Origin of the sequence: Acinetobacter sp. ANC 7912, assembly GCF_039862785.1 — a bacterium.
Taxonomy (GTDB): domain Bacteria; phylum Pseudomonadota; class Gammaproteobacteria; order Pseudomonadales; family Moraxellaceae; genus Acinetobacter; species Acinetobacter thermotolerans.
Genome location: NZ_CP156795.1, coordinates 2,075,089 through 2,130,950, shown reverse-complemented (window position 1 = coordinate 2,130,950; position 55,862 = coordinate 2,075,089). Strand labels below are relative to the sequence as shown.

The 55,862-nt window shown below is 43.1% G+C and carries 63 protein-coding genes, 2 tRNA genes and 1 pseudogene (2 of these 66 only partly in view); 37 read left to right on the top strand and 29 right to left on the bottom strand.

From position 1 onward, the window contains the following. Nucleotides 1-729, bottom strand: the 5' portion of a protein-coding gene (locus tag ABEF84_RS10545) for a sulfate ABC transporter substrate-binding protein (RefSeq protein WP_034583864.1). 285 nt of this gene lie to the left of the window's left edge; the window shows 729 of its 1,014 coding nt (coding positions 1-729); its start codon is at nt 727-729; the stop codon falls past the left edge of the window. A 175-nt stretch (nt 730-904) separates the two neighbouring features. Continuing rightward, the gene (locus ABEF84_RS10540; RefSeq protein ID WP_034583861.1) at nt 905-1,912 is read right to left on the bottom strand and encodes a sulfate ABC transporter substrate-binding protein; all 1,008 of its coding nucleotides are present in this window, start codon (nt 1,910-1,912) and stop codon (nt 905-907) included. Between the two features lie 161 nt (nt 1,913-2,073). On the opposite strand from ABEF84_RS10540, the gene pabC reads away from it, so the two are divergent. From pabC to ABEF84_RS10520, 4 genes are all read left to right on the top strand, one after another. Next, nucleotides 2,074-2,886 (top strand): aminodeoxychorismate lyase, encoded by an 813-nt coding sequence (pabC, locus tag ABEF84_RS10535; RefSeq protein WP_034583858.1) that lies wholly within the window; start codon nt 2,074-2,076, stop codon nt 2,884-2,886. A gap of 1 nt (nt 2,887) precedes the next feature. Beyond that, nucleotides 2,888-3,952: an endolytic transglycosylase MltG gene (gene mltG, locus ABEF84_RS10530; protein WP_034583856.1), complete on the top strand. Its 1,065-nt coding sequence runs from the start codon at nt 2,888-2,890 to the stop codon at nt 3,950-3,952. A gap of 9 nt (nt 3,953-3,961) precedes the next feature. After that, nucleotides 3,962-4,567 (top strand): dTMP kinase, encoded by a 606-nt coding sequence (tmk, locus tag ABEF84_RS10525; protein ID WP_034583854.1) that lies wholly within the window; start codon nt 3,962-3,964, stop codon nt 4,565-4,567. 70 nt (nt 4,568-4,637) lie between these two features. After that, the gene (locus ABEF84_RS10520; protein WP_034583833.1) at nt 4,638-5,060 is read left to right on the top strand and encodes a PaaI family thioesterase; all 423 of its coding nucleotides are present in this window, start codon (nt 4,638-4,640) and stop codon (nt 5,058-5,060) included. Nucleotides 5,061-5,117: 57 nt separating this feature from the next. Here the strand turns inward: ABEF84_RS10520 and ABEF84_RS10515 are convergent, their stop codons facing one another. Beyond that, nucleotides 5,118-6,176 carry a transposase gene (locus ABEF84_RS10515; RefSeq protein WP_347473681.1) on the bottom strand — a complete coding sequence of 353 codons (1,059 nt, stop codon included), beginning with the start codon at nt 6,174-6,176 and terminating at the stop codon, nt 5,118-5,120. Between the two features lie 20 nt (nt 6,177-6,196). On the opposite strand from ABEF84_RS10515, the gene tnpA reads away from it, so the two are divergent. Beyond that, nucleotides 6,197-6,610 carry an IS200/IS605 family transposase gene (tnpA, locus tag ABEF84_RS10510; RefSeq protein WP_075167884.1) on the top strand — a complete coding sequence of 138 codons (414 nt, stop codon included), beginning with the start codon at nt 6,197-6,199 and terminating at the stop codon, nt 6,608-6,610. Between the two features lie 137 nt (nt 6,611-6,747). On the opposite strand, the gene nadB is transcribed toward tnpA, so the two are convergent. Then, entirely contained in the window at nt 6,748-8,394 is a 1,647-nt protein-coding gene (gene nadB / locus ABEF84_RS10505; RefSeq protein WP_347454833.1) for an L-aspartate oxidase, read from the bottom strand. 230 nt (nt 8,395-8,624) lie between these two features. Here nadB and ABEF84_RS10500 point away from each other — a divergent pair, with 230 nt between their 5' ends. The 11 genes from ABEF84_RS10500 (at nt 8,625) to ABEF84_RS10450 (ending at nt 17,879) form a co-directional block, all read left to right on the top strand. Further along, complete coding sequence (locus ABEF84_RS10500) at nt 8,625-10,010, top strand: trypsin-like peptidase domain-containing protein (protein ID WP_347454834.1); 1,386 nt, start codon at nt 8,625-8,627, stop codon at nt 10,008-10,010. Between the two features lie 120 nt (nt 10,011-10,130). After that, nucleotides 10,131-10,586, top strand: a complete 456-nt coding sequence (locus tag ABEF84_RS10495) for a thioesterase family protein (RefSeq protein WP_034588745.1) — start codon at nt 10,131-10,133, stop codon at nt 10,584-10,586. 180 nt (nt 10,587-10,766) lie between these two features. Beyond that, nucleotides 10,767-12,584, top strand: a complete 1,818-nt coding sequence (lepA, locus tag ABEF84_RS10490) for a translation elongation factor 4 (protein WP_034588746.1) — start codon at nt 10,767-10,769, stop codon at nt 12,582-12,584. A 21-nt stretch (nt 12,585-12,605) separates the two neighbouring features. Next, complete coding sequence (gene lepB, locus ABEF84_RS10485; protein ID WP_034588749.1) at nt 12,606-13,433, top strand: signal peptidase I; 828 nt, start codon at nt 12,606-12,608, stop codon at nt 13,431-13,433. Between the two features lie 31 nt (nt 13,434-13,464). Then, nucleotides 13,465-13,836 carry a DUF4845 domain-containing protein gene (locus tag ABEF84_RS10480; protein ID WP_034588752.1) on the top strand — a complete coding sequence of 124 codons (372 nt, stop codon included), beginning with the start codon at nt 13,465-13,467 and terminating at the stop codon, nt 13,834-13,836. Then, on the top strand, nt 13,808-14,506 hold the full coding sequence (gene rnc / locus ABEF84_RS10475; protein ID WP_034588753.1) for a ribonuclease III: 699 nt from the start codon (nt 13,808-13,810) through the stop codon (nt 14,504-14,506). The genes ABEF84_RS10480 and rnc overlap by 29 nt, the downstream gene beginning before the upstream one ends. Continuing rightward, the gene (gene era, locus ABEF84_RS10470; protein ID WP_034588755.1) at nt 14,506-15,537 is read left to right on the top strand and encodes a GTPase Era; all 1,032 of its coding nucleotides are present in this window, start codon (nt 14,506-14,508) and stop codon (nt 15,535-15,537) included. Before rnc ends, era begins: the two co-directional genes overlap by 1 nt. A gap of 17 nt (nt 15,538-15,554) precedes the next feature. After that, nucleotides 15,555-15,749, top strand: coding sequence for an NF038104 family lipoprotein (locus ABEF84_RS10465; RefSeq protein WP_034588757.1), 195 nt, complete (start codon nt 15,555-15,557; stop codon nt 15,747-15,749). 11 nt (nt 15,750-15,760) lie between these two features. After that, nucleotides 15,761-16,471 (top strand): DNA repair protein RecO, encoded by a 711-nt coding sequence (locus ABEF84_RS10460; protein WP_034588759.1) that lies wholly within the window; start codon nt 15,761-15,763, stop codon nt 16,469-16,471. Nucleotides 16,472-16,484: 13 nt separating this feature from the next. Continuing rightward, nucleotides 16,485-17,210, top strand: a complete 726-nt coding sequence (pdxJ, locus tag ABEF84_RS10455; protein ID WP_347454836.1) for a pyridoxine 5'-phosphate synthase — start codon at nt 16,485-16,487, stop codon at nt 17,208-17,210. 15 nt (nt 17,211-17,225) lie between these two features. Continuing rightward, nucleotides 17,226-17,879 (top strand): tRNA-(ms[2]io[6]A)-hydroxylase, encoded by a 654-nt coding sequence (locus ABEF84_RS10450; RefSeq protein ID WP_034588763.1) that lies wholly within the window; start codon nt 17,226-17,228, stop codon nt 17,877-17,879. Between the two features lie 44 nt (nt 17,880-17,923). Here ABEF84_RS10450 and ABEF84_RS10445 read toward each other — a convergent pair whose 3' ends face one another. Both ABEF84_RS10445 and ABEF84_RS10440 read right to left on the bottom strand, forming a co-directional pair. Beyond that, the gene (locus tag ABEF84_RS10445) at nt 17,924-19,228 is read right to left on the bottom strand and encodes an IS4 family transposase (protein ID WP_347453003.1); all 1,305 of its coding nucleotides are present in this window, start codon (nt 19,226-19,228) and stop codon (nt 17,924-17,926) included. Nucleotides 19,229-19,545: 317 nt separating this feature from the next. Then, nucleotides 19,546-19,621 (bottom strand) — tRNA-Asn (locus ABEF84_RS10440). A 236-nt stretch (nt 19,622-19,857) separates the two neighbouring features. On the opposite strand from ABEF84_RS10440, the gene ABEF84_RS10435 reads away from it, so the two are divergent. Then, nucleotides 19,858-20,319 carry a hypothetical protein gene (locus ABEF84_RS10435; protein ID WP_034582360.1) on the top strand — a complete coding sequence of 154 codons (462 nt, stop codon included), beginning with the start codon at nt 19,858-19,860 and terminating at the stop codon, nt 20,317-20,319. Nucleotides 20,320-20,325: 6 nt separating this feature from the next. Here the strand turns inward: ABEF84_RS10435 and ABEF84_RS10430 are convergent, their stop codons facing one another. After that, nucleotides 20,326-20,760, bottom strand: coding sequence for a PaaI family thioesterase (locus tag ABEF84_RS10430; RefSeq protein WP_034582357.1), 435 nt, complete (start codon nt 20,758-20,760; stop codon nt 20,326-20,328). A 147-nt stretch (nt 20,761-20,907) separates the two neighbouring features. On the opposite strand from ABEF84_RS10430, the gene ABEF84_RS10425 reads away from it, so the two are divergent. Continuing rightward, nucleotides 20,908-21,318 carry a GFA family protein gene (locus ABEF84_RS10425; protein ID WP_034582354.1) on the top strand — a complete coding sequence of 137 codons (411 nt, stop codon included), beginning with the start codon at nt 20,908-20,910 and terminating at the stop codon, nt 21,316-21,318. Between the two features lie 118 nt (nt 21,319-21,436). Here ABEF84_RS10425 and ABEF84_RS10420 read toward each other — a convergent pair whose 3' ends face one another. Further along, a complete protein-coding gene (locus tag ABEF84_RS10420) occupies nt 21,437-22,663 on the bottom strand; it encodes a pyridoxal phosphate-dependent aminotransferase (protein ID WP_034582349.1) in 1,227 nt (408 codons plus the stop codon). 254 nt (nt 22,664-22,917) lie between these two features. Continuing rightward, nucleotides 22,918-23,745 carry a type I methionyl aminopeptidase gene (gene map / locus ABEF84_RS10415; RefSeq protein WP_034582346.1) on the bottom strand — a complete coding sequence of 276 codons (828 nt, stop codon included), beginning with the start codon at nt 23,743-23,745 and terminating at the stop codon, nt 22,918-22,920. A gap of 208 nt (nt 23,746-23,953) precedes the next feature. On the opposite strand from map, the gene rpsB reads away from it, so the two are divergent. The 6 genes from rpsB (at nt 23,954) to ABEF84_RS10385 (ending at nt 28,360) form a co-directional block, all read left to right on the top strand. Further along, nucleotides 23,954-24,700 carry a 30S ribosomal protein S2 gene (gene rpsB, locus ABEF84_RS10410; protein ID WP_034582343.1) on the top strand — a complete coding sequence of 249 codons (747 nt, stop codon included), beginning with the start codon at nt 23,954-23,956 and terminating at the stop codon, nt 24,698-24,700. 142 nt (nt 24,701-24,842) lie between these two features. Continuing rightward, nucleotides 24,843-25,718 carry a translation elongation factor Ts gene (gene tsf, locus ABEF84_RS10405; RefSeq protein ID WP_034582340.1) on the top strand — a complete coding sequence of 292 codons (876 nt, stop codon included), beginning with the start codon at nt 24,843-24,845 and terminating at the stop codon, nt 25,716-25,718. Nucleotides 25,719-25,805: 87 nt separating this feature from the next. After that, nucleotides 25,806-26,306: a DUF3465 domain-containing protein gene (locus tag ABEF84_RS10400; protein ID WP_034582337.1), complete on the top strand. Its 501-nt coding sequence runs from the start codon at nt 25,806-25,808 to the stop codon at nt 26,304-26,306. A gap of 99 nt (nt 26,307-26,405) precedes the next feature. Then, entirely contained in the window at nt 26,406-27,230 is an 825-nt protein-coding gene (locus ABEF84_RS10395; RefSeq protein WP_347454837.1) for an AraC family transcriptional regulator, read from the top strand. Nucleotides 27,231-27,314: 84 nt separating this feature from the next. Next, the gene (locus tag ABEF84_RS10390; protein WP_347454838.1) at nt 27,315-28,040 is read left to right on the top strand and encodes an AzlC family ABC transporter permease; all 726 of its coding nucleotides are present in this window, start codon (nt 27,315-27,317) and stop codon (nt 28,038-28,040) included. Next, on the top strand, nt 28,037-28,360 hold the full coding sequence (locus ABEF84_RS10385; protein WP_347454839.1) for an AzlD domain-containing protein: 324 nt from the start codon (nt 28,037-28,039) through the stop codon (nt 28,358-28,360). The genes ABEF84_RS10390 and ABEF84_RS10385 overlap by 4 nt, the downstream gene beginning before the upstream one ends. Before the next feature lie 49 nt (nt 28,361-28,409). Here ABEF84_RS10385 and ABEF84_RS10380 read toward each other — a convergent pair. The 7 genes and pseudogenes from ABEF84_RS10380 to ABEF84_RS10350 all read right to left on the bottom strand — a co-directional run bounded on the left by ABEF84_RS10380 (nt 28,410) and on the right by ABEF84_RS10350 (nt 34,496). Beyond that, a pseudogene (locus ABEF84_RS10380) lies at nt 28,410-28,855 on the bottom strand (DUF962 domain-containing protein). A 232-nt stretch (nt 28,856-29,087) separates the two neighbouring features. After that, nucleotides 29,088-29,702 carry a septal ring lytic transglycosylase RlpA family protein gene (locus ABEF84_RS10375; protein ID WP_347452921.1) on the bottom strand — a complete coding sequence of 205 codons (615 nt, stop codon included), beginning with the start codon at nt 29,700-29,702 and terminating at the stop codon, nt 29,088-29,090. A gap of 289 nt (nt 29,703-29,991) precedes the next feature. Next, complete coding sequence (mltB, locus tag ABEF84_RS10370; protein ID WP_347454841.1) at nt 29,992-30,993, bottom strand: lytic murein transglycosylase B; 1,002 nt, start codon at nt 30,991-30,993, stop codon at nt 29,992-29,994. Between the two features lie 311 nt (nt 30,994-31,304). Continuing rightward, on the bottom strand, nt 31,305-31,955 hold the full coding sequence (locus ABEF84_RS10365; protein ID WP_347452919.1) for a hypothetical protein: 651 nt from the start codon (nt 31,953-31,955) through the stop codon (nt 31,305-31,307). Between the two features lie 20 nt (nt 31,956-31,975). Next, nucleotides 31,976-32,791 (bottom strand): NADPH-dependent 7-cyano-7-deazaguanine reductase QueF, encoded by an 816-nt coding sequence (queF, locus tag ABEF84_RS10360; RefSeq protein WP_034582319.1) that lies wholly within the window; start codon nt 32,789-32,791, stop codon nt 31,976-31,978. After that, nucleotides 32,791-33,564, bottom strand: a complete 774-nt coding sequence (locus ABEF84_RS10355; protein WP_034582316.1) for an ABC transporter permease — start codon at nt 33,562-33,564, stop codon at nt 32,791-32,793. The genes queF and ABEF84_RS10355 overlap by 1 nt, the downstream gene beginning before the upstream one ends. Next, nucleotides 33,561-34,496 (bottom strand): ABC transporter ATP-binding protein, encoded by a 936-nt coding sequence (locus ABEF84_RS10350; RefSeq protein WP_034582313.1) that lies wholly within the window; start codon nt 34,494-34,496, stop codon nt 33,561-33,563. Before ABEF84_RS10350 ends, ABEF84_RS10355 begins: the two co-directional genes overlap by 4 nt. A gap of 189 nt (nt 34,497-34,685) precedes the next feature. Between ABEF84_RS10350 and ABEF84_RS10345 the strand changes: the two genes are divergently transcribed. Further along, a tRNA-Arg gene (locus ABEF84_RS10345) sits at nt 34,686-34,761 on the top strand. A gap of 133 nt (nt 34,762-34,894) precedes the next feature. On the opposite strand, the gene ABEF84_RS10340 is transcribed toward ABEF84_RS10345, so the two are convergent. Together ABEF84_RS10340 and ABEF84_RS10335 are read right to left on the bottom strand one after the other, a co-directional pair. Further along, nucleotides 34,895-35,122 (bottom strand): hypothetical protein, encoded by a 228-nt coding sequence (locus tag ABEF84_RS10340; RefSeq protein WP_034588536.1) that lies wholly within the window; start codon nt 35,120-35,122, stop codon nt 34,895-34,897. 114 nt (nt 35,123-35,236) lie between these two features. Continuing rightward, nucleotides 35,237-35,446: a cold-shock protein gene (locus ABEF84_RS10335; RefSeq protein ID WP_034588533.1), complete on the bottom strand. Its 210-nt coding sequence runs from the start codon at nt 35,444-35,446 to the stop codon at nt 35,237-35,239. A gap of 529 nt (nt 35,447-35,975) precedes the next feature. On the opposite strand from ABEF84_RS10335, the gene katE reads away from it, so the two are divergent. Beyond that, nucleotides 35,976-38,096 (top strand): catalase HPII, encoded by a 2,121-nt coding sequence (gene katE, locus ABEF84_RS10330; protein WP_034588532.1) that lies wholly within the window; start codon nt 35,976-35,978, stop codon nt 38,094-38,096. Nucleotides 38,097-38,156: 60 nt separating this feature from the next. On the opposite strand, the gene ABEF84_RS10325 is transcribed toward katE, so the two are convergent. Continuing rightward, entirely contained in the window at nt 38,157-38,849 is a 693-nt protein-coding gene (locus ABEF84_RS10325; protein ID WP_347454843.1) for an LrgB family protein, read from the bottom strand. Then, nucleotides 38,846-39,271: a CidA/LrgA family protein gene (locus ABEF84_RS10320; RefSeq protein WP_347454844.1), complete on the bottom strand. Its 426-nt coding sequence runs from the start codon at nt 39,269-39,271 to the stop codon at nt 38,846-38,848. The genes ABEF84_RS10325 and ABEF84_RS10320 overlap by 4 nt, the downstream gene beginning before the upstream one ends. A gap of 101 nt (nt 39,272-39,372) precedes the next feature. On the opposite strand from ABEF84_RS10320, the gene ABEF84_RS10315 reads away from it, so the two are divergent. Next, nucleotides 39,373-40,275, top strand: a complete 903-nt coding sequence (locus ABEF84_RS10315; protein WP_347454845.1) for a LysR family transcriptional regulator — start codon at nt 39,373-39,375, stop codon at nt 40,273-40,275. Between the two features lie 16 nt (nt 40,276-40,291). Here ABEF84_RS10315 and ABEF84_RS10310 read toward each other — a convergent pair whose 3' ends face one another. Further along, nucleotides 40,292-40,837, bottom strand: coding sequence for a serine O-acetyltransferase (locus tag ABEF84_RS10310; RefSeq protein WP_034588523.1), 546 nt, complete (start codon nt 40,835-40,837; stop codon nt 40,292-40,294). A 535-nt stretch (nt 40,838-41,372) separates the two neighbouring features. On the opposite strand from ABEF84_RS10310, the gene ABEF84_RS10305 reads away from it, so the two are divergent. Further along, nucleotides 41,373-41,630, top strand: coding sequence for a hypothetical protein (locus ABEF84_RS10305; protein ID WP_052127933.1), 258 nt, complete (start codon nt 41,373-41,375; stop codon nt 41,628-41,630). Nucleotides 41,631-41,817: 187 nt separating this feature from the next. Here ABEF84_RS10305 and ABEF84_RS10300 read toward each other — a convergent pair whose 3' ends face one another. Together ABEF84_RS10300 and ABEF84_RS10295 are read right to left on the bottom strand one after the other, a co-directional pair. Further along, nucleotides 41,818-42,174, bottom strand: a complete 357-nt coding sequence (locus ABEF84_RS10300; protein ID WP_034588542.1) for a hypothetical protein — start codon at nt 42,172-42,174, stop codon at nt 41,818-41,820. A gap of 298 nt (nt 42,175-42,472) precedes the next feature. Then, nucleotides 42,473-43,171, bottom strand: a complete 699-nt coding sequence (locus ABEF84_RS10295) for a DUF3820 family protein (protein ID WP_034588521.1) — start codon at nt 43,169-43,171, stop codon at nt 42,473-42,475. Between the two features lie 464 nt (nt 43,172-43,635). Between ABEF84_RS10295 and glyA the strand changes: the two genes are divergently transcribed. Then, nucleotides 43,636-44,889, top strand: a complete 1,254-nt coding sequence (glyA, locus tag ABEF84_RS10290) for a serine hydroxymethyltransferase (RefSeq protein WP_034588520.1) — start codon at nt 43,636-43,638, stop codon at nt 44,887-44,889. A 61-nt stretch (nt 44,890-44,950) separates the two neighbouring features. Here glyA and ABEF84_RS10285 read toward each other — a convergent pair whose 3' ends face one another. Beyond that, nucleotides 44,951-45,520 carry a hypothetical protein gene (locus ABEF84_RS10285; RefSeq protein ID WP_347456543.1) on the bottom strand — a complete coding sequence of 190 codons (570 nt, stop codon included), beginning with the start codon at nt 45,518-45,520 and terminating at the stop codon, nt 44,951-44,953. 118 nt (nt 45,521-45,638) lie between these two features. On the opposite strand from ABEF84_RS10285, the gene rnk reads away from it, so the two are divergent. Then, nucleotides 45,639-46,037: a nucleoside diphosphate kinase regulator gene (gene rnk, locus ABEF84_RS10280; protein WP_034585000.1), complete on the top strand. Its 399-nt coding sequence runs from the start codon at nt 45,639-45,641 to the stop codon at nt 46,035-46,037. A gap of 64 nt (nt 46,038-46,101) precedes the next feature. On the opposite strand, the gene ABEF84_RS10275 is transcribed toward rnk, so the two are convergent. Continuing rightward, entirely contained in the window at nt 46,102-46,590 is a 489-nt protein-coding gene (locus ABEF84_RS10275) for a TIGR00645 family protein (protein ID WP_034585003.1), read from the bottom strand. Between the two features lie 367 nt (nt 46,591-46,957). Between ABEF84_RS10275 and ABEF84_RS10270 the strand changes: the two genes are divergently transcribed. The 4 genes from ABEF84_RS10270 (at nt 46,958) to ahpF (ending at nt 51,633) form a co-directional block, all read left to right on the top strand. Continuing rightward, entirely contained in the window at nt 46,958-47,749 is a 792-nt protein-coding gene (locus ABEF84_RS10270; protein WP_034585005.1) for a tellurium resistance protein, read from the top strand. Nucleotides 47,750-47,765: 16 nt separating this feature from the next. Then, nucleotides 47,766-48,905, top strand: a complete 1,140-nt coding sequence (locus ABEF84_RS10265) for a toxic anion resistance protein (protein ID WP_347454846.1) — start codon at nt 47,766-47,768, stop codon at nt 48,903-48,905. Between the two features lie 33 nt (nt 48,906-48,938). Further along, the gene (locus ABEF84_RS10260; protein WP_347454847.1) at nt 48,939-49,859 is read left to right on the top strand and encodes a hypothetical protein; all 921 of its coding nucleotides are present in this window, start codon (nt 48,939-48,941) and stop codon (nt 49,857-49,859) included. A 208-nt stretch (nt 49,860-50,067) separates the two neighbouring features. Further along, nucleotides 50,068-51,633: an alkyl hydroperoxide reductase subunit F gene (gene ahpF, locus ABEF84_RS10255; RefSeq protein ID WP_347473670.1), complete on the top strand. Its 1,566-nt coding sequence runs from the start codon at nt 50,068-50,070 to the stop codon at nt 51,631-51,633. 243 nt (nt 51,634-51,876) lie between these two features. Here the strand turns inward: ahpF and ABEF84_RS10250 are convergent, their stop codons facing one another. From ABEF84_RS10250 to ABEF84_RS10240, 3 genes are all read right to left on the bottom strand, one after another. After that, nucleotides 51,877-52,137, bottom strand: a complete 261-nt coding sequence (locus ABEF84_RS10250) for a YfhL family 4Fe-4S dicluster ferredoxin (protein WP_034584921.1) — start codon at nt 52,135-52,137, stop codon at nt 51,877-51,879. Nucleotides 52,138-52,139: 2 nt separating this feature from the next. Further along, nucleotides 52,140-53,531, bottom strand: coding sequence for a tRNA 5-hydroxyuridine modification protein YegQ (gene yegQ, locus ABEF84_RS10245; protein WP_034584919.1), 1,392 nt, complete (start codon nt 53,529-53,531; stop codon nt 52,140-52,142). Nucleotides 53,532-53,676: 145 nt separating this feature from the next. Then, entirely contained in the window at nt 53,677-54,093 is a 417-nt protein-coding gene (locus ABEF84_RS10240) for a Cd(II)/Pb(II)-responsive transcriptional regulator (RefSeq protein ID WP_034584917.1), read from the bottom strand. 85 nt (nt 54,094-54,178) lie between these two features. Here ABEF84_RS10240 and ABEF84_RS10235 point away from each other — a divergent pair, with 85 nt between their 5' ends. The 3 genes from ABEF84_RS10235 (at nt 54,179) to ABEF84_RS10225 (ending at nt 55,434) form a co-directional block, all read left to right on the top strand. Then, complete coding sequence (locus tag ABEF84_RS10235) at nt 54,179-54,802, top strand: cation transporter (protein WP_347455912.1); 624 nt, start codon at nt 54,179-54,181, stop codon at nt 54,800-54,802. 174 nt (nt 54,803-54,976) lie between these two features. Then, entirely contained in the window at nt 54,977-55,225 is a 249-nt protein-coding gene (locus tag ABEF84_RS10230; protein ID WP_347455911.1) for a hypothetical protein, read from the top strand. A 26-nt stretch (nt 55,226-55,251) separates the two neighbouring features. Further along, nucleotides 55,252-55,434 (top strand): hypothetical protein, encoded by a 183-nt coding sequence (locus tag ABEF84_RS10225; protein WP_034583114.1) that lies wholly within the window; start codon nt 55,252-55,254, stop codon nt 55,432-55,434. 72 nt (nt 55,435-55,506) lie between these two features. On the opposite strand, the gene ABEF84_RS10220 is transcribed toward ABEF84_RS10225, so the two are convergent. After that, a protein-coding gene (locus ABEF84_RS10220; protein ID WP_347455910.1) for a membrane-bound PQQ-dependent dehydrogenase, glucose/quinate/shikimate family crosses the window boundary here: on the bottom strand, nt 55,507-55,862 show its final stretch. Its footprint extends 2,059 nt past the window's final position; 356 of the gene's 2,415 nt are visible here — the last part of the coding sequence; its start codon lies off the right edge, out of view; the stop codon is at nt 55,507-55,509.

Genomic DNA, 55,862 nt, shown 5'->3' with positions numbered 1-55,862 from the left:
TTCAGCCAGAATAGACAGCGAAGGAGTCACGATTTCAAATTTGCCTGGTTGTTCGCGAATGGCTAAATGTGCTTCATTTTCCCAAGCGAGTAATACGTCACCGATGCCGCGTTCCGCAAATGTCGTGGTTGAACCGCGCGCGCCAGAATCAAGTACTTTGGTTTGTTTATAGATTTTACGGACAAATTCTTGAGCAGTTTTGTCGTTGCCGCCTGGTAAGTGTTTCGCATATGCCCAAGCTGCCAGGTAGTTCCAGCGGGCACCGCCAGAAGTTTTAGGGTTTGGCGTAATGATGGCTACACCTGGTTTCACCAGATCATTCCAGTCTTTGATGTGTTTTGGATTGCCTTTACGTACTAGGAAGACGATGGTTGAAGTATAAGGTGTCGAGTTTTGTGGCAATTTTTTCTGCCAGTCTGCAGGCAACAGTTTTGCTTTTTCAGCAATCACGTCGATATCTGCAGCGAGTGCCAGAGTTACCACATCGGCTTCCAGACCATCAATCACGGCCCGCGCCTGTTTACCTGAACCGCCATGTGACTGTTTAAAGTTGATGCTTTGGCCAGTACGGCTTTTCCAGTATTTACCAAATTCTTTGTTGACATCTTCGTAGAGTTCACGCGTTGGATCATAAGAGACATTTAGAAAGTCGCGTGCTGCAGCAGAAAACGAAGTTGCTGAAATAACAGCAGCTAGAACCCCTAGTTTTAATTTTGTTGAAATGCTCATGTGAACCTCAAACTCTTACACGTTTTGTAACATGAGTGAAGAATAAACCTATTCTTTATGCATAAAAAATAATTAAAAATGAATTTTATATGAAAATAAAAGATAAGTTTTTTGTAAGTCTCTGAAACAACAATGGCCTTATTCAATAAGGCCATTGTTGATGCAATTTTTATGATTATTTTGCGCTATTGGCTTTTACAAGCTGGTCAAAGATTCCGCCATTAGCAAAGTGTTTTTTCTGTACTTTATCCCAGCCACCGAATTCTTTATCAATGGTCACCAGTTTCAGTGGCTTGAATACATTACTGTACTGTTTTAGCACTGCTGTATTACGTGGACGATAGAAGTTTTTCGCTGCTACCGTCTGACCTGCAGGTGAGTATAAGAAGTTTAGGTAAGCTTTTGCCAGGTTCTCATTGTTATTTTTCTTGGCATTCTTGTCCACGATTGCTACTGGTGGTTCAGCCAGGATCGACAGCGAAGGGGTGATGATTTCAAACTTGCCTGGTTGCTCACGAATTGCCAAGTGTGCTTCATTTTCCCAAGCCAGCAATACGTCACCAATCCCGCGTTCAGCAAAAGTGGTGGTTGAACCACGTGCACCTGAGTCCAGAACTTTAGTCTGTTTGTAGATCTGACGGACAAATTCTTGTGCTTTGGCATCGTTACCACCTGGTTGGTGTTTTGCCCAAGCCCAAGCGGCCAGGTAGTTCCAGCGTGCACCGCCTGAAGTTTTTGGATTTGGCGTAATGATGTCTACACCTGGTTTTACCAAGTCACCCCAGTCCTTGATGCCTTTCGGGTTGCCTTTTTTCACCAGGAAAACGATAGTTGATGTATAAGGGGTAGAGTTTTGCGGGAATTTCTTTTGCCAGTCTTTTGGGAGTAGACCGCGTGCTGCGATTTCATCAATATCAGCAGCCAGCGCCAGCGTCACCACGTCTGCATCCAGACCATCAATCACGGCGCGTGCCTGTTTGCCAGAACCGCCATGTGACTGTTTGAAGTTCACGTCTTGGCCGGTAGATTTTTTCCAGTACGCCTTAAATTCTTTGTTAAAGTTGTCATACAATTCGCGAGTTGGGTCATAGGAGACATTTAAAAAGTCCTTTGCAGACACACTAAATGCCGTTGCTGAAATTAGTGCTGCTAAAACCCCAATTTTTAATTTACGGATGTTCATATTTGCCTCAAGAGTTTCTTTGTTTTGTTGGTTGAGGCAAGAATAGCTGGAGTTTTTTTGCATAAAAAATAATTAAAAAAGAATTTTATGTGAGTAAAACAGATATATATGTGCCGTCTATCTTTGCCTGCAATCTGATTCGCTGGAGAGGTGAAAAAATTATGCTGTGTTTTAAAAATGCACAACAAATCCATCATATCGATCTGCTAGATCGCGCTTTTCATTATGGTGACGGCTGCTTTACCACGGCTTGTATCCGCAATAACCAGGTTGAATTACAGGAACGTCATTTAGCACGGTTACGTATGAGTAGCCAGAAAATGAACCTGCAGGTGGATTTAGAGCTGATTGACGCTACATTGCAAAAACTGCGTGAAACTGAAACTGTACTGAATGGCACTTTAAAAATCATCATTAGCCGTGGTATGGGGCAACGCGGTTATAGTCTGCCCGATCATCCTGCGGATCTCTGGGTCTACTACTATCCAAAAACCTTGGAAGAGCATCAATTTGAACAGATTGAAAGTGGTGTACTGAATACAGCATTAGGGCTGTGTATGCCGCAGCTGGTCGGTTTAAAAACCCTGAATCGGCTGGAACAGGTCATGCTGAAACAGGAAGCGGATCAGCAGGGTTGGGTAGAAGCGCTGGCCTGCGATGTGCAAGGTGAAATTGTTGAAGGTGTGAGCAGTAATTGTTTTTTAAGGATAAACAATACATGGATTACTCCTGAACTTCGCTATAATGGCGTCAGCGGGGTGATGCGTGCCGAGATTCTAGAGCGGATGCATCAGCAGGGAATTGCCTGTGAACAGCGCAGTCTGGATATGGAAGAGATTCCACACATCCAAAGCCTGTTTTTCTGTAATGCGCTGAGCCCCATGAAAATGGTGGCCCAATTCGAACAGCGAACGCTGGATACAGAGGCCTGTATCGCGTTATTTCATCGTCTACATTTAAATCAGATCAGCTAATATGTCCGCCAGTAAAAATACAGCCAAAAAGAAAACGAAAAAGAAAAATAAAGCAAAATCTTCCTTTCCTATGAAAGGTATTTTGGTTGTTTTATTAGGGTTTTTCCTGATTCTGGCTGTGATCCTGAAAAGTGGCTTATTCAAGGATTATCCAGTCAAAGGCCAGAAAGAGATGCTGGCGATCAGTGCTGGGGATACCTATTCCGGTTTTATCGACCGACTGGCGAAAGAAGGCCATGTCAGCTTTCCGATCCTGCTCAAAGTCTATCAGCGTCTGATTATTCATGACACCTTGAAAGCCGGTGTATATGAAATACATGATGGCATGAGCGTTCGCGAAGTGCTGCAGATGATTTCCAATTCTGAAAATGCCCAGATGAACCGGATTCTGGTGATTGAAGGTACGACTTTTAAGCAGCTGATCGAAAGCTTGAAGAAAGATGAGCTGGTGACCAAAGAAGTCGTGAATCTGCCAACCGATCAATTGCTGAAAGAGTTGAATATTCCATTCAATCATCCGGAAGGGCTGTTTGCGCCGAATACCTATTTCTTTGCTAAGGGTGAAACCGACCGCAAGATTCTGACCGATCTGTACCGTCATCAGATGCAGGCGCTGGATGAAGCCTGGAATAACCGTGCTAGTGATCTGCCATACCAGAATAAATATGAAGCGCTGATCATGGCTTCGATCATTGAAAAAGAAACCAGTCTGGACAGCGAATTGCAGCAAGTGTCTGGGGTATTCGTACGCCGTCTGAAAATTGGTATGCGTCTGCAGACTGATCCAACTGTGATTTATGGTATGGGCGATAAGTACAAGGGCAATATTACCCGCCAGGATCTGCGTACGCCAACACCATATAATACTTATACCATGGCAGGTCTGCCACCAACGCCGATTGCCTTGCCAAGTAAAAAAGCCATTGAAGCCGCGATGCATCCGGACAATTCACAGAATATCTACTTTGTCGCAACCGGCAATGGTGGGCATAAGTTCAGCAGCAATCTGCAAGACCATAATCGCGCTGTGCAGGAATATCTGTCAGTTTTACGTTCCAAAAATTAAGGAGTGAGCATGTTTATCAGCTTTGAAGGCACTGAAGGTGTAGGGAAAACCACGCTCATTCGTCGTATCTATGATGATTTTATCGCGCAAGGCAAAGAGGTAGTATTGACTCGTGAGCCGGGTGGTACGCCAATGGCGGAACAGATTCGTTCACTCTTGCTGGCAGTGAATCATGAAGAAGCGATGTGCAACGATACTGAACTACTGCTGATGTATGCAGCGCGTGCCCAGCATCTGGCACAGGTCATTCTGCCGGCACTCGAAGCGGGAAAAATTGTCCTGTGTGACCGTTTTACCGATGCCAGTTTTGCCTATCAGTGTGCTGGACGTGGACTCAGTGAAGCCAAGCTTAAATTACTGAATGATAACTTTGTCGCGCGTATGCCAGATGTGACTTTCTGGCTGGATGCACCGATTGAACTGGGGATGAACCGTGCCCGTGAACGTGGTGCACTGGACCGTTTTGAACAGGAGAAAGTCTCTTTCTTTGAGAAAGTCAGAAGCGGTTATGAAACTTTATGGCAGCGTCATCCGGAGCGTGTCAAACGTTTGAATGCCACCCAAACACCAGAACAGGTTTTTGCTCAGGCGATGCGTGAATTACAAGCTGTCTAGGTAGTCAGAATTAAACTGTAATTCGCTATTAAAAATCTTCTATATTGTTCGTGATATGGAAGATTTTTTTATGAAAAGTAGTCTAGAAAAAATACAAAAATTTTTAGCAGTCGAGTTCCCGCAAAGTCTGGAATATTGTCAGTTGGTTGATATTAAACCTAAGGGCTCAACGGTGCGCTATCGAGTCAATGATGGTCAGTTGCGGCCGGGAGGCACGATTTCCGGCCCTACGATTATGGCTGTGGCGGACTTTGCTTTATATGTGGCAATTCTCAGTGAAATTGGACTAGTAGGCTTGGCAGTCACCACCAATATCAATATTAACTTTCTACGTAAACCGGATGGTCAGCGTGACCTGATTGGGGAATGTCGACTGATCAAAGTAGGTAAAGCGCTCGTGGTAGGTGAGGTCTGGGTGTATTCAGAAGGACAGAAAGAGCCAGTGGCTCATGTGACAGGAACCTATTCTATTCCACTGAAATCGATTTCATAGTTTTGCAAGACAAGGTGGTTCATCTATGGGATGGTGAATTTTGACATCCTCTCCGACCTAAAGGACGGAGATTCCTCCTGCGAGACGCCCATGTCCGAGCGCAAGAATATTCAGTGCTGAGTTTATATCTCTATCGTGGAATGTACCGCACTCCACACACTGCCATTCTCTTATTCCAAGTCCTGCTCTACCTTTCAGACTACTGGAGCGTGAGCCGCAGCACGAGCAAGTTTGGGTGGTATAGGCTTCATTGACTTCTTCATACCATACCCCTGCGTTCTCGCATTTATACTTGAGCATGGTTCTTAAGGTCGTCCAACCTGCATCGAGTACAGACTTAGCTAATTTTGTCTGTGCCAATGCTTTGGCATTCACATTACCAACGAAGATGGCTGCATGTTCATTCACCAGTTTATGACTGAATTGATGCAGCATATTTTGACGTAGATTTTTGATCTTGGCATGAATCGCTTTGACACGTTTTTTATTTCTTGCTCTTTGAGCAATACCAAGTTTTTGTTCATATTGACGATAGATTTTAGGCGCTTTGAACTTTACACCATCTGAGCAAGTCGCAAGGTCTTTGAGTCCTAGATCAATGCCAATTGAGGTTTTAGCGGTGGTTTTCTCTGTTTTAATTGAATCAACCACAAGACATACATACCAACACCCTCGGCTATCCTCGACAAACGAGCCTGTTTTAACATTGTATTTACTTAGTCCGTAACTGTCCCATAGCTTGAATTGATGCTTGCCGTATTGGACATACCCATCGGCATATTTCACCGCCACTTTTTTAAATGGAATCCAACCGAGAGAACGTCTAGCATTTTTTTTGTTACTGACACGCCATTTTAGCTTGGCTTTTTTAAATTGCTTTCTTCGAGTAACTAATTCTTCCGCAACTGCCTGTATGGTTTGGCTGTGCAAATTGCACTCTTTTGATGTACCTTTCGTGTATTTAGCAATATCGTAAGCTGAAAAGAATTGTTGTTTTCTTTGCAAGTGTTTAAAACACAAATCATTGACATAGTTCCAGACAAAATTAACTTCAGATGCCAATTGGTCTAGCACCTTGCAATGTTTGTCTTTTATGCGTAATTTAAGTGTCTTCATCACTAAAATATATTTGGTCTATGGATAATAGTCAAGAGATTAGAACAGGTCGTCACTGTGTTTTTAATATGCACGTTCATTTAGTCTTTGTGGCTAAATATCGTAGAGATGTTTTTACCAAAGCTATGCTCGAAACTATGAATGAAGTATTCAAGCGCATTTGCTTAGACTTTGAAGCTAAGTTGGTAGAATTTGATGGTGAGCATGATCATGTTCATTTACTTGTGAACTATCCACCAAAAGTAGCTATTTCTAGCTTGGTTAACAGCCTAAAAGGTGCATCTAGTCGTATTTTAAGAACTAAACACCCTGAAATTAAAAACAAATTATGGGGGAATGCTTTGTGGTCGCCTAGTTATTTCGCTGCATCGTGTGGAGGTGCTCCCATTGGGATTATTAAACAATATATCCAACAACAGCAAACACCGCATTAGCAATCCTAGCTAATCCCCACAAGGGGGACTAGCGGATTGCAGCCTTATATCCCCGCCCTGAAGGGCGAGGTTTTACGGCTAAAGGGATAAAAATAAAAAACCGGATCAACTGATCCGGTTTTTTTATCATCACGAAGTTAAGCTTCCAAACCTACATTTACTAAAGGCTGTTCGACTTCAAATGATGGTGGAATTAGTACAGTTTTGCGTAGCTCTGGTAACTGCTCTGGATAGTCCAGGGTGTAGTGCAGGCCACGGGATTCCTTACGCTGCATGGCACAACGCACAATCATTTCAGACACCAGTACCAGGTTACGCAGCTCGATCAGGTTTTTGCTGACCTGATAGTCCTGATAATATTCGGTGATTTCTCTTTTCAGCATCTCGATACGGTGCAGGGCACGTTCCAGTCGCTTGGTGGTGCGGACAATACCGACATAGTTCCACATGGTCTGACGCAGTTCATCCCAGTTTTGCAGAATCACGACATCTTCATCGGGGTTAGTGACCTGAGAATCGTCCCATTCTGGTACTTCGGGAACGGGTTGATCCGCCTTGAAGTTTTCCTGAATGTGTTTGGCTGCGCTCATACCGTAAACGAAACATTCCAAGAGTGAGTTACTGGCCATACGATTCGCGCCATGCAGACCCGTATAAGAAGTTTCACCAATCGCATACAGACCCACAATATCGGTCTGGCTGTTTTTATCTACGACAACACCACCGCAGGTATAGTGCGCTGCAGGCACGACTGGAATCATATCTTTGGTGATATCTATACCGAGTTCAAGCAGGCGGGCATACAGAGTTGGGAAGTGCTCTTTGATGAAGGTTTCATCTTTGTGAGTGATATCCAGCCAGACATGACGGATACCCAGACGTTTGATCTCATAGTCAATCGCACGCGCCACGATATCTCGTGGTGCCAATTCAGCACGCTCGTCAAAGCGTAACATAAAACGTTCACCATCTGGCAGACGCAGATAAGCACCTTCACCACGCATGGCTTCAGTAATCAGGAATGAACGTGCCTGTGGATGATACAGACAGGTAGGATGGAACTGGTTAAACTCCATATTGGCAACGCGACAGCCGGCACGATAGGCCATCGCAATTCCGTCACCAGTCGCAATATCTGGATTGGACGTATACAAATAGGCTTTCATAGCACCGCCACATGCCAAGGCAGTAGATGGTGCCAGGAAAGTATGCACTTTTTGCGTGGTTTCATCTAAAGCATACAGTCCTAGTGCTCGGTTTTCACCAGCATGGCCAAGTTTTTTCGAGCAAATCAGGTCGATTGCAATGTAATTTTCAAAAATATGAATATTCTGTTTTTCTTGTGCGCGTTGAACCAGTGTGGTGGAAATCGCGCGTCCAGTCGCATCGGCAGCGTGAATGATGCGGCGTTGAGAGTGGCCGCCTTCACGGGTCAGGTGTAATTGTTCCTGTTCATCTAAGGTGAACTGTACGCCATGTTTCAGCAGAAAATCGACTGAAGGTTTGCCGCCTTCTACTGTCTGTCGTACTGCATTGATTTCACATAGATGAGCCCCGGCAATCATGGTGTCATCGATATGCTGTTCAAGCGAATCCGTTTCATCTAGCACGGCTGCAATGCCACCTTGCGCATAAAAGGTACTTGCATCCGTTAGTGTTGATTTGGCTAAAACTGCAATGTTGAAATGATCTGGAAGAGATAAGGCTAAACTTAGACCAGCGCCGCCACTGCCCACAATAATCACATCAAAATGATGTGTCGTGTGTAAATTAGACATGTCCATCAGCTAACTTAGAAAAAAGTCCGGTTATAACAGCGCTTTTCCGTACAAAATGCAAGCATTTATCTGCTCATAAATTAATGAAAAAAAGTAATGAGCGTGGAAACTTTGGTCTTTGAAAAATGGCATAATGCCAATATTTAAAATAAGAACATTTTGTTACTTAAAAATTGTATCGTTTGTGATAAAACTTTTTTAAAAAAGATTTATCAATCATTTGAGTGAATAAATATATGAAAATCTTGGATGTTAAACATGGGATTTTTGCAGCAACGCTGACAATGACAGCGGTGCAGGCGGGGGCAGCCACTCCAGTAGATTTTTCAAATCTTGTTGCACAAGTCAGTCCGGCGGTCGTCAGTGTCAATGTTGTTAAGAAAATGACCGAAGAAGAGCTGTTGCAGCAACAGATTCCTGACATTTTGCGCCGTTTCTTTGGCAATCAGGTGGTGATTCCACAACCCCGTGCTCCACAGGAAAAAACTGGTTATGGCAGTGCTTTCTTTATCAGTAAAGATGGCTATTTGCTGACTAATCATCACGTGATTGAAAATGCATCTAGAGTGACGATTACTTTAAATGACCGCCGCGAAATTGATGCAACTATAGTGGGAAGTGACGAACGTACTGACGTGGCTTTATTGAAAGTGAATGGTTCAGGTTTCCCGGAACTGCGTACCGGTGATGTGGATAAACTGCGTGTGGGTGAACCTGTACTTGCGATTGGCTCACCATTTGGTTTTGACTATTCTGCTTCTGCCGGGATTGTCAGTGCCAAGATGCGGAATATGATGGGTGAAACTGCAGTCCCATTTATTCAGACTGACGTGGCACTGAATCCAGGTAACTCGGGTGGTCCACTGTTTAACCAGCGCGGAGAAGTGGTGGGTGTCAACTCGCGTATCTTTAGTGGTACTGGTGGTTATATGGGCTTGTCATTCTCCATTCCAATTGATGTGGCGATGGAGGTGGCGGATCAACTAAAACGCAATGGTAAAGTTACCCGTTCTTATCTAGGCGTGAGCTTGCAGGATATCGACCGTAACTTGGCAGAATCTTATAAACTGGATAAGCCGGAAGGTTCCTTAGTTACTCAGGTCGCTCCAAATTCTCCAGCAGCGAAGGCGGGTCTACAAGCTGGTGATGTAATTTTGAAATACAACGGAACCGGTATTTCCCGTACCAGCGAATTGCTGAATTATCTCAACCGTTCAGCTCCGAAACAGCAGATTCAGCTAGAAGTGCTGCGTGATGACAAACGCCGTAATATTAATGCGACCTTGACCACAGCACCGGATGATACACCTGCACAAGCATCTAGTCAGGCTGGAAAATCCAAAGGGCCAGTGATTGGTGTAACGATCCGTAACCTGACGCCAAATGAAATGAGCAGTCTGGATATAAAAGGTGGTGTGGTGATTCAGGATGTGCGTCCAGGTGGTGTTGCTGCTCAAGCGCGGATCATGCCAAATGATGTGGTGACTCAAATCAATGGTAAAGCGATTTTGAACAGTAATCAGTTTGTGGAAGAAGTATCTGAACTGAAAAAAGGTACTGTGGCGCGTGTGGCATTGATTCGCCAAGGTCAACGTGTGATTGTCGGTATGCGTATTACCTGATCAGACTCAACACATGAATAAAACCGCCTTTTATAGGCGGTTTTTTATTTTTGGCAATTTACCTGTTGAATAAATTCGGTAGACTCTAATGCGCTATAAAATCTAAAGGATAAGAGACGCGTGAAGGGTATTTTTGACCTGAAATTAACCGTAAAACCAGAACATATTGATGTGCTGGGTCATGTGAATAATGTGGTGTATGTGCAGTGGATGCAGGATGTGGCGACAGCCCATATTGAACAGATCGGACTGGGACTGCAGCAGTATCTGGAACTCAAACATGCCATGGTCGCAGTTGAGCATCATGTGCAGTACCGCAAGGCGGCTTTTGAAGGGGATGAACTGATCCTGCGTACCTGGTTGAATGATATCAATGCGCTGTACTCCTTCCGTCAATATGCGTTTTATCGTCCAGCTGATCAGAGCCTATTATTCACGGGCAGTACCCAATGGGCCTGTGTAGAAATTGCGACGGGTCGACCTAAACGCATGTCACCAACCTTTGTGAATGCGTATCAGCCATTATCCGAAGACATCAATCCTTTTGATTTTAGTCAATTGTATCTGGCAGATTAAATTTTCTAATTTGGAATTAGCATTATAACTTTTTGTTGCTATTCAAATGTCTTGCAGTGCAAGGAGAAATATAATTCTTTTTCTGTAACTGCATTCTGCTATAATCCTCGGCAATTTCTATTCGGCTTTGCTATGCAATTTTTTTATATTGCATGGCGTGTTTTGTTCTCAAGGTAGCCCATGGCGCAAGCTAAAAAATCTGTTGATATTAAAAACATTCGTAACTTCTCGATTATTGCGCATATCGACCACGGTAAATCCACCCTGGCGGATCGTTTTATTCAAACCTGTGGTGGTTTGCAGGATCGTGAAATGCAGGCTCAGGTTCTGGACTCCATGGAGCTTGAACGCGAACGTGGGATTACCATTAAAGCGGCATCGGTGACCTTGTACTATACCCATCCGAATGGTCAGGAATATCAGCTGAACTTCATTGATACTCCGGGACACGTGGATTTCTCATACGAAGTATCGCGTTCACTGGCAGCCTGTGAAGGTGCTTTACTCGTTGTTGATGCAGCACAGGGTGTAGAAGCCCAGTCTGTAGCGAACTGCTATACCGCAATTGAGCAAGGTCTAGAAGTTCTTCCCGTCCTGAACAAGATTGACCTGCCACAGGCTGAACCTGAACGTGTGATTCAGGAAATTGAAGATATTATCGGGATTGAAGCAACGGATGCGCCAACCTGTTCCGCAAAAACCGGTTTAGGTATCGAAGGCGTACTGGAAACCTTAGTCGACCGTATTCCAGCACCAACCGGTGACCGTGAGGCACCATTACAAGCTCTAATTATCGACTCGTGGTTCGATAACTACCTTGGCGTTGTATCTCTGGTCCGTATCAAACAAGGTCGCGTACGTAAAGGCGACAAGATGCTAGTCAAATCTACCGGCCAGACCCACATCATTACTTCAGTCGGTATCTTCAATCCAAAACATACTGAAACCGACATGCTCGAAGCGGGTGAAGTGGGCTTTGTGATTGCCGGTATTAAAGACATTTTCGGTGCGCCAGTCGGTGATACCATCACGCTAGCAAGTACGCCTGAAGTACCAACATTACCTGGTTTCAAAAAAGTAAAACCTCAGGTCTATGCAGGTCTGTTCCCAATTGATTCCAGCGATTTTGAACCGTTCCGTGAAGCACTGCATAAACTGCAGATTAATGACTCGGCGCTGTTCTTCGAGCCGGAAAGCTCAGATGCATTGGGCTTCGGTTTCCGTTGTGGCTTCCTCGGTATGCTGCATATGGAAATCGTACAGGAGCGTCTGGAACGAGAATACGATCTGGATCTGATTTCTTCTGCACCAACAGTAATTTACGAAGCTGTGTTGAAAAATGGTCAAACCGTTTATATCGACAGTCCGTCTAAGATGCCGGATGGTTCGACCGTTGAAGACCTGCGTGAACCGATTGCTGAGTGTCATATCTTGGTACCACAGGAATATGTCGGTAACGTGATGACCCTATGTGTGGAACGCCGTGGTGTACAGAAAGATATGAAGTTCCTGGGGAACCAGGTTTCGATTACTTTTGACATTCCAATGGCAGAAGTGGTGATGGACTTCTTCGATAAGTTGAAGTCTTGCTCACGTGGTTTTGCTTCACTGGATTACAACTTCGTGCGTTTTGAAAGCTCGTCACTGGTGAAAGTCGATGTCCTGATTAATGGTGAAAAAGTCGATGCTTTGGCGATGATTTGTCACCGTCAGGATGCTCGTCACCGTGGTATTGCACTGGTTGAAAAAATGAAAGATCTGATTCCACGTCAGATGTTCGATGTGGCAATTCAGGCTGCGATCGGTGCGCAAATTATTGCCCGTTCTACCGTAAAGGCAATGCGTAAAAACGTATTGGCGAAATGTTATGGTGGTGACGTATCTCGTAAGAAGAAACTGCTTGCGAAACAGAAAGAAGGTAAGAAACGTATGAAACAGGTGGGTAGTGTTGAAATCCCACAGGAAGCGTTCTTAGCTGTGCTGAAAGTCGAACGCTAATATTATAAGGATAATAAACCCATGGATTTTGATTTTAATTTAATACTTGTTCCTGCTACGCTGTTTTTTATTGCGGTCTGGCTGCTTGATAAGTTTGTGCTAAAACAGCGACAGACAAAGGGCAAGGGCAATGAGAATGTAATCATTACCTGGGCTTATGATTTCTGGCCAGTACTCACCGTGGTGCTGGTACTGCGTTCCTTTCTATACGAACCATTCAATATTCCATCAGATTCGATGGTGCCAACGCTGGAAACCGGTGATTTTATTCTGGTCAATAAATATGACTATGGGGTGAAATTACCGATCGTGAATACCAAAATCATTGATACCGGCAGTCCGGAACGTGGTGATGTGATTGTATTTCGCTACCCACCGCAACCGGGCATTAGCTACATCAAACGCGTGGTGGGTTTGCCGGGTGATCATATTGTTTATGATCATGGTCAATTGACCATTAACGGTCAAAAAGTGCCAAAAGTTCCGGTGGAATTTAGCCGCGAAAAAGACCAATTAGATACACCAGTATCGATCTATCACAAAGAGACTTTGGGCGAGCACACCTTTACCATGCGTGAGCTGGAAGGGGTGAATGTGGCTCGTCAGGCACCATTTATCAACTTTGTGGAAAATGGTAAATATTCAGGTGAAAATGGTTTATATTGGGAAGTAAAAGTTCCAGAAGGTCATTACTTTGCGATGGGGGATAATCGCGATCAAAGTGCTGACAGCCGTTTCTGGGGATTTGTTCCGGAAGAGAATTTAACTGGCCGTGCGTTCTATGTCTGGATGCATAAGGAACCAGGTTTTAAATTGCCTTCGTTCAGTCGAAACGGAACAATTGATTAATTAAATTGTTTCACTTCAGGAAAATAAAAAAATGAGACATCAACAAGGTGCATCTTATGTCGCAGTACTTTTTGCGATTATGGGGTTTGCTTTTTTAGCAAAAATTGCAATTGCGGTGTGGGCGCCGTATTTTGATAACCGGATGGTCGAGGGGCAGATTGAGGAATTGATAAAAACCTCACCTGCCAATATTGCACCGGAAAAATTTATCCAGCAATTGGGCCAGCGCCTGACTATGAATAATATTCGGGATTTCGATATCAAGAAAAATATCTTGGTAGAGAATGCAAATGGTCTGTTGGTGAAAACCAATTATGAAGTTCGCAAGAATTTCCTAATGAATATCGATTTAGTGATGAAGTTTGAGAAAGAGTTTGATCAAAGCACAGTCAAAGCTAAATGATGAACGTCTTGCTAAACGTCTTGGCTATCAGTTTAAACAGGCTGATCTGCTAAAACTGGCATTGACTCATCGTTCAGTCAGTCATAAACACAACTACGAGCGCCTGGAATTTCTGGGCGATTCGCTTTTAGGGATGATTATTGCCAATTATCTCTTTACCGCTTACCCGAATGAAAACGAAGGTCGTCTGACGCGTATGCGTGCGACCCTTGTCCGACAGGAAGCGCTAGGAAAAATTGCCAATGATTTAAAATTAAGTCAGAACCTGATTCTCAGTACGGGTGAGCTGAAGTCGGGTGGTCACCACCGTGAGTCGATTCTCGCAGATACCGTCGAGGCGATTATCGGCGCAATCTATGTGGATTGTGGTGATCTTAAAGTGCTCGAAGCCATTGTGTTAAAATGGTACGAACCTTATTTAGACCACATTGAACCAACGGATCAGCTCAAGGATCCAAAATCACGCCTGCAAGAGTATTTACAAGCACGTAAAAAACCTCTCCCGGTTTACGAGGTTGTAGATATTCAGGGCGATGCCCCAAACCAGCACTTCAAGGTAGAGTGTCATGTGGAAGGCTTGCCTGTAATGCTAGGTGAAGGTTCAAGCCGTCGTTTTGCCGAACAGGCAGTTGCGGCGGATATTTTAAAACAGTTGGAGCAAAAGTCTTAATGACTACTCATTCCGATCACATCGATGCTGATCACGAGTCGCAACCAAGCGACAATAATGACTTAATCAGTCAATTTTTCAGTGCTCAAGGTACTGAAATCCCGTCGGATTACCGCAGTGGCTTTGTGGCCATTGTCGGTCGTCCGAACGTGGGGAAATCAACGCTGATGAACCACTTGCTGGGTCAGAAGCTGTCGATTACTTCACGTAAACCGCAAACCACACGTCATAAGATTGTGGGCATTGATTCGCGTGAAAAATCTCAGGCGGTATTTGTAGATACCCCAGGGATGCATAAGAAAGAAGTGCGTGCCATCAACAAAATGATGAACCGTGCGGCACACTCAGCACTACGTGACGTGAATCTGGTGCTGTTTGTGGTGGATGCGAATAAATGGACCCAGAACGATGAACTTGTTCTGGAGAAATTGAAAAATGCAGATATGCCAGTGATTCTGGTGATCAACAAGCTGGATACTTTTGAGAACAAGAATGAAGCCTTACCGCTGATTCAGGAACGTTCTAAATTAATGAACTTTGCTGAAATTGTTCCGGTATCCGCTCTGCGTGGGGCGAACCTTGAACACCTGCGTGATACGATTGCCAAATACCTGCCATTCCAGCCACCACTGTACTCATTTGATCAGCTCACCGACCGTTCAGAGCGCTTCCTGGCTTCTGAAATCATTCGTGAAAAGATCATGCGTCAGCTCGGCGAAGAACTGCCATATGACCTCACTGTTCAGATCGAATCTTTCAAAACTGAAGAGCCGACATTGAACGAAAAAACCGGTCGTATGAAGCCAGCATGTACTTATATTGATGCCACCATTTTTGTTGATCGTCCTGGCCAGAAAGCCATTGTGATTGGTGAAAAAGGTTCCAAACTGAAAAAAATCGGGATGGATGCACGTGTTGATATGGAAAAAATGTTCGAGCAGAAAATCATGCTAACGCTTTGGGTGAAAGTCAAAGGCGGTTGGTCTGATGATGAGCGAGCACTGAAAAGTCTAGGTTATAGCGACATTTAATTGTATAGGAACGGATCATGATGAAATTTTTGGCAGTGGCTGCATGTGTTTTATTCTTGCAGGGCTGTATTCATAAAGTCGTGACTGTTCCTGTAAAAGTTGCCTATAAAACCACAAAAGTCGCAGTCAAAGGCACTGCGGCTGTTGTGGGTGCGGTCATTCCAGATGGGGATGACGAAGAAGATGAAAAATCCAAAAAGAATAAGGATTAAAGCAGCAGCCTATGCGTAATGAAGTGCTGCATGGCTATTTAATTCATCACCGTAAATATCGTGATCGCAGTCATATTGTGCATTTATTTACCCGGGAATACGGCCGTATCGATGGGATACTCAGACAAACTCCACCACCGCAATATCAGCCGATCAGCCTGCAGGCGTCTGGCAAATCCGACCTGAAAAACTTTACTAAACTGGAAATTGTCAATCAGCCGATATTCTTCTTTGGTGATGCCTTTTTTTCCGGTTTTTATCTGAATGAAATTTTACTGCGTCTATGTCCACTTGAAGTGCAGATGCCGCTGACTTTTGCCAAATATGGTGAAACACTGACGGCTTTACAGAAACTTTCCGAACAGGAAAATCCCAATACCTATTTAAAACAGGTTTTACGCCAGTTTGAACATATCTTATTAGAAGAACTTGGCTATGAACTGGATTTTTCGGTCGATGCCAATCAGGCACAGATCAATCCCTTGCAACATTACTATTTTCAGTTGAATGAAGGTTTTATGCCTTCGGCTAAAGCCTTGCGCTCAACCATGTCAGGTCAGCAGATTTTAACAATGCAGCACTATGAAAATGGTAGGGATTTTAATCCAGAACAGTTACAATTACTGACGAAGCTATATCGACAGGTGATCACTGCTTTACTCGGTGACCGACCACTGAAAAGTCGACAATTGTGGATCCAAAATTCTCAATCTCAATCGTAGTTAGGAAAATATTATGGCTGCATTACTTGGTGTCAATATTGACCATGTCGCAACTTTAAGACAAGCACGTGGTACGACGTACCCAGACCCAGTCAATGCTGCATTGATCTGTGAGCAGGCCGGTGCAGAGGGAATTACCCTGCATTTGCGTGAAGACCGCCGACATATTCAGGATGAAGATGTACGTCGTATGCGTCCGGTATTAACTACCCATATGAATCTGGAAATGGCCGTAACTGATGAAATGGTTGCCATTGCCAAAGAAATTAAACCTCAGCATGTCTGCTTTGTGCCTGAAAAGCGTCAGGAAGTTACTACTGAAGGTGGCTTGGATGTTGTGGGGCATTTTGAAGATGTCAAAAAAGCCACTCAAGAACTGACTGCGATTGGCTGCGATGTATCGCTATTTATTGATGCAGACATTGCCCAGATTAATGCTGCAGTGGCTTGTGGTGCACCTACCATTGAGCTGCACACAGGTGCTTATGCGGATGCAGAAACACCTGAAGCACAGCAGGCAGAGCTGGAACGCATTATCAAAGGTGCTGAATATGCAGCATCGAAAGGGTTGGTGGTGAATGCGGGTCATGGTCTGAATCTGGAGAATGTCACTTCAATTGCTGCGATCCCTCAAATTCATGAATTAAACATTGGTCACTCGATTATTGCAGATGCTGTCTTCGTTGGTCTAGCACAAGCAGTTCAACAGATGAAAGCTGCAATTAAAGCTGCGCGTTAAGATTGCAAGAAACATATGTCAAATATTGATTATGATGAGCTTATGAAGCCAGTTATTGGCTTCCTGGGTTGTGAAACACCGAAAGCATGGCTGGATGAAGCTCTACAGAATCTGGATATCCTGATGCAGGATCATGCCAACTGCGAAAAGAAAGCAGCCGGCACCGCGATGAACCTCATGTTCCGTTACAGCTTCTTTACCGATTTACAGGTCAAACTGGCACAGCTGGTCCGTGAAGAAATGCTGCATTATGAGCAGGTGCTAGAATTCATGAACAAGCGTGGCCAGAAATGGATTGGTCTGAGTGCAGGGCGTTATGCAGGCGGGTTGCGTAAGGAAATCCGGACTTATGAACCAGAAGCACTGATTGATGTGCTGGTGATTGGTGCATTTGTAGAAGCACGCTCCTGTGAGCGTTTCTATTCGCTTGCACCATTGGTTGATGAGGAACTAGGACGTTACTACCGTTATCTACTCAAGTCTGAATCTCGCCATTATGAAGACTATCTGGCCTTGGCGCTGGATGTAGCTAAAACAGCGAAACTAAAAAATCCGGAAGAGGATATTCAGGATCGTATTAATCATATCCGTGAAGTGGAAAAGAACCTGATTTTAAGTCTGGATGATACTTTCCGTTTCCATAGTGGTGTGCCAGCCCAAGCGGCTTAAAAATCACTTTAAAAAATCCTCCGTAATGGGCTAATGCCAGTCAGTTAAGAGATTGACTGGCATTTTTTTGGGTATTTCTGTGGTTTCCCTTTCACAACTCGTGGGTAGTTTCTACTTCTTTTTTTCGGTAAAACATACCTTTTAGATTTTTCCATTAAACTTTCTAGATGTTTAGGCAAATTGCCTGCGGAAGCCAAAGAATCAAACTTCAATAGGTTAAGGATAGCAATAGAGGTAATATGAAAGCTCATTCTCAAAGGACTGACTTTTGCACGTTGAGCCATATATTTCATTTGTCTTCTTAGAATATTATAGGCAATAAAGACTCCCCATAACTCTTGATAAATCAAGGTAGGTTGTTTACTCCTTAAATGCTTCCCTTCCTGTAAGTTACTCTTGATTTCTCGGTAACACATTTCTATTTCCCAACGCTGGGCATAGAGTTTTGCTAAAGCTAATAATGGATATCTCTTTGAATCTATTAGTGAAGTGATATAACGTCTAATCTTACCTGCCTGCTCAACCTCAATGAGACGTGCTTCCCAATAATCTCCTAAGGCTGGATTAAGTTTTTTAGCTCTTGTTGATATCGGCATTCTAATATGAAAGTCATGTTGCGAATTACGCTCCACAATCTCATACCGTAAATTATCTTTTGCACGCATAAGCCAATGACTTTCTTCTGCACGTTTTTGCCACCCGATGAGAAAATCTGCAGAGAAATAGGCTCGATCAAATAGGGTAATACTGTGTGAACAAGGAGATAATTGGCTTGCCAGTGTGAGTTCACCTTGATCCATACTGCCTATTTGAGCATCTATAATTTCATGGGTCGCGGTATTTACTAAGCAGGTTGCTCTCACTTGTGGATAAGGAGCATCAGCAGTTTTTCCTTTAGATGAACCAAAGTGTGCAAAATTCTCATCTGTATAAGGCATAGACCAAACAACACCATCAACAGCGCACACACTCAGACCGTGAAAGTTTGAGTATTGCTGCTGAGATTCTTCAAACCAGGCTTGGCTAAGTAAAGAAAATAGCGCATTTAAAGGTTCTGATCCTAAACGTTGTCGTGCTTGTACTACTGCGCTAGGAACACAATATTCTGTTGTACCAAATACAAGTTTTAGTTGTTCTACGACATATCCGATAGGTTGATTTCGAAATAAAGCGAGTCCAATGACAAGCCATACCACATGTTCAGCGGGTAACTTCCTTCTTCTAATTGATGCCTTACCTGTTTGATTCAGACTTTCCTCAATCCAGTTGAAATCAATAAATTCACTAAAATGGCTAAGTGAAGGTAAAGAATGTTGAAGGGTGCAATCTAAATTTTCAGATAAAGTCATAAAAAAAATGAGCGTATTTACATACACTCATTTTTACTACATTTTACTAATATTTGCTTAACTGACTGGCATTACTCCGTAATGGGGGATTTTTTTATGCCTTAAATTTAATATAGAAAAATAGCCTAAGTTAATAGTTTAGAATCTTATGCTTCGCATAAAGACAGAACAGGGGAGTCAATTTAAAAAAGATATAGGTCTTTTAATAGAAAAATTGGTTGGTTAGTTTTTCTTGGAAGGTGACAAATAGGGTGATTTAAATTATGAAATTTAGCCAATAAAAAAGCCCGCTTTAATGCTGCGGGCTTTCTTGAATTTGGCTCTCCCACCTGGGCTCGAACCAGGGACCTGCGGATTAACAGTCCGTCGCTCTACCGACTGAGCTATGGGAGAATCTGAATGCGATTATAGAGAGATTTTGACGAGGGTCAAGCAAAAACTTGCAGATTTATACGAAATCGGGTGTGTCTGATTTTAATTTAAACAATCAGCTGAAAATCCTAAAAAATGCTTGTCAGCATTTATTTGAGTTGCTAGATTGAAAACAGAAAGTCGTTTGACCAGATGGTCAAACAGTGTGGATTTAAACCAACTTGCCAGCACAAAAATGGCTAAATCGGAGAAAGCGAATGAATACGCTCACTATCCCTCAAATTTTTACAAATCTTGATTTCTACCAAGAAAACTATCTGTTAATTATTTCCAATCCTGAACAATACCATACGCCTGTGGAAGGGACTTATATCAATGTTTGGCCTTTTGGTCGTCAGGACTTGTTCCTCGGTGATTTATTGCAGTTGTGGTTTAGTGAGAAATGGCTGATCAATGAAGAATGTCGTCTGCGAGCTGAGCATCCTGATGATGGTCGTAAATTCCCTTTGAAACGTGAAAATGATGTGTACTTATTTCAGCTAGCAGGTAGTGCGTTGTCCGGTTCTAACCGTTGCAAAGTCTGGTCAATCTCTGAAGGAAAAATGTTATCAGTTGAACTGGATAGTGCCCTGAAATACTACTGTTTCCATAAAGGTAGTCAGCGTGATCTTTGCTTGAATCAAAACCAGCTGATTAAGGCTTTAAAGAAAGCAGGTTAAGCAACTTTAAGGACGAAAGATCATGCAGGTCGCTGTGGCATAGGCGTAGAGCTTTCCATCTGCATCTATGAGATGACCTTCTGCAATGCCTAAGCTCTTGCTGATATTGATGGTCTTGCCAATGGCTTTCAGTTCTTTATACATCGGAACAGGACGGCACATCTTTACATTCAGGTCGATGGTAGTGTAACTGACACCTGCTTCTAGCATGGAAAATACGGCACAGCCAGTAACAGAATCTAGTGCAGTCGCAGCAAAACCGCCATGCACGCCACCCATGGGGTTGAGATGATGTTCATCCGCTTGAACTAAGAAGATGACCTGTCCAGCTTCGACTGAGTGCGCAGTCATGGGAATTGTAGTGGCCATCGTCGGCATTGGAATATTGCCGTCGCACATCTCTAGCATAATTTCCAGACCGGAAAGATTTTGGATATTCATGGGCTGTCCTTATTATTTTGATCTCTTAAATAGAACTTAATTTTGAGAGTGAATAAACAATCAGCAATCTAAACATATCGGATCGAAGTGGAATGAACTATAGATTTATGGTTAAAACAAAAAGAATAACCTTCGTAAGGAATAATCATGAAAGCAAGATGTTTATGCGGAGCAACACAATTTGAAGTAGAGCTTAAGAACCATGAAGTCGCTGCGTGCCATTGTTCCATGTGCCGTCGCCAGACTAGTGGACCTTTATTGTCGATTGATATCGAAAAGATGGATTTTACAGAGCAGCAGTATTTGAGTGTATATAGCTCTTCCGAGTGGGCAGAGCGCGGCTTTTGCAATGCCTGTGGCACTATGCTGTTCTGGCGAACCAAAGACCATTCATTTGCCAATATCAATGTATTTACTTTGGATGAGCTGCCGGAAGATCTGAATTTAAATCTCGAGATCTATATTGATAGTAAGCCAACATTTTATGCATTTAATAATCAGACCAAGAAAATGACTGAAGCAGAAGTGATTGAAATGTTTAATGCTGATAAAGAATGAACTTTAATTTTGAAAGTCCACAAGTAAGAAAAAAAGTATGCGAATCATTTAAAAACAAGCAAAAGAAAAACCCGCGAATACCGCGGGTTTTTCAATTAAAAACGTAGAAAGTCTTTAATTATTTAGCAGCTTCGATAGAAGCAATCGCAGCATCTACGCCTTCGATTGAATCAGCAGCTTTTTTGATACGTGCAAGCGCATCTACAAGTACTTCATCAGCAGTTGCATAAGAAATACGCATGTAACCACCTAGACCGAATGCATCACCAGGAACCACTGCAACACCAGTTTCTTCCAGTAACCAAGCAGCGAATTCTGTGCAAGAGTTCAGACCTTTCGCACGGATGAGTGGTTTGATGTTTGCGTATGCATAGAATGCACCGTCAGCAGGCAGGCAAGTAATACCTTTGATGTCATTTAAACCATTCACAACTAAGTCGTGACGACGTTTGAACGCTTCAACCATAGGTTTCAGTACGTCTTGAGGACCATTCAATGCAGCTTCAGCAGCAACTTGTGAAATAGAAGTTGGGTTTGAAGTTGATTGAGACTGGATTTTTTTCATCGCACCGATCAGTTTAGCAGGGCCCGCTGCGTAGCCGATACGCCAGCCAGTCATTGCATAAGCTTTAGATACACCGTTCAGTACGATTACGCGGTCGTAAAGGTCTGGTGCAACAGTTGCGATGTTGTAGAACTCATCGTCCCAACGGATTGGTTCGTACATGTCGTCAGACGCAACCATTACGTTAGGGTATTTACGAAGTACTTCAGCTAAAGCTTCTAATTCAGCTTTAGTGTAGATCATGCCTGTAGGGTTAGAAGGGCTGTTCAGAACCACTAAACGAGTTTTGTCAGTGATTGCAGCTTCTAATTGAGCAGGAGTGATTTTGAAACGTTGTTCTTCACCACATTTCACGATCACTGGAGTACCTTCAGCGATGATCACCATGTCAGGGTAGCTTACCCAGTATGGTGCAGGGATGATCACTTCATCGCCTTTGTTTAACAAAGCAAGTGCCAAGTTAAAGAATGATTGTTTACCACCGCAAGAAACCAGGATTTGATTTGGCGCGTATTCAAGGTTGTTGTCGCGTTTTAATTTAGCAATGATTGCTTTTTTAAGACCTGGCGTACCGTCAACAGCTGTATATTTGGTGAAACCATTGTTAATCGCTGCAATTGCTGCATCTTTGATGTGTTGTGGGGTATCGAAATCCGGTTCACCTGCGCCTAAACCAATTACGTTTTTACCAGCAGCTTTCAGTTCAGCAGCCTTGTTGGTAACAGCAAGTGTAGGGGACGGTTTGATGCTATTGACACGATCAGAGAGACGTACGTCCACGGCAGTATTCCTTCTTATAGGGATTAAAAAATAAAAATCACAATATCTTAGCCCAAATTGGTGCACCTTGGGAAAAAGAATTGCGAAAATTTGACGGAAAAAGTGTTTTAATGCCCGAAAATCATCTTGAACTTCGATATTGAAGTTGAAGAACCCAAGAGATGCAGGCAACACCTATTCTTCGCACTATATGTGAAATATAAAATAAAAAAGGCTGCGTGTGGGCAGCCTTTTTTGTGCACTTCCTGTAAGTCTTATGACTGGAAGCGTGATAAATCTTCTTCTGGACGTGCAGTCAGGACTTCTACGCCATTTTTTGTTACCAAAAGAGTGTGTTCATATTGAGCAGATAATTTGTGATCTTTGGTCACTACAGTCCACTTATCGCCCAGCAGTTTGGTTTGCCAAACGCCGGCATTGACCATTGGCTCAATGGTAAAAGTCATGCCTTCTTCAAGGATCATGCCGGTATTTGGCTGGCCATAGTGCAGAACTTGTGGTTCATCATGGAAAGTAGTGCCAATACCGTGACCACAGTATTCACGAACCACACTAAAGCGTTCAGATTCAACATATTTTTGAATCACATGGCCGATGTCACCAATGGTTGCACCTGGTTTAACCGCTTCAATACCGCGGTACATGGCTTCTTGCGCTACTTTGCACAGACGGTTTGCCAGAATCGAAGTTTCACCACCCACGATATACATCATGTTGGTATCACCGTGGAAACCGTCTTTGATCACGGTCACGTCGATGTTCAGAATGTCACCTTTTTTCAGGATCTTGTTTTCTGATGGAATACCGTGACATACCACGTGGTTCACAGAAGTACAGATGGTGTGCTGGAAAGCAGGGCGGCCAGGTGCTGCACCATAGCCCAAACATGCCGGAATTGCATTCTGTACATTTACAATGTAGTCATGACAAATCGTATCCAATTCAAGTGTAGAAACACCTGGTTTGATATGCGGTTTGATCATATCCAAAACTTCTGCCGCCAGTCGTCCAGCTACGCGCATCTTTTCGATATCTTCAGCGGATTTAATTAAACGACGGGGAGCTTGATAAGTAGTGTTCATGATCTCTAAAAACTTTTGGAAATTTGTGTGGGACTATGGTATAAATAGCCGCCCATTTTATCAAATGCTTTTTCGTGAATTCATTTACGGAAGTTGATGAATGGTGTATTAAAAATCCGCACATATATCGTCACATTACTCTGGGTGCCCGCAAGGGTGGAGAATGCGGATATATGGAGGCCTAACCCAAATCTTTAAGGTAAAGAAAATGGCAGATTACAACGTAAGCATGCGTGACCTTCTACAAGCTGGCGCGCACTTTGGTCACCAAACTCGTTTCTGGAACCCAAAAATGCGTCAATACATCTTTGGCGCTCGTAACAAAATTCACATCATCAACCTTGAGCACACTGTTCCTGCGTTAAATGATGCTTTGAACTTCGCTAACCAATTAGCAAGCAAAAAGAACAAAGTTTTGTTCGTTGGTACTAAACGTGCTGCTTCTAACATCATCCGTGAACAAGCTCAACGCGCAGGTCAACCATACGTTGATCACCGTTGGTTAGGTGGTATGTTGACTAACTGGAAAACTCTTCGTCAGTCAATCAACCGTCTGAAAGACCTTCAAACTCAATCTCAAGACGGCACTTTCGCTAAGCTGACTAAACGTGAAGCTTTAGAACGTACTCGTGAGATGGAAAAACTTGAACGTTCTCTTGGTGGCGTTAAAAACATGGGTGGTTTACCAGACGCACTGTTCGTTATCGACGTTGACCACGAAGCTATCGCGATCAAAGAAGCTAAAAACCTTGGTATTCCTGTAATCGGTGTGGTAGATACTAACTCTAACCCAGACAACGTTGATTACGTAATCCCAGGTAACGACGACGCAATCCGTGCAGTTACTCTTTATGCTTCTGCTATGGCTGATGCGATTATTGCTGGTAAAGAATACGCTCAATCACAAGCAAACGCACAAGCTAAAGCTGAAGAAGCTCCTGCTTCTGAGGCTTAATGCGCTAAGACGCAAGCTTGTCATTTTTGCATCATGTGATGGTGGCAAAGTAAGCGTCGTGTAAGCAGGCGGCCCATGAGAATCCTCTGGGCCGTTTCTGTTCTAAAAAGAATTCATTTTCTACCGAATTTAGGAGATTCACATGACTGCAGTTACAGCAAGCATGGTTAAAGAATTGCGCGAACGTACTGGTTTGGCAATGATGGAATGTAAAAAAGCGCTGACAGAAGCGAATGGTGACATCGAACTTGCGATTGACAACCTTCGTAAATCTGGTCAAGCAAAAGCTGCTAAAAAAGCAGGTAACATTGCAGCTGACGGCGCAATCACTATCGCTCAAGAAGGCAACAAAGCTATTCTTGTAGAAGTGAACTGTCAAACTGACTTCGTTGCTAAAGACGAAAACTTTGCAAACTTCTCTGCTAAAGTTGCTAAAGCTGCTCTTGCTGCTGGTGAAACTGACGCTGCAAAAATCGCTGAACTTAAACTTGAAGATGGCGCTACTGTTGAAGAAGCTCGTATCGCGCTGGTTCAAAAAATCGGTGAAAACATCCAAGTACGTCGTGCTGCAATCGTAGAAGGCGAAAACCTGGCTGTTTACAAACACGGTCTGAAAATTGGTGTTGTAGTTTCTTACTCAGGTGATGCTGAAACTGGTAAAGGTCTGGCAATGCACATCGCTGCGTTCAACCCAGTTGCAGTAACTGCTGAACAAGTTCCAGCTGAACTGATCGCGAAAGAAAAAGAAATCGCTGAAGCGAAAGCTCTTGAATCTGGCAAACCAGCAAACATCGTTGAGAAGATGGTTGTAGGTTCTGTTGAGAAATACCTGAACGAAGTTGTTCTTGAACGTCAACAATACGTAATCGACAACGACAAGAAAGTTGCTGAAGTCCTTAAAGCAACTGGTACTACCGTTGCTGGCTTCACTCGTTTCGAAGTGGGTGAAGGTATTGAGAAAAAAGCTGAACTTTCTTTCGCTGAAGAAGTTGCTGCTGCTCAAGCTGCTGCTAAATAATTGTTGCTTTAAGCAAAATTATCTGCAGAAAGAAGCCCCATTCGGGGCTTTTTTTATGGCTAAATAAAGACTAATCAAGGAGGAATTATGGCAAATAAAACCAATATGGGGATTGGGGCAGTTATTGCACTGTTAGTAGCTGCTTACTTGGGGCTGGATTTATCGGAATCCAAGCAGCAAAGCAATAACTTTGCACCTGCAGCAGAAGTCGTGGTTCAAGAGCAGGCTAAAGTTCAACAGCCTGCAACTGCTGATGATACCTACCGTATTGAACAGGCTTATCAGCAAAGACAAAGTGATCTTCAGGTTCAGGCGAGCGGTCAGGTTGTAGCTGTATTGAAAGATGATAATGAAGGTTCGCGTCATCAAAAGTTTATTTTGGAACTGTCTAATGGTCAGACGGTATTGGTCGCACATAATATCGATCTGGCACCACGAATCGGGAATATCCAAAAAGGCGATCAGGTCGAGTTTTATGGCGAATATGAATATAGCGACAAGGGTGGAGTGATTCACTGGACCCATCATGATCCAAGCCGTAAACATGTCGATGGTTGGTTAAAACATCAAGGCCGAATGTATCAGTAAAATCCCGATAAAAATAAAATCAAAACAGCAATTTTGTTCTATCGCTTGGCACAGGACATGCTAAGTTAGAAGAAAAATTGGCACACTATTCATCACAACATGCAGGAACGAGCACATTTTTTACATTTTAGGGAGCTGGGTGGTCTGGAGTTGCTGAAGGCCAGATATCTTCACACCCAGTTTTCCAAGCATGTGCATGAAGGGTACTGCATTGCAGTGATTGAAGAAGGTGCACAAAGCTTTCTGCGCACTGGTCATCAGCATTTCGCACCGAAAGACTCGATTATCCTGGTCAATGCCGATGAGATCCATACCGGTTCTGCCGCCGTAGAAACTGGCTGGGGCTATCGTGCCATTTATCCTACCCTGGAAATGATTGCCGAGATTACTCAGGATATTTTTCCATATAAAAATGTAAGCCCCTGGTTTCCACAAGCGGTCGTTCAGGATCCAGGTTTGGCCCAGCAGCTGGTGTTACTGTTCAATATTCTGGAACAACCTGAAAATACGTTGCTTAAAGAAAGCCTATATATTTCCACGCTGACTCAGATAATTCGCTTGTATGCTCGTTCACGTCCTGAACCGGTATTGTTGCCCAAAGCTGAAAGTAAAATTCAGCTAGCCAAAGATTTGATGCTGGCCGAGCCTGAACATGATTTTTCTTTGAATGGACTGGCAGAACAGGTGGGCTTAAGTCCCTGGCATTTTCTGCGTGAGTTTAAGCGTACCGTTGGACTTCCTCCGCATAGCTGGCTGATACAGATCAGGCTGCATAAAGCACAACGTTTGCTAAAACAAGGTCATAGTATTGCCCTGACTGCACAATGTTGTGGTTTCTCTGATCAAAGCCATTTTAACCGGCATTTTAAACGCAGTCTGGGTGTCACTCCTTTGCAGTATCTGCAACATTTATCGCAGCGTTAAAGTCCATTTCTGATAAGCAATTTTATACAAGCCGGCAAGTCCACCTTCTGAATAAATAGCACTAAATGCTATGGGAAATATGACATGCTGGCACGCTTGAAAAAAACACGTACGATTTCTTTTTTACATCGAACAGATACCACCTTATTTTTACAAGGTGCTCGGGATATCATGCCACTGAATCTGGCGGTTTTACCATGGGGATTACTGGCTGGGTCTATGGCAGTGCAAGCCGGTTTAACGACTACGCAGGCGGTGGCGATGTCAGCGATTATCTTTGCAGGAGCTGCCCAGTTACTCAGCCTGAACATGCTGCAAGAGGGGCAGAGCTTTTTTGCCATTCTGTTTAGTGTCTTTATCTTGACTACACAACATTTGCTATACGGCCTGAACTTTCGGGCTCAAGAGCAGCAATTTTCTTTAGGAAAACGTTTGCTGGTTGGGTTTCTCTTAACTGATGAGCTGTTTGCTGTAGCTATGCAGCAACACAAACTACAATTTTCTTATCTCTTAGGAGCTGGGCTCTGCTTTTACCTAGCTTGGTGCAGTTTTAGTGTTGTAGGTGTTCTGCTAGCTTATCAGTTGCCCCAACTAGCAGACTGGCATCTGGATTTTTCTATTGCTGCACTGTTTATCTTGTTGATGATTCCTTTGATTCGAACCCGAGCTACTTTGTTCGGTGTGGTGATCAGCTTCGGCTTAATGTTTCTGTGTTGTCAATTCGGCTATAGCCAATACCTCATCCTTGCAGCCTTGATTGGTATGCTGGCTTCAGCCTGTCTGGAACAGGACGCAGGAGAAGAAAAATGAGCTGGGTACTACTTTTAGGGCTTGCAGGTGTGGTTTTTTTAAATCGTTATATTTTTCTGGAACCGCATCTCAATATTCAGCTGCCTATTTTCCTGCAAAAAATGCTACGTCATTCTGCTCCCCATCTGATGCTAGTCATAGCTTCTCCAATTATTTTTTTGAAACAGGGCCAATTACGAGAGAGTGTATTTGATCCTTATATTTTTGCTGTTGTAGTGTGTTTTGCTGGGCTGTTGGCAGCAAAAACTGTTGCTGAATTTTGTCCTAGTTCTGGCCTGTTTTTATCTATTTCAGATCATCTTGAAGTGATTTTTATCTAAATCAAAGCACAGGGTAGGTGGTTGACAAACCTACCCATCGTAAAATGCGTCAAATTGGCTGTATTTGGCGTGATTTCCATTTTGGTATAGTTTGCCTAGATAAGCATCTACGCACCAAATAGGGCCAATGAGGAGGAATTGGACATCCTTAAAGAAAGAAGGCTTTTTACCTTCCACTTTGTGACCGTAGAACTGCCCAATCCAGGCAAAAACGAACAGAGCCGTATAAAAGCCTACGCCCACCGGTAAAATCCAGATCAGCCAGGCCATGACTAGGGTTAATGCTGCCATGGCTACAGCCAATACAATATCCAGACGGGTATAAAAGATTATTGCCAGTACTAGCAGTAATGCAGTGAGCAGCGCGCTGAAATGTGCCAGAATGCCGATAATGGAAAAATAGATGGTTGGAACGCAAACCCAATGAATCAGTTTGTTGGTTTTGTTCTGGTGGCTGTCGCTATATTCGTCGAACCATTCCTTGATCGTTTTCATTGCTCCCTCCATGTCCGGCTATTTTTTTCTGAATATAAATCAGAACAGGGCAATGGTCAAAATACACTCATCAGGAAAATGAGCCCCCCTGTAATGACCAGCGCACCAGCAGGACTGAGAGAAGTAAGAGCAAGAGGGCAGCAGGAAGTTCAAATTTCAGCACAACACAACATCCAATAAAAAAGCCACATTATAATATGTGGCTTTATGTCAAATGTGTTACCCGTCAAACTTAAGAGTTTGGACCGTCTACACGCTCGATACTGACTTTTGCAGTACCTGAGTTGGTGATGCCTAAGCGTTTCGCAGCACCATAAGACAGATCCAGAACACGGTTACCATGGAATGGGCCACGGTCATTTACTTTCACAACCACACTCTTACCATTGTTTTTGTTGGTCACACGGATGAAACAGTTCAATGGCAGGCTACGGTGAGCAGCAGTCATGGCATTCATGTCGAACGTTTCACCGCTCGCGGTTTTACGACCATGGAACTGACGACCATACCAAGATGCTGTACCAGTTTGCGTGAATTTACGAACGGTGTTGGAAGCAACAGTGTTCAGTTTTTCAATCACTGAAGGCTCATCTTCAGGGACTTCAATTTTTGCTGCAATCGTTTCACGACGAACTCTATCGCCAGAACGCTCAGTGATTGAAAGGCTGCTTAGGTTAGTAAAATTTGAATTGAAGCTTTGAGCTTCACGGTTTAATACACGGGTGGCTAAACGAGAACGATCATGGTCGTGATTTAACGACGACGACTGAACCAGTTCTGCCTGCGACTGGGTCAAGGTGACCGTCGTGGCAATCGCCAGTACATATTTCAGAAAAGAAGAATGCATCTAATCAACTCCTAACAGCTGGTTTACAAGGTTGCGTCAAAGCTACAAAAAAACCTCATAAACAAGCCTGATATTTAACTTATGCAACTACATTTGACGAGAAGGATAATATTCATGCAGATAAGAACCTGTCTAGTCTTTAATTAAAATAGTCTTGAAAAGAACATAAAATAAACAATAAATGGTTAAAAAATAATCTAAAATGTAACAAAGTATGTAAAAAGTCCAAAATATGAACTATTTTACCTAAATATTTGTTGACTTTTGTGAGTGGGAGGAGAAAAGAGCCTTATCGGCTCACGATTTCTGTGCCTAAAAGCCACAATGCAGTCGCGTACATTCGACTCTTATTGTAAGTGGTAATCACCTGAAAATTCGGGTAAGTAATGTAGTAAACCGGCCCATAATTTTCCTGTAGCTGGATCACATTGACCAAGTCCAGATCATCAATTTTCACAATAGGATTCATTGGACTAACCCCTTGAGCCTTGAGTACGCCATAAGGGGTAGGTTGGGTTAAATCCTTGGCAATGATCGCATCGGGATTGGGACCGGTATAACGCGCCGGGAAAGCGATGGGCTGATTACGTTGCCAGCCATGGTTGGCCAGATAGTTGGCGATCGAGCCAATGGCATCTACGGCAGAATTACGCAGGTCAATATGACCATTACCATCATAGTCGACACCGAACTTGGTGATGTTGCTCGGCATGAATTGTGGGTAGCCCACAGCACCGGCATAAGAACCCACTACAGAAGAAGCTGGAATACCATCTTTATAAGACCAGGCAATCAGTGCAGCCAGTTCATCCTGAAAATATTCATTACGACGGCTGCCATTAAAACCTAAGGTTGCCAGTGCATCGCGGGTGACAAAGGAGCCTTTGTTACTGCCAAAACCGGTTTCTACCCCCAGAATGCCGAGAATGATCGACTGTGGCACACCAAACTGCTGCTCAGCACGATTCAGGGTATCGAAATACTGCTGTTTAAAACGGACACCACGTTGAATGGTGCTTCCTGCCAGGAAATTGGTTTTATAACTGTACCATGGCTTGCTTTCACCTGGACGGTTCATAATGCTGATCACATTCGGTAAATTCCGTGTCCCATTCATGGCCCAGTCGATCTGCTCGCTGCTCAGGCCATACTGCTGCATTGTTTTGTATTTAAAGGCAGAATAAGAAGGATGAAGCTGGAAATCATTGGCTTGGCTTAGACTGCTCAAGCCTAGTGTCGCAAGTACCACAGAAATTTGTTTAAGTTTGTTATAAAAATTTGGTGTTAACATTTGACCCTGATTTCCAATTTCATCAATGTGAATGTATTGGCAATTTGACCTTTTGCAGTTCTAAGAATGCTCAGCAAAAATGACCATCATTCAAAATAAAATCTTGTAAATAGAACATAATTGTTCGGAATGTTTAAAGATAACATTGACTGGATTATGACATCCAATAGCTTTGACAAAAAAAGACAAATATTGCTTATTTTTAGTGCATTTTCCTGTGAAAATGAACTTTACTGTAACAAGCTATTTCATCAGTCATAAAAAAGCCTGACTGAAGTCAGGCTTTTTACAGCAACTTATATAAAAGTGGATTAAGGATAAAATAGGGTGTCGTGGTATTCGGCCATGACTTTCAGCTCATCCTTGCTCAGATTCAGGATGATTTTATCCGCAGCAATATTAACTGCCTTAATTACTGCAGATGCACCAAGATCCGCCGCCTTACGTTTGATCATGCCGAGGTCCAAGGTCTTGTTAAAATCCACCATGAAATGACGCACAGTCGCTTCAGCGAACTGCTTATATAAGTTGCTCAGGCTCTGCTTATCTATGTCATTGCCAGCTTGAATCTCTGCGTAGAGATGTTTCAGGTTAGTCACCAGACTGGCATCCAGAGATTCACCGATGCGGAACTTACCTTCAGGATCCTTAAACAGGCTGCGTTCTGAAAATGCAATTGATTCACGAACCACCTCATTAGGTGCTTTGCTTAACAATTGTTTAAGTAAAACAGCTACAGTAGATTTGATGTAACCTGCCAGTTTTTCAGCAGTTTCACGTTTGTCACTTGCTGGGAACTTGCGTACAAGTTCCGTCAAAATGGCATCAATAATTTCATCGTTAATCATTAATGCCGTTTTGTCACGAAGTGGATACAGTGGTTCACTGGAATTTTTATTTTTCTGTGCAGTCTGAATTGTATCAAGTAGTTCTGCTGAAGGAATAAATCCAAAAAATGGCATCGTTAAACCTCAATGTTTTTTTATTGTCGCGCTAAACGAATAGGGCGAGGCATCCATGTAGTATCCGATACACGACAAGGGTTAATATCCAGTCCCCCGCGGCGTGTATAGGTCGCATATACCATCAGCTTTTCTGGTTGCAGATACTGCCAGAGATCCGCATAAATCTGCTCCACGCATTGTTCGTGGAAACCGTTGTGCTGACGGTAGGAAATAATATAAGCCAAAATGCTCTTATAACAAGGTTTCTTCCCTTGGTAGCGTATAAATACCGTACCCCAATCTGGTTGTCCAGTGACTGGACAGTTACTTCTTAATAGATGCGAATACAGCTGCACTTCAACTTGTTCATCGCTTTCCTTATCTAAGGCTAATAAAGTCGCGTCAGGATGGTTTTCAAGGCGTTTTGGAGTCAGGTTATCCAGACAGATGCCTTCCGGTTTGGAAATTTCCAGATCATCGATATGGAACAGATCCAGTTTAACGTCTACTTGAGCGGCATTAGACAGGTCTTTTTCTACCGTTGCAATAAAAGCTTCTTTTGAATCAAACTTGGCAAAGTTCAGGCTGTTGAAATACAGTTTGAGCGATTTGGATTCAATCAAGTTTGGAGAAGTGGCGGGTAGGGTCATGCGACCGATCGCAACCTGCGGCACACCAGCCGTATTTAACCAGGAAATTTCAAAGATATGCCACCAGTCTTTCCCTTGGCGAATACCTTCCACATGGGCATATTTTTCACGGGCAGTTGCGCGTGAAATTGGGAACAGAATGTCAGGTTGATATTCTGTTGGATAGTTGGTGTCTTTACCAAGAAGAGAATGTTCTACACTCATTATTCACGCATTCCTGAACCACGAGACAATAAATAGTAAGCAATACCGTATAGCACAACACACCAGAAGGTGATCACCATCAATGAAATGGAAACATTGACATCGCTATGCCCCAAAATGCCGAAACGGAATGCATTGACCATATACACGATCGGGTTAACTAAAGAGAGATTTTGCCAGAACGGACTTAAAATACTGATGGCATAGAATACACCACCTAAATAAGTCAGTGGAGTCAGCACAAAAGTTGGGATAATCGAAATGTCATCAAAAGATTTGGCATAAACTGCATTGATAAAGCCGCCCAATGAAAACAGCAGGGAAGTCACCAGTACTGTATATATAGTCACAAACCAGTTGGTAATATATAAGTCAGTAAAGAACAGACTTAATGTCGTCACGATAATGGCGACCAGAATGCCACGAGCTACACCGCCTAAGACATAGCCCCATAGAATGGCATGCAGCGGTACCGGGCTCATAATCAGTTCTTCAATACTCTTCTGGAATTTTGAGCTAAAGAAACTAGAGGAGACATTAGCATAACTGTTAGTAATCACCGCCATCATAATCAGGCCGGGAACAATGAACTGCATATAGCTAAAGCCGCCCATTTCGCCAATGCGGGAGCCAACCAGATTCCCGAAAATGACGAAATATAAAGTCATGGTAATGGCCGGTGGCAGCAGGGTTTGCGGCCAGATTCGCATAAAGCGGCGGATTTCTTTATAAACGATGGTATACAGGGCGACGCCAAGTTGATTCAGGTTCATTGCGCAGCTCCATCGAGATTTTTCTCAACCATTTTCACAAATAATTCTTCAAGACGATTGGACTTGTTACGCATACTGCGCACTTTAATATTCTGTGATTCCAGTAACTGGAACAGATCGTTCATGCTGTGAGCTTTATCTAAGGTGATTTCCAGCGTTAGTGGATCTACCAGATTGAATTTCACGCCGATAATGTCGAGGTGAATCGGTTCAATTGGTTCAATCAGGTCGAAGATAAACGATTCTTCATTGAGCTGATTGAGGAAATTCTTCATGGTGGTGTCTTCTTTAATCACCCCACGGTCGATAATCGCAATCCGGCGACACAACATTTCTGCCTCTTCTAGATAGTGTGTGGTCAGAATGATGGATGTGCCTTTATTATTCATCTCATTCAGAAAGTCCCACATGGAACGGCGAAGTTCGATATCTACACCCGCCGTTGGCTCATCCAGAATCAGCAGTTTTGGTTCATGCATCATGGCACGGGCAATCATCAGGCGACGTTTCATCCCGCCAGACAGCATACGTGCTTGTGTAGAGCGTTTTTCCCACAAGCCTAGTTTATTTAAGTATTCTTCAGCACGTTCTTGAGCGATCTTCTTTGGAATACCGTAATAACCGGCTTGAGTGACCAGGATGTCAAACGTTTTTTCAAACTGTGCAAAGTTGAATTCTTGTGGTACGACTCCCAGGCACTGTTTGGCTTCGGATGGATGGGTATCCAGATTATGACCAAAGATCTCGACGGTACCTGAAGTTTTTTTAGTTAATGAACTGATAATGCCGATGGTGGTCGATTTACCTGCGCCATTTGGGCCGAGCAGGGCATAAAACTCACCCTCTGGTACATCCAGATTAATACCCTTTAATGCTTGAAAGCCATTTCGATAAGTCTTTGACAAATCCCTTAAGATCAATGCATCAGTCATGGAAATCTCAAATGGTGAAAAGTTGAGATATTGTGAGTGATCTGTATAAATAAGCCAAGTAATTGAGTGGGAATTATTTGCTAAAGCTGTAGCAAGATTGTTTAAAGCGTAGTCACTAAAATCACGTACTTATATATAGTTGTTTACCTTGTGCGATTTTTTGTTATGATGTGCGCACTCCTCAAAAATGCGCTCATAGCTCAACTGGATAGAGTACAGGTCTCCGAAGCCTGTGGCGTGGGTTCGAGTCCCGCTGAGCGCACCATCTTCTTTATTATTTTTTCTAATTAAAAAGCTTAGTTCTAAGTTTATTAGCTATTTTTCTAATAGGTATATAGATACACAAATGCCATCTCTAAAAGATGGCATTCAAGAATTTATTATTTATAGCGAGGGAATTAGCAAATCCGCTCTTTAAACTTAAACAGCTCATTGCTCTTGGTATAAAAAGAACGGCCATCCAGATTGAGATCTACGATATTTCCAGATTCAAGTAAAACACGTTTACCTACTTCGACCCACTTAAAGCCCTGATGGGTATTTTGCTGTTTATTTAAAGGAATGAGAGAAACAAGAATTTCGGTGCCATTCGCGGCTTTTGCAATTAAATTGTTAAATTGATTCATTGTGTTACCTATTATTTTAATAATTTTTCCTATTGTGCCAATAAGAGAAAATCAGAATTTTAAACATATAAAAAGGGAGCCTGTCATCAGGCTCCCTGATCGAAATATTACGACTTAAAGTGCAATAATATTTACGGCATTGGGGCCTTTTTGACCGTCAACAATACTGAAGGAAACCTGTTGACCTTCGAATAAAGTTTTAAAGCCTGAGCTGTTAATTTCACGGAAATGAGCGAAAACATCTGGACCAGATTCTTGTTGAATAAAGCCGAAACCTTTAGTTTCATTGAACCATTTTACGGTACCAGTTACGGTATTAGACATAATATAACCTTTTGAATTGTAATATTTTTCGAATTAAATAAACGAAAACAGGATGCAAATAGAAAAGAATTGAAATGATAATCTGAAAAAACGAATGCTAATAAAAACTTAAAAACGACGAGACTTAAAGATAATTAAATGACAACACTTTGTATTTGAGTTTCATCATACTCTTATTATCAAAATAATCAATAAAAAATTAAATTAATATATAAATATTTTATAGAGAGCTGTTTTATAACAACATAAATAAAATCATTACTTTCAAAAATAACATGAAGAGATATTGAGATCATCAATCTGCTACATAGCATACAGACCACTCCTGAAAGATTAAGCGATCAGTACACAGTGTCACAAAGCGCTACAACACCTCTGCAAACCACATAGTATTTTAGATGGGCACTTCATCAGTCATAACACTATTTCAAATGAGAGTGAGAACTCGTCGAGATTTAAATAAAACAAGATAGAAACAGTAGCGCCGAGCCGCAGGTTTTTATCTGAACAGCAATAATAAGGAAATCACATGAAAGAGTCTAAAAGTGAGCTAGCAGGCACAGATCGCCCAGATTTAAACAATCACAATGAAAAAAATGCCCAGCTGGATGCCTATCGCCGTGATGCCACTGGTCAGGCACTGACGACTAACCAGGGGGTGAAAATTGCAGATAACCAGAACAGCCTAAGGGCGGGTAGTCGTGGCGGAACTTTGCTGGAAGATTTTATCTTTCAGGAAAAAATGACCCACTTTGACCATGAGAGAATCCCTGAGCGTATTGTGCATGCGCGCGGTGTTGCGGCACATGGCGTATTTAAAGCCTATCCGGGTAATGAGCGTTTTACCAAGGCCGCTTTCCTGACCGATACCGAGCGTGAAACGCCAATGTTTGTGCGTTTCTCTACTGTACAGGGGCCGCGTGGTTCAGCTGATACAGTACGGGATATCCGTGGTTTCGCCATGAAGTTCTATACCCAAGAAGGGGTATATGACCTGGTGGGAAATAATGCACCGGTGTTCTTTATTCAGGACGGGATCAAATTCCCGGATTTCGTGCATGCCATGAAACCGGAACCGCATACGGAGATTCCAACTGCACAAACAGCACATGATACCTTCTGGGATTTTGTTTCTTTAGTGCCTGAAACTGCGCATGCCGTGATGTGGGCGATGTCGGACCGTGCTATTCCGCGTAACTTCCGTTCAATTCAAGGCTTTGGCGTCAATACTTTCCGTATGATCAATGCGGAAGGCGAGGCTGTCTTCGTAAAATTCCACTGGACGCCAAAGCAAGGTCTGACCCAGCTAACCTGGGATGAAGCACAGAAACTGGCGGGCCGTGACCCGGATTTCCACCGCCGTGATTTATATGATGCGATTGAATCAGGTAACTATCCGGAATGGGAACTGGGCGTACAAATCGTGCCTGAAGAAGATGAGCACAAGTTTGATTTCGACTTGCTGGATGCCACAAAAATTATCCCTGAAGAACTGGTGCCAGTGACTCCGATAGGCAGCTTTGTCCTAAACCGTAATGTTGACAATTTCTTTGCCGAAACCGAGCAGGTGGCTTTCTGTCCGGCACATATCGTACCGGGTATTGATTTCTCCAATGACCCATTATTGCAGGCGCGAATTTTCTCCTATACCGATACCCAGCTGATTCGTCTGGGTGGACCGAACTTCCATCAAATTCCGATTAATCAGCCGGTATGTCCATTCCACAATAATCAGCGTGATGGTTATAACCAGCGTGCGATTCATCGTGGACAGGCGTCTTATGATCCAAACTCGATCGACAACAATTGGCCAACTGAAACCACACCTGCAGCATCCAATGGGGGTTTTGAAAGTTATGCTGAACGCATCGATGGCCGTAAAATCCGCGAACGCAGTGCATCCTTCAGTGATCATTTCACCCAGGCACGTCTGTACTATCGTAGCCTGACCCCGTACGAGCAGCGCCATACAGTGAATGCCTATGTATTTGAGTTGAGCAAGGTGCAGCGCGTACAAATTCGTGAGCGTGAAGTACTGGAAATACTGTGCAATATCGATCTGGATCTGGCTCAACAGGTGGCGACCAAATTAGGTATTGTGATTCCCCCGGAAAAGCTAAATGTACAATTGCCAGAAGTGACACCATCGAAAAAAATCTCGCTGGAAGCCTTCCCGGCACCAGACATTAAAGGTAAGAAAATTGCCGTATTGGTTCATGATAAAGTGAATCAAGCCAATGTCGATGCTGTATTAGCATGGGCCAAGGAGGAAAGTGCCATTGCAGAAGTGCTAGCCCCAACCCCAGCGCCGGTGGTGAGTAATACCAATGCCACAGTGATGGCTGACGGTATGCAGCGCGGTGAGCCTTCAGTACTGTATGATGCAGTCGTCATGGTGGATGGTGACAACTATGAGCAGGTGCTGAAAGATGGCACAGCCAAGCATTACATTATCGAAGCTTATGTGCACTTGAAGCCGATCGTGTTGCTCGGTGAGAAAGCTGACCTGATCAATACACTTGGTCTGGTCGCAGATGAAGGCACCTTAACCCATCAGGACTTTATGGCTGTTGCACCTGAGTTGAAACAGCTGATCATGAAACATCGCATCTGGTCACGTGAAGAAATCTCGGAAATGATTCCAGGTTAATTCCTGTATATCCTGAATTAAAAAACCGGCTTTGATAAGCCGGTTTTTTAATGAAACATGCTAGAGAATGGCAACTGTCAAACGGATCAGATAGGGACCAGCCAGAACCATAAAGACACCTGCGAGCACCATGGTCAGACAGGCAGCCACACCTTCTTCTTCATGTCGGGCAAAGGCTTTACTGGTACCAAAACCGTGTGCGGCATTACCAAAAGCAGCACCTTGGGCAAAACGGGAATTCAGTTTCATCGCCATTAACAGTAAATCACCAAATACCACACCTGCTGTTCCGGTAATCATGGTAAACAGAATCACCAGTTCAACTGAGCCGCCAATATTGGAAGTCAGTTCCATGGCAAAAGGCGTCGAAATTGAACGAGCCATCAGGCTATACGTTGTTTCCTGATCAAACTGGAACAATTTGGCCAGATAGTAGGAACTGATCACGCTCACAATCATGCCTACCACAATACCGAGACTGATTGAAAAAGCATGTTGCCGGATCACCTTGCGATATTCATAAATCGGTACAGCAAAAGCCACAGTGGCTGGCCCTAGCATCCACATAATCCATTTACTGTCCTGCATATACGTGTCATAGGACACATGAAACAGGCTCATGCCCACAATAATCACAAATGGCACAAACAGACCTGGATTTAGCAGTAAATAGGGAAATTTACGGTACAGCTTTTTCGCCAGGATATAACAGACAATGGTGGCCATGACGCAAAGCAGGGAAGCAGTATTCATTTCTGTTCAGCCTCCCGCAAGCTGACTTCACGTTTGGCTTTCCAGGCTGCTTCCAGCTTAAAGCCCCAGAATACGGTATAGGCGGTGGCGACCATGACTAGGATGGTACCAAGGGTGACAGCCAGCACCAACTGCCAGCCTTGGGCCAGGAACAGGCCTTTATATTTGATGACACCGACCACACAAGGTACAAATAGCAGTACCAGATCACCGAGAATAAAGCTGGAACCTGCTTTAATCCACTGCAGTTTAAACACGCCGCTAAGTAGGGCAGCCAATACCAGAAATAGGCCAATCACGCCGCCAGAAATCGGCAAATCTAGCCATTGCTGGATACGCACACCAATTTCCCAGATGGCAATCAGCAGGAGAAGCTGAAAAATAATCAGGCCAATCCGGACCCATTTTGTTTTGTTCAGCATAATAAATCACAATATCTTGAAACTATGGCTATATTTTAAAATTGACCGATTACTTATATTATGAATAATAAAATTAAAATTATGCTGAATTGGAATAATTGGTGGATCTTAAAAGCCTGAACATTTTTGTTAAGATCGTGCAGCTACAAAGCTTCAGTCTGGCAGCCGAAGAAATCTCAGTGACACAACCGACCATTTCCAAGGCGATTGATAGCCTGGAAGAAGAAATTGGCGCACCACTATTTCATAAGGGACAGGCCGGACGTAAGCGCGATACGGCATTGACCTATATCGGCGAGCAGGTCTATCAGCATGCACTGATGATTCTGGACGAACAGCAACGCATTTTTGAAACAGTTACGAGAATCCAGCAACTTAAACAGGGCAAACTAACCATTGGTTTGCCACCGATCGGTTCGACCTTATTTAGCCGGCTGATCGCACAATTCCATAAACAGTATCCGAATATCGAACTGAGCTTTTTTGAAGTTGGCGCGAATGCGATTGAAGATGCGATTCTGGCGAAAAAGATTGATGTGGGGATTTTGCTCGGACATTTGCCGCCGAATTTAAACAGTATCCCGATCATCGATTCACCGATGTGTCTGCTGTCACGCAAGACTTCAGCCTGGAAAAACCGGAAAACGGTTTCCTTGATTGAACTGAAAGAAGAATCTTTTTTACTGTTTAATGATACCTTTCGACTCAATCCCATGATTATTCAGGCGGCCCATCAGGTGGGTTTTGAGCCTAATATTGTCTGTAAAAGCAGCCAGTGGGACTTTATTGCCAAAATGGTGGATCTGGATGTCGGGATTACTTTGCTTCCCAAGATTTACTGCGAAAAGCTGGATCAGGAAAAATTCAGTATCAGTGTGCTGGAAAATCCATCCATGCGCTGGACTATTAGCATGGCCTGGAATACAACGGTCGCGATGACACCGGCTGCAAAGGCCTGGTTGCAGATTGTGAAAGAGAATCTGGATCAGATCAGCTTTTTCTAATCCAGTATCGTGAAAATTATGGTTTGGGAATAGACCAGCGACGGTTTACTGAAGTGCCAGCATTATTGTAATGAATCACCTTGGCGTAGTTACCGACTGCCGTAGCATTTTCCGGAATGTCCTTGGTCACGACACTGCCCGCACCGATGGTGGCATTATTGCCAATCTTGACATCATCAATAATGCAGACATTTGGGCCGATATAGACATTGTCGCCAATAGTTGCCGCCTGCCGGCCACCGTTAGCCCCAATGGTAGTGAACTGGGACAGGTTCACGTTATTGCCAATAATCGTGGTTGGATTGACCACCAGTGGCCCGCCATGACCGATATACAGCCCATAACCAATTTGCGTGGTGCAATGAATGTCGATGCCGTATTTCTTTTTCTTGTAATAAAAAATCGGATAAGCCAGTTTGGCAATCCATGATTTTGAAGCAGCCAGACGTAACCAGAAGCTAAAGTTAAAGCCTCGGTTAAACAGATAATTCTTGATGAAAGATTTTGATGAAGTGTTACCGCAATAGCGATACAGATCACTTAATATCAGTTGCCAGGTCATGAGGAAAAGCAAAAAGAAAAGACAGGCTATTTTGCGCTGAAATGCGTGATTTCGGAAGTCTGAAAGACTAGCGGATTTAATAAAAAACTCAATTTAAAATTTGTATAAATCTACTTTTAGAAATGTAAAAGGGTATTGTTCCCTCAATTTATGCGATCTATATTGTACTCACGGTAGGTCAAAAACCAAACGACGCTACCATCTAGTTGGACGGATCAATGACAGTTAGTTGAGTCAGAACTTCGGTTCCGACAATAAATCTAGCACTAGCCATCCAACACAGAGCCCGCAGCGATGCGGGCTTTTTAATGTCAAAATTTTCATGAAAAGATGAGGCAATAAATATTGTATGTAACTGCAATTTTGAGTCTGGAAAATTCTCTTAAATTATCTATTTGATTCTAAGTTTATATTATTTAATTTAACTTATCCTGCTAAAAATACTTACATTTTTCCTCCTTTGTCTTTTTCATAACTGTGCTATAAGAAATCAAATGCAGAAATCGTAGAATCAGAATTAAGGGAGGGCAGGACGATGACAGATGAAATGATCGATGTAAAAGTCAAAAACCAGTATGGCAAGGTTCTTGACGCGAAAGCATTGCTGCATGAAGGTGCCAAGGAGATTGACCCATCCCGCCGTATTGTTCAACAGGTTGAATATATTATGGTCGATGGTGAAATTATCCGGCCAAGCATTGAATTATTGTTTAACAGTGAACGCAATGACTGTATTTACCGGATCATGGAACATGATTCGCTGGCAGCATTGTTAAAAACCGCACCACAATAATCATCACGATTAAAACCGATAGAGCTCATCTGATGATGGGCTTTATTTTTGTCGAATGTTTTAAATCTGGGAGAGCAGATGAATCTCTATAAAATGAAATTTGCTTTACAGAAATTGATGTATTTACACTTTATTTAGAGAATGTATAGAAAGCTAAAAAAGCCCACGATAGTGGGCTAGGTTTGATTTAAGCTTCAACAGAAATGAGTTGGACATTGACATCATAACGGTCAAATTCATCCAGAATCTGTTGCAGGGTTTGCTGTGCCAGTTCATCTGAAGGGGGTAGTTGGACTTCTTTATTATTTTGACTGTCAAAACATTCAATATATTGAATCAGCCATTGCTGTTCATTTTCAGTCTTATGAATCAGTACGCGTCGTGGCTGTAGCTCATCACTCATCTGGCGAGGCAGGACATAGGTAATCGCCAGCTGGACATTCTCAAGTTCATCGGCAGCACTGACAAAGGTAATGACCCAGTTGCCCACCTTGCTGAGCTGCATGGGATTATCAAAGGCATCAAATTCGAGATAGTATTGCATGAACGTGATCAGAGTAATTTCAATCACTTCTATATGAACCTGTCTGAAGATGCTTTCCATCACGCGAAAGTCTAAGATTGACTTAATTTTTGTAGGAATAATTATTGAACTTTAATAAAAATAATAACTTAGTTTATAAATCATATATTTTTAATTCTAAAAAATAATGAGTTAAGAGTTTTAAAGACTAAAATTCTGAGGAATTAAGCGATGAATATTTAAAAAAATTTGAATTTCTTGAATGGAAAAAATATCCCTGAGTATTGAATCTAATATTCAGGGAGTAATATAGAAACCGTTATAAAGTCAGAATCGCGTTATTCTCCAACGCCTTGCGTAGGTATGGATCGAGGTCTTCCTGACGCAATAACCATTGCACATAGTCCTGTGGCAGTTCTGCAATGGCAGTGCCACGGTGCTTACCAAAGTTAATCGTGCGTGGGATACGCGCATCTTCGGACACTTCATACAGTTCTTCAATACTGCTGATTTTCAGGTGATGCACGATATGCATCAGGATATTCGCGGTCAGGATAATGTCCATATCGGCACGGTGCGCTTTACGGATCATTTCACGGGCACGGTCGCTGCCACGGGTAATCATATAAATCAGGGCAGAGATATTGTGTGCTTCGGCATCTGGCCAGACGCGGCGCGCCAGGGCAAGGGTACAGATGGCTTTAATCTTCGAGGTATCTACACCGCATTTCTCAATGGCACGGATGTCATAGTCAATATTATGACCAATGATATAGGTGGTTTCTTCAGGCAGGCTAAAGTTGCTGTAATGCGGCTGACCTTCCAGGTCTGATTCCAGAATATGGTGTACGGCCATGGCAGCAAAAGAAATCGGTTCATCACAGCGATATAGCTGGTCAAACAAGCGGCTTTTATCCAGACTGATTTTATGATCGAGAATCTCTACAGGCGCATAAGCAATTTCAATCGGCTGACCGTTAAGAGTATGAGTTTCAGTATCAAGAATAATGGCCTGCATGCGTTTTTACCGTGACGTGAGAGATTGAATACTGTAACTATAAAGGGCAGTAAAGCTAAGCTGCAAGAAGATGAATACAGTTTTCATGGGTGAAATCATCAAAAACAGCATTTCTTTTAGTAAAAATTATAGGATGTAAAAAATGATGAGAGAAAAGAGATTTCATAAGAATGCTCAGAAAAATGTAATTGATAAAATCAGCCGGGTTTGGAGTAGGGCGAGGGAATTCACTAGGCATATAAAGTTAAAAAATAGTCAGCCAGGATTTTAAAGTTTAAGTAATAAAAATCTTCACAAGCAATTCAATAATTTGATTTTACTGGCTTTGCCAGATTTTTCTCCAAAAATGCGCAAAATTTATCAAAAACTGAATAAAGTTCATGATCGAAAATGGCAAAGTTCATGCTACAATACGCGCCAATCTTAGCACGGCTTAAAAGCCCTAATTTAATAGGACCTCGCTAATGTTTGCCAATATCTCTATTGCTGAATTTGATCCAGAACTAGCTCAAGCAATCGCGAACGAAGATGCTCGCCAAGAAGCGCACATCGAGTTAATTGCTTCTGAAAACTACTGCTCACCTGCAGTAATGGAAGCACAAGGATCAAAACTCACTAACAAATATGCAGAAGGCTACCCAGGCAAACGCTATTACGGCGGTTGTGAATATGTAGACGTAATTGAACAATTGGCAATTGACCGTGCTAAAGAACTTTTTGGTGCTGATTACGCTAACGTTCAGCCACACGCTGGTTCTCAAGCGAACTCTGCAGTTTACCTGGCTTTACTGAACCCTGGTGATACTGTTCTGGGTATGAGCCTGGCTCACGGTGGTCACTTGACTCACGGTGCGAAAGTAAGCTTCTCTGGTAAAACTTATAACTCAGTTCAATACGGCCTGAACCCAGAAACTGGTGAAATCGACTACGAAGAAGTTGAACGTCTGGCACTTGAGCATAAGCCAAAAATGATCGTGGCTGGTTTCTCTGCATACAGCCAAATCGTAGACTGGCAGCGTTTCCGTGAAATTGCGGACAAAGTGGGCGCTTATCTGTTTGTTGATATGGCACACGTTGCGGGTCTGGTTGCTGCTGGCGTTTACCCAAGCCCAGTGCAAATCGCTGACGTAACTACAACTACGACTCACAAAACACTTCGTGGTCCACGTTCAGGTCTGATCCTAGCGAAAGCAAACGAAGAAATCGAGAAAAAACTTCAATCAGCTGTATTCCCAGGTAACCAAGGTGGTCCTCTGGTTCACGCGGTTGCTGCGAAAGCAATCTGCTTCAAAGAAGCAATGGCACCTGAATACAAAGCCTACCAACAACAAGTGGTTAAGAATGCGCAAGCAATGGCTGAAGTGCTGATCGAACGCGGTTATGACGTTGTTTCTGGCGGTACGAAGAACCACCTGTTCCTATTATCTCTGATCAAACAAGACATCACTGGTAAAGACGCTGATGCTTGGTTAGGTGCTGCTCACATCACTGTGAACAAAAACTCTGTACCAAACGACCCACGTTCTCCATTCGTAACTTCTGGTATCCGTATCGGTACTCCAGCAGTAACGACTCGTGGTTTCGGTGAAGCAGAAGTTCGTGAACTGGCTGGCTGGATCGCTGACATCCTGGACAGCAAAGGTGACGAAGCTGTGATCAACACTGTAAAAGCGAAAGTTGAAGCAGTGTGTGCAAAATTCCCTGTATACGCTAAATAATTTTAGCTAAAGCAGAAAAAAGCTCCCAAATCGGGAGCTTTTTTTATGCCTCATTTACACATTAACAATACTTAAAATAGTAGCTATAGTCAGAAAGCGTATTCTGCTGTAAATCTATTTGCTGTTGGTTCTGCAGCTTATGAATCAGCGCGTGGATATCTTCACTAATGCTGGAAGTGGTTTCTGTAGTAAAAAAATGTTTCAGTACATAATCAATTGGAAATACGATCTGTCCACCGATATCCAGACCAAAATAATACTGTGGATCTGTTAGGACAGTGGTTGGTGTAACAGGAAACATATTCAGCTCTTCCAGACTAAGCCAGTGTTCCGGATAGCTTAGTTCAGAGCAAATGAAGAATCCGATATGACTGGTGATGAATAGTACGGTATTCAGCTTTTGCAGGGTCTTGCTAAAGTCTGGTGCTAAAGTCCCCAGATGTTTTTTAAAGGCAAAGAAGAACTGATCCAGACGTAATAGGCTTTGTGGACTATTATCAAAGTTCACGGTTTGCAGTGCATCACTGACATAAAAGTTATGTTGCAGTTCTGCTTGCTGCAATTGTTTGCGCAGACCTTGCATAAAAACCGTGGTACTGTATGTTGAAGCAGAGTGTACAAATGACATCATATTCTTCTTTTTATGGTGTGTTTTAGTTTTAAATATAGCTTAAAAATAATTTAAATCAACAATTTAATTTTACTGTATTTGTGAATCTTGATTGAATTTCCCGTTAAGGAGAGTTTGCATGCAAAAAAATCAAATCATTTTATCTGAGCAGGACTTAAACAGGTTACAGTCCATGCTGGACCATCAGCCCAAGTTAACTCCAACGATGGAGCAGCTAGAAGAAGAACTGGCACGGGCAGAAGTGGTCAAGCCAGAAGATATTCCAGCCAATATCGTGACTATGCATGCACGTGCTCTGGTAACCATTGAAGGCCAGACGAAAGAGATTACCTTGGTCTATCCACACGAATTTACCGGTGAACCAGGACAGCTGAATATTGTGGCACCAGTTGGTGCAGCGATTCTGGGACTGGAAGAAGGACAGACGATTGAATGGCCACAGCCAGATGGCGATATCATGCAGATCAAGGTAGAAAAAGTATTGTATCAGCCTGAACGGGAAGGTGATTTTTTATAAAGCCAGAGTCATTTCTCCTGAAATAAAAAAAGCCCTAAAAACTAGGGCTTTTTTTATTGAGTCATTAATGTTTGGTAATTTTATCCAGATAACCCATGATAAAGGCAGAGATCACAAAGGTTAGATGCATAATGATGTACCACATGATCTTGTCATTATCGACATTGCGGGCATCCATAAAAATTCGCAGCAAATGAATCGAAGAAATCGCGACAATGGAAGCTGCCACTTTGAGTTTGAGCGAATTGGCATCCATGGTACCGAGCCAGTTCAGGCGGGTTTTATTTTCATCAATCTTGAGCTGGGAGACGAAATTTTCATAGCCTGAGAACATGACCATCACAATCAAGCCACCGACCATGGTCATGTCCACCAGTGACAGGATGACCAGAATCAGGTCTGCTTCGGTATATTCAAAAATATGTGGTAGGACGTGGATAACTTCCTGAAAGAATTTTAATGCCAGCAAAAGCAAGGCAAAGGATAGCCCGAAGTAGACAGGCGCTAAAATCCAGCGCGCGGCATACATGGTATTGTGAAAGAAACGTTCCATTTCACCCTCAGATCACATCTTTATTATTGAACCTGATCATAAATAATCCCTGAATAAATTTCGAGAATTTTTAAGATTTTTAGGTGTTTAAATACCTACTACTGAGTTCAGAAAAACATCAATATGAATGGAAGGGCTAAATCAGGAAAATAAAAAAATCTACAAGTATTGTGCTGATTGAATGGAATTACAGTCAAGTTAGAATTCTGAATCTGGATCTGCTACAACAGTTCAGTACACTATCTTAAGGAGAGCTGTATTACCTGACTGGCAAGCGCTATAAAAAAGACTTGTTTGCAAAATGCTACATGTTATGGTGAATAAAAACACGTAGTATAAAAACCGAATTCACTGAGTTTAAAGGGCCATGTCACAGATAGATGTTTTGATCCCGATCCAGGAGATAGCAGTAGATCCGAATGAGATTTTAAGCATCAAGCGCAACGAGCTTGTCCCTCTGCTCCATGACCAGTACCGACTCAATCACTATGCCGATCAGCTGATTCAGGCTCAGTCAGTCTTGTTGGATGGTGTTGATCCACATCTCACCCAGCAATTGAGCCAGACTATTGAGAAAATTATTCAGGCACTGGCAGATTCGAAAAAATATCTGAAAAAGCGCAAATTTAATGCCCTGCAAAAATGGCTGGGGATTGATCTGGATTATGGTTCCAGTCAGGTGCAGTATTATCGAAATCTGGATCGTCTGCTTGACCAGGCCAGTCACCTAAGTCACAAGCTGCAGATAGAAATCCAGAAATCCCAGGCACGTTTTCAGCAGCTATCTGGATTGCGGGAGCAGATGGCCAAGCATATTGTCGCAGCGGAGGAGTTTTTGCAGGAATATCCGCAGTTCGTCAAGAATCAGCATCCATTAGATAATTTCAAGGAACGTTTGTCCAAGAAAATTCATACCTTGCGCACCTTGCAAGCCAGTAATGATATCGCCATCACCCAGATGCAATTGTCACAACAGCTTTCTTTCAGTTTATTGGACCGATTTCAGGAAGCGCAGCAGGTGTTAATTCCGGCCTGGCAATATCATGTCAAACAAACAAACACGAAGCACTCGACAAGTGATCTGGAAAAACTTGATAATAGCCGTGAAAATCTAATTAAAACGTTAAAAAAATCGCTCGAGAAGCCCTCGAAAACATAACAATATAAGGTGAACTATGACCAATCCTGATACTGTAAATCTGCCTGATAACCAAGAAAAAGCAAATGAACTTGCTGAACAGAAATTTCAGCAAATGGACCTGAAAGAACTGGGCTTAAAGCCTGAGGACTTTCAGGAGGTGCTGGCAGCACGCAAAGAATTACAGGAGATGAGTCATACTGCCGTAGCTGAATACGGCAAAAATATTGCTACCAAAACTTCGACCTATACCGATGAATTGCTGAATCTGGTACAGAACCGTGATCTGGATGCGACCGGGCATAAACTGAATCAGGTGGTGCAAGTAGCACAGCAGCTGAATGCATCCAGTATCCTGAGTAAAAGCAAAACGTCTGGTTTCTTTGGTAATTTGCTGAATAAATTTAAGGGTGCCAAACAGAGTTTTGATGCACACTTTAATACTACCAAGGAACAGATAGATGTCTTGGTCAAGGAAATTGAAACCTCACAGTCTGGGCTAAAAGCACGTGTTTCGACGCTAGATAAAATGTTCGAGGGCGTACAGGAAGAATATAAGCAGCTTGGGATTCATATTGCCGCTGGTCGTATCCGTGAGCAGGAACTGCAACATGAAATTGCTGAGTTGACTGCCTTGCCACAGGATCAGACCACCACCCAGAAAATTTATGACCTGAATCATCTCGCGAATAATCTGGAAAAACGTATTAGTGACCTGCAGGTGTTGCAACAATCCGCAATGCAGACCTTACCCATGATCCGTATTATCCAGTCCAATAATCTGATGCTGGTCGATAAGTTTTATGCGATCAAGAACATTACTTTACCGGCCTGGAAGAACCAGATCAGTTTGGCGATTTCCCTGCATGAGCAGAAGAATAGTGTTCAATTAGCAAATAGCATTGATGATGCCACCAATGAACTGCTGCGCCGGAATGCGGATTTGCTGCATCAGAACTCGGTAGATACGGCACGTGCCAACCAGCGTTCAGTGATTGACGTAGAAACGCTTGAACACGTCCAGAACACCCTCATTAATACAGTAAATGATGTCATCAAGATTCAGAAAGAAGGCATGCAGAAACGTACTGAAGCGACTGCGCGTCTGAAAGCCTTACAGGATAATCTCAATTATCTGGTCATTGAATCGAGTACAGACGGGTCTGAATCGAACTAAGGATTGATTCCGGCTCACGCAGAGGAGTCTGGTTTGCCCCCATTAGATGAGTATGCAGTAAATCCTCGGGAAATCGAGCAGGGTGTAGTGGCACTGAAAAATCGGCAGCATCGCCTGATGCTGCTCGGTGTCACCACAACTACGGTCGCTATAGTTTCGATCATTGGCTTATTTCTGCATCAGGAACTGGTTTATGGATTCTTTGGCCTGAGTACTGAAGTACAGCAGCTGCATTTACCGGTCAGTGTGGATGCCAATCTGGCGAGTATTGGGGACAGCCCGGACTATTTCCTGAACCTGCTCAGCTGGTTTGGTTGGCTGATTTTGAAACTATTTTCTTCCTTTATTGGTGCATTCTTTGTGATGCACTTCCTGAAAAAAATCCGTTACTTCTATGTCAAATTTCAGTCCTTTGTGCAGAAATTTGTCGGCTGGCTGCTTGCCTTTATTCTGATCTGGAGTGGCCTCACCTATTGGCAGCATGATCTGAACGGTGATCATGACGATGCTTACCAGAAAGTGGTGTATTATGACAGTAATATCAACGACAGCGAAATGGCGCGTTATCTGTCAGAGACAGAAGAGGTGGCAGCACCGGTGAAGTCCTATTTGCTGGCGCAAACCGCTTTGTTGCATAATCCTGCTGATCTGTCTGCAGCCCGACCACATGTACTGCGACTGATTCAGGCGGAAAAGAATGATCGAAATTTTGAAGAATATGGTTTCAAGCCGGAACAGCTCTGGACCATGCAGCAACAGGTGTATGGCAAGACCATGACACCGCTTGCTGAAACTGTCACACCACAAGTACAGCAGGCCAGCCGTCTGGAAAGTTGGGTGAAAATCCTGATTTGGATGGTGCTGAGCATATCAGCTGTGTTGAGCCTGATCTTTTATGGACTGGCGAATATCATTAAAAAACGCTCATTGCGGATTGAACAGCGTATCCATTAACGGTCAAAATTGTGTGAATGGTGAATATGATAAGTGCGATTCCATTTGTAAAGTTTAGCCAAACACAATTCTTTGATCTTAAATTGAAAAATAGCTTTTAATCTAAAAAAGCGATTGTTTGTATAAAAACTACCTGTTTTACCTGTTTCTTTATTTTTCTTATGATTACTTCATCGAATGAATGATTACTCCTTTGGAGATGTTAGCAATGTTAGATCAAAATACAACAGCTCAACTTAAAACCCTTTTGGAACGCCTTGAAGGTCCAATCGAACTGGTTGCCACTCTGGACGCTTCTGACAAATCAGCCAAAATTAAAGAACTGGTAGAAGAAATCGCTGTGCTTTCACCACAAGTGACTGCACGTTTCGACGGTCAAAACAAACGTGCACCAAGCTTCGGTGTGGCAAAAGCTGGTGAACAGCCTCGTGTGTTCTTTGCAGGCTTGCCAATGGGTCACGAGTTCACATCTTTGATTCTGGCATTGCTACAAACTTCTGGTTATGCACCGAAAGTTTCTGATGAAGTTTTACAGTCTATTAAAGACCTGAATATCAAATCAGATTTTGATGTGTTTGTTTCTTTAAGCTGCCATAACTGTCCAGATGTGGTTCAGGCTTTGAATCTGATTGCGATTTACAACCCTGGCACAACTACGACCATGATCGATGGTGCTTTCTTCCAGGAAGAAGTGGAAGAACGCAAAATTATGGCAGTACCAATGGTATTCCAGGACGGTGAACACATCGGCCAAGGTCGTATGACTTTAGAAGAAATCATTGCCAAACTGGACACTAACTCTGCAGCCAAAGAAGCTGAAAAACTCAATGCTAAAGATGCATTTGATGTGCTTGTCATCGGTGGTGGCCCTGCAGGTAACACTGCAGCGATCTACGCAGCACGTAAAGGTATTAACACTGGCATCGTAGCTGAACGCATGGGCGGTCAGGTGATGGATACCATGGACATTGAGAACTTCACTTCAGTTCAAAAAACTCAAGGTCCAAAGTTTGCCGCTGAAATGGAGTCACATGTCCGTTCATACGGTGTGGATATCATGAACCTGCAACGTGTCTCTGACATCAAAGGTGCAGATGAAACTGCCAATGGTCTGGTTGAAGTCACTCTGGAAAATGGTGCAAAACTGGAATCTAAAACTGTAATTCTTTCAACTGGTGCCCGCTGGAGAGAGATGAACGTTCCGGGTGAAGCAGAATACCGTACCCGTGGTGTTGCGTATTGCCCACACTGTGATGGTCCATTGTTCAAAGGTAAACGTGTTGCCGTGATTGGTGGCGGTAACTCTGGCGTAGAAGCAGCGATTGATCTTGCTGGTATCGTTGAGCATGTGACTCTGGTTGAGTTTGATACCAAACTACGTGCGGATCAGGTGCTTCAAGACAAACTGAACAGCTTACCGAATACTACCGTGATCAAAAATGCCCTGTCTACAGAAGTGATTGGTGATGGTTCACAAGTAACTGGCTTGAAATACAAAGACCGCGCAACTGATGAAGAGCACACCATTGAATTGGCGGGTATCTTTGTACAAATCGGTTTGTTACCTAACACTGATTTCTTAAAAGAAACTAAAGTTGAGTTAACCAACCGTGGTGAGATCGTGATTAACGAACGCAACGAAACCAATGTGAAAGGTGTATTTGCTGCAGGTGACTGTACCACTGTTCCATACAAACAGATCATCATCGCGACTGGTGAAGGTGCCAAAGCATCACTGTCTGCATTCGATTATATCATCCGTTCTGGCCAATAAGAAAAAGCACCTGGGCTTCCCCAAACCCAGGTGCTAGATACAACGACTGTTGTATTTAATTCCCTTTTTACAGGAATCCGGGACGCTAACACCGGGTTCCTTTTTTTGTTTTTAGATCAGCTAGAAGTGTCCCCAATCACTTCGAGCTGTTCCTTTCCTCCACACTGTTTTTGTTTTGGCTTGTTATTATTCTGCTTCCCCCAAGGCTGATCCTTGAAAAGCACGAAACATGCCATTTTTTAATCAGGTTCTAGAGTTAAATAAATTCAAGCCTTTGAATTTTTCCATCAGTTCTTCTTTACTTTCTACATGCTCTGGATGCGGAATAATGCACTCAATTGGACACACCGAAACGCAGGTTTGGTGATCATAGAAACCGACACATTCAGTACAGCGATTCACGTCGATTTCATAAATTTTGTCGCCTTCATAAATGGCATTATTCGGACATTCCGGCAGGCACATGTCGCAGTTAATGCATTTATCGGTAATCAGCAGTGCCATGTTTAGCTCGCCTGATAAGCCAGTGAAGAGGCAGAAATATCCGCAGTTGATGTCGGCAGATTACGGATCAGCAATGCATACTGCATATCTACATCTGCAGGCACTGGAATTTCCACCACATGACCTGAACCTTTGGCCTCTTCAATCGGATTGCCTTTTTTGTCTTTCATTTCAGTCAGAGTAAAGGTGATATTACCTTTGGTGGTCATCAGTTCCAGAGAATCACCCACGACAAAGCGGTTTTTTACGTCAATCTTGATGTAATCGCCGTTACGTTCCAGCACTTCACCACAGAATTGCTGATGGTCGAAGCTGGAAGAGCCATTTTCGTAGTTTTGATATTCACTATGTACATGGCGACGCAGGAAACCTTCGGTATAACCACGGTTCGCCAGTCCTTCAAGTTGAGTCATTAGTGAAGGGTCGAAAGGTTTGCCAGCCAGCGCATCATCAATAGCTTTACGGTAAATCTGGGCAGTGCGTGCACAGTAGAAATAGGATTTGGTACGGCCTTCAATTTTCAGTGAATGTACGCCGATTTTGGTCAGGCGTTCCACATGCTGTACTGCACGCAGGTCTTTGGAATTCATGAAATAGGTGCCATGTTCGTCTTCTTCGGCTGCGAACATGTCTTCATCATTACGTTGCAACAGCACAGGCTCATTGAACTGATGTTGTGCTTCTTTATGTTCTTGATCGATATCTTTTGAACAGCAGCCTGAATCTAGATTTTTCACCGGGATCACATCGCCAGTTTCATCTTCTTTGGCGTCAAGTACCTTGTATTCCCAGCGGCAGGCATTGGTGCAGGCGCCCTGGTTAGCATCTCGCTTGTTCATGTAACCAGATAGCATGCAACGACCAGAATAGGCCATGCACAGTGCGCCATGTACGAACACTTCAATTTCAATATCTGGAACTTGCTGTTTGATTTCTTCGATTTCTTCAATGGATAACTCACGTGACAGGATCACACGGGTCAGACCCATATTTTTCCAGAATTTCACGGTCGCCCAGTTCACGGCATTGGCCTGTACAGACAGGTGAATGTCCATGTGCGGGAAATGCTCACGTACCAGCATGATCAGGCCAGGATCAGACATAATCAGTGCATCCGGCTGCATTGCCACCACAGGTTCAAGGTCACGGATAAAGTTTTTCAGCTTGGAGTTATGCGGCTGGATATTCACCACGACATAGAACTTTTTGCCAAGCTCATGCGCTTCTTTGATCCCAATCGCTAGATTTTCATGGTCAAATTCATTATTACGAACACGCAGACTATAACGAGGTTGGCCTGCATATACCGCATCTGCACCGTAGGCAAAGGCATAACGCATGTTTTTCAGGGAGCCAGCAGGTGAGAGAAGTTCAGTAACGTGAGTTAAGCTCATGATGAAATCAAATGACCTATAAAAAGTACGTCTTTATTTTATGTATCTGGAAACAGGATTCAACCAAGTATTTCACTCGGAAATCATGGTTTTTGTTGATATTTTCAACATTATCAAATAAGTAAAACTGAAATAAATATAGTGTTTATATGTCGTCTGAATCTGTCTGTTCGAGCGTTTTTAGAATCTGACAATGGTCAACGGTCGTCGGTGTATTGCAGCTATTGCGAAGTTCTGAAAGCTGGTTTTTAAAAGCTTCTAATTCTTTCATTTTGTTGGTGATATGCTCTAGATGCAGATCAATAATCTCGTTAACTGCTGCACAGTTCTGGTCAGGATTTTGTTCCAGTTCAATCAGGGTTTCGATTTCCTTTAAGGACATATCCAGATCGCGGCAACGCTTGATAAAAAGTAAGCGTTTCAGTGCTTCATCATCAAAATAACGGTACTGATTGTTTGCTCGAAAATTCGGCTTGATAAAGCCACGTTTCTCATAAAAGCGCACTGTATCCGTAGTTAAATGGGCCTTTTTCGCCACTTCAGAAATTAAATAAAAAGACATGCGTACCTCGTGCTTGACCTTGGAGTTACTCCATAGTTTCTAATGACTGTATCGCATTTAGGATAAAAAATCATCGGAGAAAAATATGGCCTGTAGCTGCAGTCATGAACCGGCACCGATCAAGCCAAATAGCAAATTTCGTATGGCATTATGGATTGCCCTGTTCATTAATTTATTGATGTTTATTGTGGAACTGGTGGGCGGAGCCTATGCACATTCATCCTCATTGTGGGCGGACTCACTGGACTTCTTTGGGGATGCGGTGAACTATGGTATTTCTCTCGCAGTACTGGGAGCAGGGCTGTATTGGCGTGCAACTGTAGCTTTGGTCAAAGGGCTGACTATGGCTGTGTTTGGGTTAGTCGTGGTAGCTAAGGTGATTTATGCCTATATGCTTGGGATTCCGCCTGAAGCATTCACTATGGGGATTATTGGTATTCTTGCTTTGCTGGCCAATGTTATTACCGCTGTGATTCTGTATGCCTTCCGAGAGGGAGATTCCAACATGAAATCCGTATGGCTGTGTAGTCGTAATGACGCGATTGGCAATGTCGCAGTCATTCTGGCAGCGGTTGGCGTCTTTGGAACCGGTAGTTTATGGCCAGATATGATTGTTGCCGTGATTATGGCAAGTCTGGGATTAAGCGCAGGTTATCAGATTGTGAAGCAGGCATTGGTCGAACGGGCAACAAGCCAGCCGTCCATCTAATTCTGATTTGAGAAAAAGCCACCTTCGGGTGGCTTTTTTATGGCCTCATTAGTCTAAATTGGTGGAAAAATAGAGCTTTGCAAATCAAGTAAATTTAGAAAGAATCTCTCGCGTAATCTTAAAACAGTCATATAACTAGACGATTTAAATTTTTATTGTTTTTGAGGGGGAACAATGAACTTCAAAAAACTATTTGCTATTTCGACAATTCTGCTGCTGACGGGGTGTAGTTCCATGGTGGTGACTTACGATGCAGCCGGTCAGGTGATTGGTTCATGTAAGGCTACTCGTGGTCTGCTTTCAACTGCATCGGCAGTTTGTGGTGGTTCAGGTGATGCCATTGGCGTGAACTACAATGCCGTCAATGAAAAGACGGGGCTGTTACCTGTACCACCTAGCCAAGCGCAAATCAAATTAAATTAATCCTGAATTTTTAGAGGGGAAAGACAATGAAACTTACAGCACTTATCGCACTTGCAGCAACATTGGTACTGACTGGCTGCGCTTCTACAGTAACCACTTATGATTCTCATGGTCGTGTTATTGGTTCATGTAAAGCTGAACGCGGCTTTGTGATCGGTGGCGGCGCAGGCTGTTCTGGTTCTGCAAATCAGGAAGGTGTAAATCGTTAATTTATTTTCTATATGCTGCATATAAAAAAAACCGAAGCCTAAGCTTCGGTTTTTTCTTTAACAGTCAAAAAATTATTTTTGATCAGGTAAAGCAAAGGCAATGATATAGTCGCCAACATCTTTAGAGTGGCTTGCACCACCTGCAGAAATCACAACATATTGTTTGCCAGTTTTTGGAGATTTATAAATCAGTGGTGCAGCCACGGCAGCAACAGGAAGCTCAGCTTTCCACACTTCTTTACCAGTTTTTGAATCCAACGCACGTAGGTAATAATCCTGAGTACCGGCGAAGAACACCAGACCAGAAGCGGTTGAAGTAGGACCACCCAGTGTAGGCATACCTAAAGGAATTGGCATATGGGTTTTAACACCTAATGGCCCCAATTCTTTGGCTGTACCCATTGGCACTTCCCAAACGACTTTTTTAG

Bases quoted from the DNA above. Each gene is read 5' to 3' on its own strand.
- ABEF84_RS10350 (WP_034582313.1), bottom strand. From the start codon at position 34,496: ATGACTGATGCATTGATCTTAAGGGATTTGTCAAAGACTTATCGAAAT.
- tmk (WP_034583854.1), top strand. From the start codon at position 3,962: ATGTTTATCAGCTTTGAAGGCACTGAAGGTGTAGGGAAAACCACGCTC.
- ABEF84_RS10325 (WP_347454843.1), bottom strand. From the start codon at position 38,849: ATGAATACTGCTTCCCTGCTTTGCGTCATGGCCACCATTGTCTGTTAT.
- ABEF84_RS10435 (WP_034582360.1), top strand. From the start codon at position 19,858: ATGAATACGCTCACTATCCCTCAAATTTTTACAAATCTTGATTTCTAC.
- ABEF84_RS10310 (WP_034588523.1), bottom strand. From the start codon at position 40,837: ATGACCTGGCAACTGATATTAAGTGATCTGTATCGCTATTGCGGTAAC.
- mltB (WP_347454841.1), bottom strand. From the start codon at position 30,993: ATGTTAACACCAAATTTTTATAACAAACTTAAACAAATTTCTGTGGTA.
- era (WP_034588755.1), top strand. From the start codon at position 14,506: ATGACTACTCATTCCGATCACATCGATGCTGATCACGAGTCGCAACCA.
- yegQ (WP_034584919.1), bottom strand. From the start codon at position 53,531: ATGAGCTTAACTCACGTTACTGAACTTCTCTCACCTGCTGGCTCCCTG.
- ABEF84_RS10240 (WP_034584917.1), bottom strand. From the start codon at position 54,093: ATGTCTTTTTATTTAATTTCTGAAGTGGCGAAAAAGGCCCATTTAACT.
- ABEF84_RS10340 (WP_034588536.1), bottom strand. From the start codon at position 35,122: ATGAATCAATTTAACAATTTAATTGCAAAAGCCGCGAATGGCACCGAA.
- ABEF84_RS10540 (WP_034583861.1), bottom strand. From the start codon at position 1,912: ATGAACATCCGTAAATTAAAAATTGGGGTTTTAGCAGCACTAATTTCA.
- queF (WP_034582319.1), bottom strand. From the start codon at position 32,791: ATGAGTGTAGAACATTCTCTTCTTGGTAAAGACACCAACTATCCAACA.
- ABEF84_RS10390 (WP_347454838.1), top strand. From the start codon at position 27,315: ATGCTGGCACGCTTGAAAAAAACACGTACGATTTCTTTTTTACATCGA.
- lepB (WP_034588749.1), top strand. From the start codon at position 12,606: ATGGATTTTGATTTTAATTTAATACTTGTTCCTGCTACGCTGTTTTTT.
- rnk (WP_034585000.1), top strand. From the start codon at position 45,639: ATGCAAAAAAATCAAATCATTTTATCTGAGCAGGACTTAAACAGGTTA.
- ABEF84_RS10355 (WP_034582316.1), bottom strand. From the start codon at position 33,564: ATGAACCTGAATCAACTTGGCGTCGCCCTGTATACCATCGTTTATAAA.
- tsf (WP_034582340.1), top strand. From the start codon at position 24,843: ATGACTGCAGTTACAGCAAGCATGGTTAAAGAATTGCGCGAACGTACT.
- ABEF84_RS10515 (WP_347473681.1), bottom strand. From the start codon at position 6,176: ATGAAGACACTTAAATTACGCATAAAAGACAAACATTGCAAGGTGCTA.
- nadB (WP_347454833.1), bottom strand. From the start codon at position 8,394: ATGGACATGTCTAATTTACACACGACACATCATTTTGATGTGATTATT.
- ABEF84_RS10230 (WP_347455911.1), top strand. From the start codon at position 54,977: ATGAACTTCAAAAAACTATTTGCTATTTCGACAATTCTGCTGCTGACG.
- ABEF84_RS10295 (WP_034588521.1), bottom strand. From the start codon at position 43,171: ATGCAGGCCATTATTCTTGATACTGAAACTCATACTCTTAACGGTCAG.
- ABEF84_RS10335 (WP_034588533.1), bottom strand. From the start codon at position 35,446: ATGTCTAATACCGTAACTGGTACCGTAAAATGGTTCAATGAAACTAAA.
- tnpA (WP_075167884.1), top strand. From the start codon at position 6,197: ATGGATAATAGTCAAGAGATTAGAACAGGTCGTCACTGTGTTTTTAAT.
- ABEF84_RS10400 (WP_034582337.1), top strand. From the start codon at position 25,806: ATGGCAAATAAAACCAATATGGGGATTGGGGCAGTTATTGCACTGTTA.
- ABEF84_RS10365 (WP_347452919.1), bottom strand. From the start codon at position 31,955: ATGCCATTTTTTGGATTTATTCCTTCAGCAGAACTACTTGATACAATT.
- mltG (WP_034583856.1), top strand. From the start codon at position 2,888: ATGTCCGCCAGTAAAAATACAGCCAAAAAGAAAACGAAAAAGAAAAAT.
- ABEF84_RS10235 (WP_347455912.1), top strand. From the start codon at position 54,179: ATGGCCTGTAGCTGCAGTCATGAACCGGCACCGATCAAGCCAAATAGC.
- ABEF84_RS10445 (WP_347453003.1), bottom strand. From the start codon at position 19,228: ATGACTTTATCTGAAAATTTAGATTGCACCCTTCAACATTCTTTACCT.
- ABEF84_RS10395 (WP_347454837.1), top strand. From the start codon at position 26,406: ATGCAGGAACGAGCACATTTTTTACATTTTAGGGAGCTGGGTGGTCTG.
- ABEF84_RS10250 (WP_034584921.1), bottom strand. From the start codon at position 52,137: ATGGCACTGCTGATTACCGATAAATGCATTAACTGCGACATGTGCCTG.
- ABEF84_RS10460 (WP_034588759.1), top strand. From the start codon at position 15,761: ATGCGTAATGAAGTGCTGCATGGCTATTTAATTCATCACCGTAAATAT.
- ABEF84_RS10275 (WP_034585003.1), bottom strand. From the start codon at position 46,590: ATGGAACGTTTCTTTCACAATACCATGTATGCCGCGCGCTGGATTTTA.
- rpsB (WP_034582343.1), top strand. From the start codon at position 23,954: ATGGCAGATTACAACGTAAGCATGCGTGACCTTCTACAAGCTGGCGCG.
- ABEF84_RS10430 (WP_034582357.1), bottom strand. From the start codon at position 20,760: ATGAATATCCAAAATCTTTCCGGTCTGGAAATTATGCTAGAGATGTGC.
- map (WP_034582346.1), bottom strand. From the start codon at position 23,745: ATGAACACTACTTATCAAGCTCCCCGTCGTTTAATTAAATCCGCTGAA.
- ABEF84_RS10285 (WP_347456543.1), bottom strand. From the start codon at position 45,520: ATGATGTCATTTGTACACTCTGCTTCAACATACAGTACCACGGTTTTT.
- ABEF84_RS10450 (WP_034588763.1), top strand. From the start codon at position 17,226: ATGTCAAATATTGATTATGATGAGCTTATGAAGCCAGTTATTGGCTTC.
- ABEF84_RS10480 (WP_034588752.1), top strand. From the start codon at position 13,465: ATGAGACATCAACAAGGTGCATCTTATGTCGCAGTACTTTTTGCGATT.
- ABEF84_RS10425 (WP_034582354.1), top strand. From the start codon at position 20,908: ATGAAAGCAAGATGTTTATGCGGAGCAACACAATTTGAAGTAGAGCTT.
- pabC (WP_034583858.1), top strand. From the start codon at position 2,074: ATGCTGTGTTTTAAAAATGCACAACAAATCCATCATATCGATCTGCTA.
- ABEF84_RS10520 (WP_034583833.1), top strand. From the start codon at position 4,638: ATGAAAAGTAGTCTAGAAAAAATACAAAAATTTTTAGCAGTCGAGTTC.
- ABEF84_RS10385 (WP_347454839.1), top strand. From the start codon at position 28,037: ATGAGCTGGGTACTACTTTTAGGGCTTGCAGGTGTGGTTTTTTTAAAT.
- ABEF84_RS10465 (WP_034588757.1), top strand. From the start codon at position 15,555: ATGATGAAATTTTTGGCAGTGGCTGCATGTGTTTTATTCTTGCAGGGC.
- ABEF84_RS10305 (WP_052127933.1), top strand. From the start codon at position 41,373: ATGACAGATGAAATGATCGATGTAAAAGTCAAAAACCAGTATGGCAAG.
- glyA (WP_034588520.1), top strand. From the start codon at position 43,636: ATGTTTGCCAATATCTCTATTGCTGAATTTGATCCAGAACTAGCTCAA.
- ABEF84_RS10500 (WP_347454834.1), top strand. From the start codon at position 8,625: ATGAAAATCTTGGATGTTAAACATGGGATTTTTGCAGCAACGCTGACA.
- lepA (WP_034588746.1), top strand. From the start codon at position 10,767: ATGGCGCAAGCTAAAAAATCTGTTGATATTAAAAACATTCGTAACTTC.
- katE (WP_034588532.1), top strand. From the start codon at position 35,976: ATGAAAGAGTCTAAAAGTGAGCTAGCAGGCACAGATCGCCCAGATTTA.
- ABEF84_RS10320 (WP_347454844.1), bottom strand. From the start codon at position 39,271: ATGCTGAACAAAACAAAATGGGTCCGGATTGGCCTGATTATTTTTCAG.
- pdxJ (WP_347454836.1), top strand. From the start codon at position 16,485: ATGGCTGCATTACTTGGTGTCAATATTGACCATGTCGCAACTTTAAGA.
- ABEF84_RS10300 (WP_034588542.1), bottom strand. From the start codon at position 42,174: ATGCAATACTATCTCGAATTTGATGCCTTTGATAATCCCATGCAGCTC.
- ABEF84_RS10375 (WP_347452921.1), bottom strand. From the start codon at position 29,702: ATGCATTCTTCTTTTCTGAAATATGTACTGGCGATTGCCACGACGGTC.
- ABEF84_RS10265 (WP_347454846.1), top strand. From the start codon at position 47,766: ATGACCAATCCTGATACTGTAAATCTGCCTGATAACCAAGAAAAAGCA.
- ABEF84_RS10225 (WP_034583114.1), top strand. From the start codon at position 55,252: ATGAAACTTACAGCACTTATCGCACTTGCAGCAACATTGGTACTGACT.
- ABEF84_RS10270 (WP_034585005.1), top strand. From the start codon at position 46,958: ATGTCACAGATAGATGTTTTGATCCCGATCCAGGAGATAGCAGTAGAT.
- ahpF (WP_347473670.1), top strand. From the start codon at position 50,068: ATGTTAGATCAAAATACAACAGCTCAACTTAAAACCCTTTTGGAACGC.